The following is a 57,198-nucleotide window of genomic DNA, read 5'->3' on the forward strand; positions in this document are numbered from 1 at the left end:
CCCCCGGCCCGCGCACCGGGCCGGGGGACGACGCCCGCCCGCGCGAGGCCCGCCCAGCGCGCCGCTCAGGCGGCCCGCTCGTCGCCCGGGCTGCCGGCCTCCACCGGGTCCGTGCCCTTCGGGATCGCCACCCGGTAGACGCCGGTGATCTCGTCCTGGACGTCCCAGGTGCTGAACTTGACGACCTCGTTCTTGTTCGGCGCGTGGATGATCTTCTTGCCCGCCGGGTCCCAGACCAGGCCCACGTGGCCGGAGGTCCCGTCGCTCTGCGGCCGGAAGAAGATCACGTCACCGGGCTGCGCCTCGGACAGCTTGACCTCGTGCGCCTTGAGGTTGGGCTGCTGGTCCCGGGTCGTGGACCCGATGTTGATCTTGCCGCCGCTGGCCTGGTAGTACGCCCACTGCGTGAAGCTCGAACAGTCGAAGCTCGTCGGGTTCTCACCCTGGAGGCGCGGGGCGCCCCACACGTACTTGGTGCCCAGGCCGCGCTGCGCCCAGCGGAGCACCTGCCGGATGACCGGGTCGTCCGCCTTGGGCAGGACGCCGGTGCTGCCGGCGCCGTCCGGGGCGACCCCCGGGCCGCCCGCCTGCTCGGCGCAGTCGGCGTACCGGTTGTCCTTGCTCTCGCCGTCCTCGCCGCCGTCCTCCGGCGTGGTGCCGTAGTCGGGGTCGGCGACGACCTTGCCCTCCATCCACGCCTTGGGGTCCACCATGCCCGGACCCTCGTCCTGGCCGGGGGTGAACGGGTCATCCACGCCGGGCTTGCGGACCTCCCAGTGCAGGTGCGGCCCGGTGACGTTGCCGGTCGAGCCCACGGTGCCGATCTGCTGGCCGCGCGTGACCTTGTCGCCGACGGAGACGCTGATCTTCGTCTGGTGGGCGTAGAGGGTGACGACCCCGCCCGCGTGCTCGATGTTCGTCTGGTTGCCGTACGCGCCGCCGGCGCCGGCCTTCTTCACGGTGCCGTCGGCCGGGGCGTAGATCGGGACGCCGGGGTCGGCCTCGAAGTCGAAGCCGGTGTGGTAGCCGAGGCTCCAGTGCGAGCCCTGCTTGTGGTAGGGCGTGCCCTCGCGGTACGTCCCCTCCTTCAGCGGCCACTGCCAGTCCTTGCCGCTGTCGCCGTCCGGGTCGGGCGGCTCCGGGCGGGCCAGCGGCCTGGAGAAGGCGGCCGGCGCCATGGCGGGCGTCCCGGCGCCGTCCGCGCGCGGCGTCGTGAACCCGGCCGGCACGGTCGAGGGACGCGAGGAGCCGCCGTCCTCGGGCAGCGCCGGGGTGGACCACTTGCGCGGCTCGACCGGCTTGATGCCGCGCGCCTGGGAGATCTGTACGTCGTTGCCGACCGGCTCGGGAATGTCGGACTGCTGGCCCAGGGTGGGGAAGTCGGGGTTCTTCTTGATGGTCGTCTTGAGGTGGTCGTACCAGCGCTTGATGCGGTCCTGGTCGCTGGTGAAGGAGCCCCGGTAGCGGGCGGCCTGGGTGAGCACCACGCGCATGTAGATGGTGTTGGACGTGGTCGAGCCGGAGTAGATCCGCAGCGCCTCGGCCGCCTGCGTCTCCGCCTTCTCGGCGTGCAGGTAGTTGGCCGCCGCGAAGGCCGCGTCGTCGACGTTGTAGAGGTCCTTCTTGCCGTCGTCGTTGCCGTCGTCGCCGTAGTCCTGCCACGCGGGGTCGCCGAACTGGAGGATGCCCTTGTAGCCGGCGCTGTTGGAGCCGCCCGGCGCGGCGGAGGGGTCCTGGCCGTACTTGGTCTCCTGGTACATCTGGCCGACGATCAGCGTCCAGTCCAGCCCGTCGTACCGGGCGGCGGCCCGCATCGCGGCCATGATCATGCGCGGCGGGATCTCGTTGCGGGCGGCCTCGCTGGGGGTGTACATGCCCTTGCCCGGCATGATCGGGTTGGTCGCGGCCTCCGGGCCCGTGTTGCCGCCGTTGGCGGCCTCCCGGTAGTCCGTGCACTGGGCGGCGGAGGCCGAGCCGCCCGCGCCACCCCCGAAGAGCATCGTCATCATCATGACGGCGACCAGCGCGCCGACGGCGACGATCAGACAGCCGCATCCGCAGCCGCCGCCCAGACCGTGTTTCTTCTTCTTCGGTTGCGCCTTGCCGGCGACCGAGGCGGCCAACTTCTTGGCCGCCATCGTGCCCAGCTTCTTGAGCGCAATGGCCAGGGGAGCCGCCATCGGTACCTCGCTATCCGGCCTGGTCGGAAGCGCCGGCGTCGCCGAGCCCGAAGAGGCTGAAGCCGGAGACCTTCCAGTCCGACCCGCCCGGGTTCTCCGCGGTGACCAGCCAGAGGTTGGTCTCGGTGCTCGTCTCGCCCTTCGCGGTGCGCGTGGTCCTCAGCTGCACCACGGTGGAGATCTGCTGACCGCTGCCCCGGGTCAGGTCGTCCGAGACCAGCGCGTCCCGTACCACGGTCGCCCTGGCCCGCGACGAGCACCGCTCGGCCTTGCAGAGGTCCCACTCCTTGCCGGTGGGCAGCGCCGTCTCGTCCCGGATGGAGGGTTCGTTGGCGATCAGCTTGGCCAGCGGGCGCCGCCAGGTGTTCAACACGCTGGCGTGGTCGTACGTGCTGACGCCGGCCATGTAGTCCGCCATGACCTGGTGTGCCTTGGCCACCTGCGCCAGCGGGACGACGGGTCGCGGATCGGGCAGGTCACCGGTCTCACCGCCGGCGCCCGGGTCGTCGCCGGCCCCCGGACCGCTGCCCGGTGGCGCGCCGGCCTCGTCACCCGGCTCGGCCGACGCGGTCGGTCGCCGGTCACCCGCCCCGGAACCGCCCCCCTCGCCGTCGTCGACGAGGGTGAAGACCAGCAACACGGCGACGAACAGGAGGCCCAGCACACCCAGCGCCAGATACCCCTTGCGCTTCTGGCTCGCATCCAACTCCATCGCCGTGGAACTCCCTTGTCAGACGCCGTCTGGTCGCGTGGGTGAGTCTGGTCGCGTGAGCGAGGTGACCTGGCCACGCTAGGAGTCGCGTGTAGCAGCGCCTCGGCGCTCTTTCCCCAAGGGGGAAGTGGGTGGGGAAAGCGGTGCGCTCCCCGGCCCGGGGCGGGCGCGGTACGCCGGCGCGGGCCGGAGTGGGGGAGGCGGGCTCAGGCGAGGATGACGCCGAGCAGGACGAGCGCGGCGACGCCCACGAACATGATGATGCGCGCGGTCGGGTCCTCTCTCTCCCACAGGTCGTGCACTGTCGCCCAACCGGACAGCCGCGTCCACCGGTTGCCCTCCGTACCCGCCGGGCGCGCGGCCGGTGCCGGCTGCGCCTCCTCGTCGGCCTCGGCCGGCTCCTCGTCGGGACCGAGGTCCACCCCCAACTGCTCCTGCGCGACCTGCATCAGCTCGTCCAACAGGTCGGGCAGCGTGTTGGGGGTCAGCGGGAAGGTCATGATGCCCTGCGGCGACTGGAGACACAGGGTCGCCTGCCACGGGTCGCCGGGCTTGTACCCCGCCACCCACGCCCGCTCGGCCTGGGACATCTGCGGCAGCGACTGCTGGACCGTGCCCATCCCCGGAGCCGCGACGACCGGCTGTGGCATCCCGGGTGACACCGGCTGCTGGTACGCCTCCTGCGGCGCCCCGTACGCGGGCTGCGGGTGGGTGGCGTACTCCTGTGGAGCGCCCGGCTGGGTGACGTGCTGGGCGGGCTGGCCGGGCTGGGGGGCGTCCTGGGCCGCGGGGTGCTGCGGCTGCGGGTAACCCTGCTGGGGTGCCGGGGGGTGTGCCTGGGAGGGCGCCGGGCCTGCTTGCCGCGCCGGTGGGTGGGTCGCGGTGGGTGGCCCGGTCGGCGCCTGGGACTGGGGCGCGTAACCCTGTTGGGGTCCCGCGGGCGGTCCCGGGTAACCCTGCTGGGCCGGCTGTGCCTGCTGCGCCGGGGTCGCGTAACCCTGTTGCGTCGCGTGCGGCTGGGTGGCTGGATACTGCTGTGTCGTGGGCTGCGCAGTGCCCGGGTACCCGGCCGGCGGCTGTTGGCCGGGTGGGGCGGCTGTGGCCTCCTCCGCCGGTTCCCGGGTCGGGGCGTGGTGCGCCGGGGGCGCGGTCGTGTGAGGTCCAGTGCCCCCCTGAGCACGCGGATCTTGGGGGGAGGAGGTCCCGTGCTGCTCGCTCAACGCTTGTCCTTCGATACGGTCGGGTGATCGGGCGGGCCTCGGCCCGCCCGCATGGTCGTCCATGCGTGTAGCAGCCGGCCAGCCTGCCGCCCTCGCGCGCGGCCCACCTTTCCTCGCCACTTTCCCCAAAGTCTGTCCCTGGCGTCCCGCTTGAGGACAGTCGGGCCGGGGGTGTGACACCTCTTTGCCAGACTGCCGACGTCACCCGGCAGATGGTCCGGGGTCCGCGGTAGGCGGCAGACAGAGACCGTTGGAGACACCGACTCGATGACAGACCACAACAGCGATGCTGGCGAGGTCGGCGGAGGCCAGGCGCCAGGGCACCCCGCATCTTTCGGTGCGCCCTCCGCGACTCCCCATCAGGGCGGCGCGTCACAGGGCGGGCCGCACGGCCAGGGCACCCACCAGGGTGCGGACCCGCAGGCGCGGCGGTACGCGGGTTACCCCCAACAGACGCCCTCCGACGCGGCGCGGGCCCAGGTCGCCGCCGCCTGGGTGCGCAGCGCGCCACAGGCCGCCGTCCCGCCGAGCCAGGCAGCCGTTCCCACCCTGCCGCCGCGCGAGACGGGCGACGCCACCGAGAGCAAGAAGGCCAAGCGCGACCGGCTCCGGCAGGAGCGCAAGGCCGAGGTGGAACGCAAGCGCGCGGTCCGCAAGGAGCGGGCGCTGGCCAGGAAGAACTCCGCCGGGAAGAAGTCCGGCAAGAAGGGCTCCACCGCCGGGGAGGGGGCCGCCGATTCGGCCGGCCCGACGCCGACCGAGGCGAGCACGGCGGGCCGGTCGGGCCCGACCGAGGCCACGCCCGACAAGCGACGGCCGACGGGCAGGGCGACCGGCGCGGTGGGCGCGGCGTTCACCGTGCCCGCGCCCGGTGGGCGCATCCCGGCCGGCGGCCGACGCACCCACATCGCGCTGCGTGCCACGGTGTTGGCCACCACGTGTCTGTTCGCGCTCGGCGCGTGCACCGTCACGGGCCTGATGATCGGCAAGTCCGGTAACAACCGCACGGCCGCCCTGTCCAAGGACGACGTCAAGCGGTACAAGCTCACGGAATTCCCCCTCGACACGGCGGCCACCTTCGCCGAGCAGTACGCGCTGGTGTGCATGACGTTCTCCAAGAAGGAGGCGGAAAACCGCAAGGTGGCCCTTTCCCGTTTCATCTCCGCGGGCGTCGACCCGAGTTGCGGATGGACCGGAGAGGGCTCGCAGACCGCGGTAGCCGCGGACTGGGACGGCAGTTACGAAGCTATTCCGGAGTACGGGAACCACGGCCGGTACATGGGCGTCCAGGTTCGTATGAGCACCGGGAACATCACCTCGCTTGTCGTCCCGGTGTACGCGAAGGACCTGAAAACCGGTCAGGGACTGCGCGTGGTGGGAGACGTCGGCACCATGCCGCTGGCGCCCGGCGGAAAGGCTCCGGAACTCGGTGACGCGAACGTCGACGACGCGCTTTCCGCACAACTGGAAAGCCGGGTACTCCCCGGGTTCTTCCGGGCGTGGGGCGCCTCGGACACGACGGCGCTCTCCCGCTTCACCACGGCCGAGGCCACGTCGCGGACCAAGCGGGGGCTGCGCGACACCTTGCAGAAGCCGTCCGTCACCTCGGTGGAGGCACTCGCTCCCGCCGGGAAGGACCCCGACGAGGGAATCAACTACACACCAGGACAACTGATTCGGGCGAACGTTTCAGTGCAATGGGCCCAGCCAGATGGCGCCCATGTTGTCCGCTCCTATCGGGTGACCCTGGAGAACACGGCTCAAGGATGGTTCATCAACGACATCAGCGGAGCCGTCCCCGACCGTGAGGGCGGCGCGGCGAAGGTCGTCGAACCCGAATCCGAGGGCGGTAATGCCAGTTCTCCATCGGCATCACCGGAGACCCTGTCGGGCGACACCGACAACAAAAAAGGGTCGCCCAAGCGCTAGTCGGCGCTGAGAGCTTAGTGAATCGGCGGGGGAGTGCTCTGATTCCCCCGAGCATCATCTCCACGCAGTCGAAAGGGTAGAAAATGCGACAGCCAAACGCGCGCACGCTCGCCGCGAAGGACATCGGCGCGCTCACCGACAACATCATGGGCGTGATCCAGCCCATCAGCATCACGCTGGTCACCCTCTCCCTGATGTTCCTCGGCATCCGCCTCCTGATGTCGGTGAAGAACGGCGACGGGATGCGCGAGGCGTTCCAGGGTGTCGGTCTGATCGCGGTGGCGACGCTGCTCATCGCGGGCGCCGCCGGTCTGGCCGACGTGCTGTTCGACCTGGGCGAGGACGTCGGTGGCACCGGCGGCGGCGAAGCCGAGGACGCGTAACAGACGGGTGTGGAGCGGCCACTCACGTGATCGCCGCCCCCGCTCACCCACCGAAGCGGTCCGCGTCAGCACCCAACGAAAGGGGGGAGGTTCCCCGTGGCGGACGATGCTCCCGAGCCTCTGGTCGCGTACGACCACACCGATCTGCTGACGCGTCCGAAGCGCATCTGGAACTGGGGGAACATCCCCCTTCCCGGCCTGCTGCTGCCGGCGCTGGGAGCCACCTTCGCCTTCGGCATCGGCTGGTTCGTCCTGCTCACCCTGGTGTCCACCGTCGTGCCGTTCCTCGGTCTGACGATGCTGACCTCCCTGCTCTACTTCGGCCCCCCGATCGGCATCTACTTCGTCTGGGGAAAGCCGCTGCCGTCCGCCCTGACACTCAGTCAGGAAGTGGTGGTCTGGGCCGACTACTGGTTCCAACCCAAGAAGTTGCAGGGCCTGGGCGCGGACCAGGAACCGGAGGAGATCCGCTGGCAGGTCATCCTCTGGGCACCTGGTCCGCGCTGGCGGCAGCGGCACGAGGCGGCGCGGGCGGCCTACGCGCGACAGGGCACTCCATTCTCCACGGGCAGGGCCGACCAGGCCCCGAACGTCCCGTCCACCACACCTCCTCAGGGATGAGTCATCCATGCTGTTGTTGATTCCGGCTGCGGCATTGGTGTTCTTCGTCTTCGCCTTCATCACCGTGTCCCTGTCGTCCAAGGAGGGAAAGGGCGGACAGGCCAAGGGTGGTAAGGGAAAGGCGCGGGGCACCGGTTCGTCGTCGGCCGGCTCCGCGCAGTCGCGACGCGAGGACCTGCGGCTGCCCTACCGCTACGCCGACGACGTCATCTTCATCCACGGCGACTCGGTCTGGACCGGCCTGGTGCTGCCGACCTCCATCGACGAGTACCTGAACGCCACCGAGCTGCAGAGCATGGCGGAGAGCCCGGCCCGCGCGCTGCTCAGCCTGGCGCGTAGCGAGCGCAACGTGGAATGCCACTACCGCAAGGTCTACCAGCCCATCACCGCGCTCACCTGGGCCGAGGACCTGAACGCCGTCGCCTGGGACCCGACCGACAACTACAAGGCGTACAACTACCGCAAGGCCGAGTACCAGGAGCGCATCGGGGCGATGCGCGAGCGCAACGTCCTGCTCGTCAAGCTGGGCAGCTTCAAGCGCGGCAGCAGCGGCGTCCTGGAGGAGGACGAGGAGCCCGAGGCGGGCGGCGGCCTGCTGCGCGGGGTCAGCGGCGTGGCCGACAAGGCGGCGGCTGTGGCGAGCGGGGTCTCCGACGAGTACCTGAGCCCGTCCGTGCTCGCGCACTGGACCCAGGTGGCCGCCGAGGTCCACGAGAGCCTGGAAGGGCTCGGCGGCAGCCCGATCTCGCGCGAGGAACTGGTCTGGCTCATCCGCAAGCCGCTCTTCGGCGACCTCCCGGTGCCGCCCGAGCCCGTACTCGGCAGCCGCTCGTGGGGCCCGAACCAGTTCGACCTGGTGGTGGACTTCGCCGGCGAGAACAAGAAGACGCACATCGTCCTGCACCAGTACCACGAGGAGACCGGGGAACGGCAGACCAGCTACACCACCACCCTCGTCGCGGCGAACTGGCCGGCCGAGACCCGCTTCCGGCAGAGCACGGCCTGGGCCCGGTACGCGGCGCAGAACGTGGAGTTCCCCGTCGAGATCGACATGCGCTTCACGCTGATCCCGTTCATGCGGTTCAAGGACCGCGCGGACAAGATCCGCGGAAACCTCGTCGACGAGATGAACGACATGACCAACGGCGGGCGCACCCCCGACGCGAAGCTGACCTCCCAGGTCAACCGCGCCAAGTCGCTCTGCGAGGACATCGACGAGCACAAGATGCCCGGCATGGAGGCGCAGATCCGTTTCACGATCTCCGCGCCCGACGTACGGGAGCTCGAACGCCGCCGGCGCGTCCTGGAGCTCCAGTTCAAGCAGGACCTGAAGGTCACCCTGCTGCGCCCGAGCCGACAGCAGTGGCGGCTGCTCCAGTCGCAGCTGCCCGGCGACGCGCCCAAGCTGCCCATCGCGCCCTACCTGCGCCTCCAGGAGGTCGAGCAGATGGGCGCCGGCCTGCCGACCGCCGGCACCGAGATCGGGGACAACCCCGAGTACCGCTCGGGCAAGCGGCTGGGCTGGGTCGGCAACCTCGTCGGCTGGGCCGGCAAGATGCCCGTCCACTACTCGCTGCACGTCGGCCCGGCCCGTAACGACGGCGGTGGCGTGGCCATCGTGGGCGCCTCCGGCGGCGGCAAGTCCTCGCTGGCGTTGCAGAAGTTCTACGAGGAGTCCGAGTCCGGCGTCCGCTGCCTGGTCATCGACCCCAAGACCGACTTCGCCCAGCTCTGCTACTACCTGGCGTTCGGCTCGCAGGTCAACGACGCGAACTTCTCCGCGGACGCCGACGCCGGCATCCTCGGCACCCCGCAGAGTCGCTTCCAGCCGGTGAACAAGGAGTTCTGGGACGACACCGAGGTCGTCGACCTGCTCAAGGGGCAGGCCGGCGTCCTGGACCCGTGGGTCATCGCGCGCGACGTGCCGGCGGGCCGCCTGCTGGCCGAGAGCATGCTGCGCGGCTTCCTCGGCGACGAGGACTACCAGCGGGTGCGGCTGCCGGTCATCGAGGCCATGGCCACGGTGGTGGGCCAGTACAACTCGGCGGTGCGGCAGGCCGTCGAGGAGGGTTACTCGGGTCGTGACGCCGAGTCCAAGGTGCGGCGACCCACCCTGTGGCAGGTCGTGGACGAGGTGCTGCTCGCCTACGACCGGGCCGTGGCCGACGGCGACCGGGACGCCGTCAAGGAGCTCAAGCTCGCGCAGATGCTCCTGACCGAACTGCGTACCCTGCCCTACGCCCGGCTGGCCTTCGCCGAGACGCCCCGCCCGATGTCCAGCGTGCGCAAGCGCCGTACGGTCATCACCCTGCGCGGCTACCAGTCGCCGGCCGCCACCGACCCGAAGAACTGGAACCCCGCCGAGCGGCTGGCGGCCACCGCGCTGATGGCCGTGGTGGAGCTCGGCAGTCAGATGCTGGACGTCGGCTACGAGGCCAACCCGGTGACCGGCGAGGTGGGCCTGCGGCCCAAGGCGCTGTTCGTCGACGAGGCGTACGTGGTCACCGCCACCGAGAGCGGGCGCGACCTGATGCGCCGCGCCCTCAAGCAGGGCCGCTCCTATCTGGCCGTGACCGTGCTGATCACCCAGCAGGCCATCGACCTGGTCCAGATCGAGGACTCCGAGGCCCGCAGCGGCGGCGCCAACCAGATCCACACGGTCTTCGCCTTCAAGCAGAAGTCCTCGCAGGAGGCGGCCCTGGTGGCGCCCCTGCTCGGCCGTGCCGAGAACGACGCCAAGGTCGTCAACTCCCTCCAGGAGCTGCGGACCGGCGTGTGCCTCCAGCGTGACGTGGACAAGCGCCTGGGCACCGTCGCCGTGGACCTGGTGTTCAAGGAGATCCTCGCCGCCACGGACACCAACGGCACCACGCGCCCCGCCCGTCAGGGCATCGATCCGCCACTCAACGTATGGGAGTGGACCTACATCCAGGAAGCGGCCGCCGACGCGGCCCTGACGGGCACGGCGTCCGAGCCCGCCGCCGCGGGTGCGGCGGCCGACGCGCAGCGTCTTGTGAAGGATTAGTCATGTCGAAGCGACGGTCCCTGAAGACCGCACGCAAGGTGTTCACCAAAACCGGGGTGATCGCGCGCGCCGGGCTGTTCCTGATCCTGGCGGTCGTCGCTCTCGGCATGGGTGTGCCGAACCAGAGCGCGCAGGCGCTCTTCGATTCCTGCGACTTCACCGAGGACAGCCACAACCACCACGCCGACTTCCCCGGCTCCGGCTCCGAGGCCATGATCCCCGCCATGAAGCAGTGGCAGGGCGACAGCAGCAACAGGGGCAGCGACTGGGACAACTTCTTCACCGGCGACGTCGAACTCCCCGGCGACGCGCAGAAGTACACCGTCTACGAGCTCGCCGGAATGCGCGGGCTCAACTGGTCCATGACCCAGCGCAACCGCAAGGAGGCCCAGGACCCGAAGAAGGGCGACGGCGGCTGGTTCGGCGACGCCCACGACGGCGAGAGCTGCAGCTGGACCAACGAGATCCAGAACGACATCGCCCAGTTCATGTTCGAGGGCACCAAGCTGTTCTCGCGCATCTCGATCAGCATCAAGGAGTACGCCTCCGCCACCAGCCCGCTGTCCCCGCTCTACAACGGCACGGTCGAGCCCTACACCCCCACGTCCAAGGACGAGGCGGACCAGATGAGGGAGATGGGCCTGGACGAGGTGGGGGACCCCAAGGAGTCCAGCGCCGTCCAACGCCTGAACCACGGCGTGTTCCGCAAGATGGTCCCGGTCATGATCGTCCTCACCGGCATCTGGGCCCTCACCAGGCTCCGCAGGGGCGACATGCGCGCGGTGTGGGCCGGTGTGGCCTGGGCCGCCGCGGTGGCCATCGGCGTCACGGCCTTCCTGGTGGACCAGAACCAGGTCAGGTTCGTCGCCGCGGCGGACAAGTGGGTGGCCCAGGGCAACGCGGCGCTCATGGAAGTGGTCCTGGGCAGTGCCACCGGCAGTCCCGAAGCACCCTGCGACGTGGGCGACGTACCCAACCGGGGCGTCCGCGTGTCGAGTTGTGCCATGTACGACACGATGGTGTTCCGCCCCTGGGCCATCGGACAGTTCGGCGGCCCCGGCAAGGGAGTGTTGCCGTACAAGGGTGACGAACTGTGCTACTTCGGGGACGACGCGAAGTCGCGGTGCAAGGACCTGCGCGTACGTCATCTCATGGCGCAGGCCGTGACGCACCAGGACAACGCGGGGCCCAACTTCCAGGGCAAGGACCCGGGCAACATGAAGTGCGAGTGGCGGGACAAGTCCCTCGCCGAGGAGAACCCCGACCTGGCCCGCTGGTTCGACCTGGGCGATGACAGCAAGGCGAGCCGACTGGACTCCTGGAAGGAGTGCCAGTGGGTCAACCTGCGCATCCTGGTGGCCAAGGAGTACCCGGCCACCTTCGACCAGTGGCGCGGCTCCAAGCCGGGATCACGGCTGAGCATCGCGACGTACTCGATCATCGCCTCGCTGTTCGTGGGCGTCATGGTCATCGTGCTCAGCTTCCTCACCCTGCTGTGGCACGCCGTCACCCTGATCCTGGTGATCCTGCTTCCGCTGGTCGCCACCATCGCCATGCACCCGGCCCAACAGAAACTGCTGAAAGGCTGGTTGGAGACGTTCGCGCATTCCTTTGTGCTACGCGCTGGATTCGGGGTCATCCTCACTATCCAGTTGTTCTTCTACCAGATCATCCTGACCACCGGCGCCCCACTGCTGCTGCAGTTGCTGATGCTGATCCTCGTCACGATCGCGATCGTGAAGATGTTGAAGAACCTGATCGCCGGAAAGTTCAGCCCACAGATAGCCGGGGCGGACGACGCGACGGGAATCAAGGAGACCGGTAACGCGCTCAGTAACAGCGCGGTGGCCAAGGGCGAGAAACTGGTCGGCTCCATGGCGTCGAAGGCGGGACGCGTCTCCAGCAGCGTGGCGACAGGCGCGGTGAAGGGCACCGCCAAGGGCGTCGCCGGTGCCGCCTCGATGACCGGGGGCGCCGTCGCGACGACCGCCAAGCACGGTGCCCGTTACGGCCTGTCCAAGACCCGGTTCGGTCACGACTACGAGAACCCCGCCATGGCGAAACTCACCGGGCGGTGGAAGGAGATCAAGGCCAGGAAGGCCAAGCTCGCCATGGACAAGAAGCACGCCGAAGCCCTCAAGACCAACAAGCGCTTCGACCACGACCGCGAGCTGGACGACGCGGACCGCGAGCGCGAGCGGCTGGCGCCCAAGGACGCGCCGCCCGCGTCCGCGGACGCCTGGTGGGACTCGATGCAGGAGCGCGGGCAGATCCGGCCCGTCCCGTGGCCGCCGAAGTCGGGCACCCCCGGACAGCCCCCGGCCCGCCCGAGTGCCCCGACCCAGCCCACGGCCTCCCCGAGCGGCCCCGGCAGGCCCACACGCACCGCGAGCGCTCCCGTCGGGCCGCCGCCCCAGCCGAAGCAGCCCCAGGCCGGGCCCGCCCCGGCCGCCCAGCCCGAGGAACCGGAGCGGCCGCGCGGCCGGCGCGTCTCGCGCGACCAGGGCGGCCCGGACCAGCCCCGGGGCCGCCGGGTCTCGTCCGGGGATGATGGCGACGGGACCACCGGCGGTGGGTGGGCACCGCCGAACTGAGAACGAGGGTGAGGGCCGCGGCCCGCAGTCACCGCACCGCCCGGCCGACCCGAGGCGCATCGCGCCCGGGCCGGCCGGGGCCGGCCCGCGTCGCGAGAGCAGAGGAACGGATGATGGCCACAGACGGAAAGCAGTCGGACGCGCCGAAGAGCGGCATACGCGGGCGCCTCGCCGAGCTCCCCCGCGCGGTCGGCAGGGTGCTCCGCCAGGACCGCGGCGACGACTTCGCCCGCCGCATGCTGCCCCGGGTCGTCTTCGGCCTGGCCGGGGCGTACACGCTCATCCAGTTCGCCGCCTCCAGCGGCGGCGCGTTCCTCGTCACCTGCGTGATCATCGCGCTCGGCCTGGTGGCCTGGTGGCTGCGCAAGCGCCGGCAGCTCGCCCTGGCGCTGATCTCCACGGTGGTCACCGTCGCCTGTACGGGCGTGCTCTCGCAGGGGCTTGACGTGGCCCGTCGCGTACCCGAGGGGGCCGCCGGCGGGCAGGCGGTGTTCGGCTTCTGGGCGCTGGCCGGGATGGCCCTGCTGGGCGCCTGGATCCCCCAGCGCCAGTCGGGCGGCCGTGGCGTGACCGTGGTGATCGTCGACGTCTTCCTGCTGTTGGCGGCCTTCCTGGGGGCCTGGCTGCCTGGGGTGGCCGTGTGGTGCGGCTTCATCGCCGTCGTCCTCGTGCTGCTGGTCCGCAGCCGGCCCGAGCGGGCCAACGTCGAGCTCGCCCGGCGCCTGCTGCGCCGGTTGCCGCTCCCTCGACGGATGGCCGGTCTCGGCAGGCCCCGGGGCTGAACGACAGTGGCGACAAGGTCTCAGTTGTGTATCAGCGGTTCCCAGTTGCGTACCAAAGCCTCGGTATCGCGGAGTACCCCTCTCCGGTCTATTGGACGCTGGCTTACAGTGCCAACGGATGCAGGAATGCAACGGGGGCTCAATATCATGCAGACAGCTCGTCGTCCCATGTTGTACGGAGGGACAGAAGAAGACTCGGTAACTCTTCCGTGCCGGCAGCGTGCGGACTTGTTTCAACACCCACTGATGGAGAATTCCCCCACACGAAGCGGGAGTTCGGAGACCGAGTGGCGCACGTTCGTGTCACTCACCGCCGAGGCACGGAAAATCTGCGCGGCCTGCCCGCTGTGGGCCGAATGCCTCCAGGACGCGGTGCTCTACGCCGATACGGACGGATACGTCGCCGCCACCACACCGGCCGACCGCCGCTGGATGCGACGGCGACTGGGCGTGGGTGAGCGCGACGGCACCCTGTCCGCCCCGGAGAGCGAACACTCCGCGCTAAACGAGGTTCTGGCGGAGCGTCGGCGCTCGCCCGACGCCAGCCAGCGGGAGATGGCCGTCCGGCTGGGTTGCAGCCGCAGCACGGTGGCCCGCCGGCTCGCCAGCGCCCGCGCCCAGGCGGACCAGGCGGCCCGGGAGCGCACCGCCAGCCGGCCCGAACCCGGCCTGGACGCCGTCCTGGACGCCTTCGACGCGCTCCAGGACCGGCTGTCCCGGGACAGTGGCATCGCGGTGGGCGTCGGCGCCTGCTCCGACGTACGCCAGCCCAGGGCCCAGCCGTGCGAGCGCCCCACGCGCGTGCTCGCGGCCATCCCCAAGCAGTCGCGCGGCGGCTCCACCCGTACGCCCGCGCCCCTCCCACCGGAGAGCGCCGAGGCCATCTCCGTCTCCCTCAACGACCCGGCCCTGGCCGTGCGCAAGGCCATCCTGTGGCCGCTCATCGGCTCGGCCGAACCCGCTCTCGCCGGCGTCGAGCAACTGGCGCTGATGCTCGCCGCCGCCCCCGAGAGCACGATGACCCCCGAGACGGTCCGCCAGATCTCCCGCGCGCGGCACGTCCTGCGGCGCATGGTCCCCTCGGAGGCGGCGCGGCCGGCCACCGGGCTCGACCTGACGGGCACGGTCTCGGTGGCGGCGGCCAAGGCCGACCCGGTCGCCGCGCTCCAGCGGGCGTTCCTCGAACCGCTGGTGGTCGACCTCGTCGCCGTACTGGCCCGCGTCGAGACCGTGATGACCATGCTGTCCAGGGTGTCGGTGCCCGGCGCCACGGCCTCGGACATCGCGACCGTCAAGGAAGCGCGGGAGACCCTGGAGGCCCAGCTCTCCCTGGCCCGGGGCCGGCGCCCCGCCCCCGAGGCGCCCAGGGCGCCGGAGGCGGAGACCGAGCGCCCCGAACACCCCACGGCCCTGGCGTCCCGGACCAGCATCCGGATCGCCGTCGAGAAGGTCGTCCGCACCTTCACGGAACCCTTCACGGTCAAGGACGTCCTGCGGGCCCTGGTCGACCGGCTCGGCTACGCGCCCGTGCTCTACCGGGACCTGGGCAAGTCGGTCAGCAACGTCCTGTCCATCATGGTCGGGACGGGCAAGGTGACCCGCGTCGCCCGGGGTACCTACCTCCGCGTGGACAGCGCGGAGAAACCTTCCGCCGATTCGCCCAGCTCGGAAGGGGCAGCCCACCATGACTGAGCCGATCCACCACCCGGCCCCCCACCCGTTGGTGGCCCAGGTACGCGTCTTCTCGCTCTACGCCGGCCTCGTGGACGGCGTACCGATCACCGCGCCCCCTCTCGGGGACATCCAGAACGTCGTCATCTCCATCCTCCAGCAGCGCGCGCAACAGCTCGGCCGGCCGGCGATGGCACACGTGCAGGACGAGCGGTACGGCAGCGATATCCGCCTCCTGATCCATCCCGACGGTTCCACCGAGGCCCTCGACTAGCCGCCCGACCACCGCCCGCGCCCGACCGGCCGGGCAGCCCGGGCACCCCGACCGCCCGACTGGTCGCCCGCCCCACCGCCCGCCAACCGGGCCGCCCGGCGGGTCGACCATCCGGGCCTCCTGGCCGACCCGGCCGCCGGCGGGCGGCCGGGTCGGGCACGAGACCGGCCCGGCGCCGGACCCCGCGCGGCAGGCGGCGGCCGCGCCGTACGCCCCGCCCCGGCCGCCACCGCGCGGGCCGCCCGCCCCACCACGGACAAGGAGCGTGTCGTTGGAACCCTTCTTCACGCCCCACAGGATCTGGCCGGGCGGCGGCCCCTTCCCCCACGTCCTGGTCCCGCTCGGGGCGTACCCGCCGGCCCGCGCGTACGCCCGCGCCCACGCCGACCTGCTCGCCGGCCACGGCGACCTGCTGGGCGTCGCCCCCGGGGACTGGCTGCACGCGACCGTGCAGGGCGTCCACCACCCGGTGAACGCCGACCAGGAGGACCGACTCCGCGCCGCCCTGCGCGCGGAACTGGCCGGCACCCGGCCCTTCGCGGTCCAGCTCGGCCCCGTCTGGCCCGGCGTCACCGCCGTCACCGCCGCCCTCTACCCGGAGGACGGGATGGCCGAGCTCAACCGCCGCGCCCGCGCCGCCGCGCACCGCGTGCCCGGCATCACCCCGCGGCCACCCGAAGCACGGTTCTGGGCCCACGCGACGCTCGCCTACGCCCGGCGCGCCTTCCCCGACCAGCGGCTCAACCGGGCCCTGCGCGCACTGCGCCCGGCGCGGGTGACCCTCACGGTCGACCGGGTCCACCTCGTCACCCAGCGCCAGCACCCCGAGCGCGGCTACTACACCTGGGACGTCACCGAGGAGATCCGGCTCGGCTGAGACCCGGCCCGCCCGAGAGCCGCGCCGCCGCGGCCCACGCCGCTCACCCTTTCCCCGACAACGCGATGAAGGAGTTCCGCTCGTGCAGAGGTTCGTGCCCCGGTTCCAAGGACGCCCGTGGGTCGACGGAATGAGGGTCCTGCACGTGTACGTCGTGCCCCGCGAGCAGGGCGACGACGAACTCCTCGCCCTGGCCCGGGCGTGCGCCCCCCTGATGGCCGACTACCCCATCGACCCGCAGCTCCCCGCCGACCAGCCCGGCCCCGGCCTCCTCCACATGACCCTGGACATGCTGGCCGACGCCCCGTCCACGGAGTACGACGCGGCGGACCGGCACGCCCTGGCCGACGCGCTCCAACGCGCCCTGAAGCACGTGTGGCCCTTCACGACGGAACTCGGCCCCCCGATCGCCAACCGCGCCGGCGTCGTCCTCGACGTCTGGCCCGACGCCGAGATCGAAGCCGTCACGGACCGCGTCCGCGCCGCCATCCGCGAGGTACGCGGCGACGCCGCCCTGCGCCACCAGGGCGGCCGCCCCCACATGTCCCTCGGCTACAGCCACGACACCGCCTCCTCCGACCCCCTCAACACCGCCCTCCGCAACGACCTCGCCTCCCGCCGGGCCCCCCTCCGCGTGGACCGCGTCCACCTCCTGGACGTCCGCTGGTCCCTGTCCCCCGACACGGCCCGCTGGCACATGGACTGGGAACCGGTGGCGGAGATCCCGCTGGGCGGATGAGGCGGCGGGCGAGGGCGCCGACGGGGCCGGCCGGGACACCTGGGGCGGGGTGGTGCGCCGGGGACACCGGGGGTCGGGGGCGGCGGTGGGCGCGGTGCGCGCGAGCGCCGACCGGGCCGTGGTCCCGTCACACCCGGCGGGGGTCAACGCCGCCCGCACAGGGCGGCGTCCACGGCGCCCTGCAGGTGAGCGAGCCTGGCGCCCTGGGCCGCCACGGTGGTGGTGTAGACGGTGACGGTGCCGCGCCCGTCGGTGGCGCGCCCGCCGCCCACCGAGACGCCGGGCAGGTCGCCGCCGTGCCCCCAGTACCGGCCGCCGCAGGTCAGCGGGATGCTCGCCACGCCGTACCCGTACCGGCTGCCCCGGGGGTACACGTCGCGCCCGCCGACGTCCGTCGTGTCGTGCGTCATCTGCCGCACCGCCCAGCGTGGCAGCAGCGCGCCGCCGAACAGGCCGTCCCAGAAGGCGTTCAGGTCTCCCGGCGTCGTCACGAGACCACCGGAGGCCCCGAAGAACTCGTAGGCGGGCAGGTCCGTCACATCCGTCCGGCCCTGCTCCGGGTGGAGCGGGTGGATGCCGTAGTTCCGGGCGTGCGGTCCCCGCAGGGTGAGTTCGCCGGGGCCGGGCCAGTACGTGTCCTCAAGGCCCAGCGGCTCCAGGACGGTGCGCTCGATGTACGTGCGGTAGTCCGTACCGGAGGCGCGGGCGATCACCATGCCGAGCACGAGGTAGTTGGTGTTGGAGTACCCCCACTCCGCCCCGGGCTCGAACAACGGGTCCTCCCGCAGCACCAGACCGAGGTAACCCTCGTCGCTCAGCGGCTTCTCCCAGTCGACCAGCCCCGCGTAGTCGGGCAGCCCGCTGCGCTGCTTGAGGAGCTGCCGCAGGGTGATCGGGCTGTCGGCGAGCTGGGGCACGTACCGCCCGGCGCGGTCGTCCACGCGCAGTCTCCCGTCCGCCACCAGGCGCATCACGGCCACGGCGGTGAACGCCTTGGTGTTACTGCCCATCCGGAACCGCCCCTCGGCTCCCACCATCGGCCTGCCGCTGCCCGGTTCGGCGGTCCCGGCCGTGACGCTCCGGCGCCCCTGGTGGGCCAGCGCCCCCGGTACGCCGTCCTCCTCCACGAGCAGGTCGAGCCACTCCCGCACGCTGGACGCCCCACCCCCGTGCTCCCCGTGTCGAGCACCGCCGGTGCCCCCGGCGGCGGCCACCGGGGCGCTCACCGCAACGAGCGCGACGGCGGAGAATAGGGCGGCGGTGACACGGCCACGCTGACGGATCATCATGCTCTCCTCGACTTCGGTGGACCCGCGCCGATCGCGGTCCGGGTGTGCCCCGTGCGCCGTTCGGGCACGGGAGAAACCCTCCCGCACGACCCCGAGCGGCACACGGGTGCGCACCCCCGACCCCCCGGTGTCACCAGCACCACCCCATACGCGGCGCACGCCCCCTCCCGCACGTCCAGCACGCGCGCGGCCGTGTCCCCCGGAAGCCGCCCCCGACCACTGCCGTCCGCTCCGCCGAGCACGGACAGCCACGCGCCCCGACGACGCGACCACCCCCGGCGGTCCGCGTGTGCCGGGGGGCCCGCGGGCCAGAGAGCGGCGACGCGGAGCTGGGTGTCGCACAGCTTGGCCATGTCGTCGGTGTCGGACGTCGGAGAGGGCGACCGGCTCCGGCCGACGCGTGCCAGCCCTGGGGCGAGCCACACAACAAACAACCCCCAGACCGTCGATCTGGGGGCTCCTGACGAGAGCGCGCGACGAGAAGCGAACTCACGCTCTGAGCTTGGGAATCAGGGGGCGAATCAGGGGGGGCTCGGGCTGCCAGAAGGGGTCTGAACTGGGGTTTTGTAGCGGGCAGGTGGATGGGCCTCTGTCTCTGAGAGCCGTATCTGACCGCTGTTGTCCGCTCTGCTGGGCACGGATGGGGCACGTCGACTGTGGGGTACCGGTCCGAGTTCTGTGCTGGAGCGGGTGATGGAAAGTGGGACGGGAGCCGCCTGTGCCGCAGACGCTCCCGTGGCGCAGACGTCAGGCCCAGAAGGCTTCGGTGACGACGATCTGGGGATCGGCGTGGCGCCGCATGAAGGTGTAGATGAGCCAGCCGCGCCCGCCGGCCAGGTCCACGATGTGGGGTCCGCCGGGGCTTGTAGAGGCCAGAGGCCGGACGGTCATCCAGTGTGGGAGCGAGGCATCGGCGTCGATCCCCCGGAAGTACGGGTCTTCGGCCGCGACCAGTTCCGCACGGGCACTCATGATCAGGTCACTGCCTTCGGCGGGCATGTTCTGGAAGTCGTGCTGCGCCTGCTTCGTCCAGTCCATTTGCCAAGGCGGTCGGAGTGGTTCGTCGATCACTCTCCGGGCTTCCTCTCAGCGGCTTCGTGCCGGAGGCGGCTGTACTCCTCCAGAAGCCGGAGGGACTCCTCGGGGTCGTCGGACTTGGCGGCGCGGGCTTCGAGTTCGCGAAGGTGTGAGTCGAGGACGGGATTCCGCGCGATGGCGTACTGCGTCCACCACAGGCGCATGAAGGCGGGCACGGGCGTGATGTTGAAGGCGTCGCCGATGACGCGCTTCCAGTGCGCCTCAAAGTCCGGGAGGAGGTGCGGAGTGTGTTCCTGAATCGCCAACCGAAGTGCTTGCGGCGTGTGTTCGGGCATGGGCGGCAACCGCAGAGGTTCCCCCTCGTACCCATCGAAGTGGAGTGCGTGGGCGGGCATGGTTCGTGCTCCTTGGCGTGGGGGGCGGTCAGGCCGCCTCGTGTCGGTCCTCGTGCTCGCGGGCCATCTGCTCGAACCACTCGGCCGGCACCAGGTAGGCGACCGTCTTTCCCTTGCGGGTGATGGCGGCGGCCTCGCCGGCGATCCGGGTCCGGTCCAGGATCTCGCCCATCCCCTTGCGTAGGTCGATGGTTGTGTACGTCTTCGTCTCCATATGCTGAAGCATATAGCAACTATCATAGTTGACATACATGCTCGCAGGGTGGGGCGGCTGGAGGAAGTCGACGGGCACGTCGGGTGTGGAGCGGGCGCGGCGGCGCCTGGCTGGTCCAGACGACAGCAAAGCCCCGGGCCAGCGGCCTGGGGCTTCGGAAAAGAGCGGGTGACGAGAATCGAACTCGCGCTCTGAGCTTGGGAATCACCCGGCACTCAGGCCCCTACTTGGCCTCTGACCTGCTGGAACGGCCCAGGTTCGAGCGGTGTCCGCTGGTTCTGGTGCCCTGGTGTTGACCGCTGGTCACCGCCTCTCCTGGCACGTTGTGGCACGCTCTCGTGGCGCTCGGTGCTGTCTCGGCCGGTCACCCACTGCGCACAGCAGTGGGTGACCACCCGTATCGGGAGAATGCGGGTCCTGCGTTCCGGTACGCCGTCAGGGCCTGCACGGTAGTCGGGAACGCGGGCTCGGGCAGGCGGTTCACGGCGACCCATCGGGCCGCCAGGTGCTTGTCAGGCTCGGTGTTGGTCAGTTCGCCGGCCCAGGTGGCGGTGGCGAAGACGAAGACGATGAGCTGGCCGCCCTGGTCCCAGCCCTGGGCGATGTGGACGACGTGGACGAGGGCGAGGTCGGTCGGGTTGACGAGGAGACCGGTCTCCTCCTTGAGTTCGCGAGCGGCGGCCTCGTCGAGGGCTTCGCCGGGTTCAGCCTTGCCGCCGGGGAGGGTCCAGGCCGGCTGCGGGCACCAGTTGCGGGCGGCGTAGTGCACGGCGGCGATCGTGTCGGTGTCCTTGTCGTGGACGATCACGCAGACTGCGTTGCGGCTGTTCATCACGCTGGTGTTCATCGCGGTGCCCAATCCGTGGAGACGTGCCGAAAGGTGGTGTCGGTCGGAGGTCCGGGCGGCAGGCTCGGAGCTCCTCCCCCGCCGCCCGGAACGTGGGGCTGGCCTTCAGCGCCCGGTCGTGGGGCGTTCAACGTCGGTGCGAGAGAAGACCAGGTCGGTCATGTCCTTCGAGACCTCGGTGCACAGGACGGGTGGCTGCGGTCGGCACACGGCCTGGGGGCAGGTGCGCGGGTGCCTGTCGAGGAAGCGGCCGACGAGCCGGGCCTTGCCGAGGGTGCCGGGGGCGTGGTGGACGTAGGTCCGTAGTGCGCGGGCGAGGGCGGAGGCGGGCATGGGCGACTTCTTCGTACGGCGGTCCGGGAACGGCGCCACCGGGGCGGCCTGTGGTGACAGACTGGCGAGAGAACGCTGCTGTTCCTGAAGGGGGGTTGGTCGTGGCTGTGACCGGTGCTGCGGTGGTGTATCTGCTGGTCGGGCTCACCGGCTCGGGGAAGACGACCTACGCCCAGAGGGTGCTGGAGCCCAAGGGGGCGGTGCGGCTGTCGGTGGACGAGGTCGTCTACGAGCGGTACGGCCGGTACGGCGTTGACTACCCGGAGAACACGTACTTCGAGAAGGAGACGCCGGTCATCGCCGAGCTGCACCGGCGTCTGGCCGAGTTGGTCGCGGAGGGCCGGGACGTGGTCTGGGACCACGGGCTGTGGCCGCGCAAGGACCGCGAGGAGATGAAGGAACTGGTGGAGGCCGCCGGCGGCCGGTGGCGGCTGCTGTACTTCCCGGTGGAGCGCGACGAGCTGCTGCGCAGGCTGGCGGAGCGTAACGCGCGCGGAGGCGCAAACGCCCTACTGGTGACCCCGGAGGCCCTGGGCGACTTCTTCGCCCGCTTCGAGGCACCTCAGGGCGAGGGCGAGGAGATCGTGGAACCCGGCTGGTTCTGAGGCGCCGGAGGCCGCCAGGCGGTGGCGAATTGGGCGGCTTCGTGGGCCCAACCGTCCGGCAGACGGTCGAGGGTGACGTGGCGGAAGGCCAGGCGGGGGTCGGAGATGTCGATCCGGCCGTGGTGGTGGTCGATGTGCCGCAGCAGGCGGGACGCCTCGTTGCGGATGGCCGGAGTGTGCTCGGCCCACTCGCCGAAGGTGAACCGCTCGACCCTGCGACGCAGGTCGTCCAGGACGCCGGCGCGCCATTTGAAGTGGTGCACGCACGCGAGCGCGTCCGGGTCGGGCTTGTGGCCCGGGGCCCGGTGGTTGCCGGACGCGACGGTCACCGAGGAGTGGGCAAGAACGATCTTGCGTGGGTCTCCCTGGAGGAGCCGGCGGGTGAGGTGTCCGCCGAGCGGGAAGGTCCGGTCAAGGCCGGTTTCCGGGCGCCACATGGCCAGGCGGCCGTCGTTCGTGACGCGGTCGAGCATCAGCCCGCCGACCACCGCCTGCCCGGCGTCCTCGGCCTGAGTGAGGACGTCGGTGAGCGGGGCGGGGTAGGTCTGGAACTCGTCCGAGTCGGCGAGCAGGTGCCAGCCGGATCCGGCCTGCTCACGCAGGGTGTCGCGGAGCTGGGTGTTTGTGTGCTCGTGCCAGGGGCCCGTGCTGATCCGGGTGGGAGCGATGCCGAGGTCGCGGCAGGCCGCGATCAGCTGGTGCCGCCAGGCGTCCGGGACGTGGTCGGGGAAGTGGAAGGCGAGGTGGAACCGCTCGATGCCGAGCCGGCGGTAGTGAGTGGTCCAGGCGGCCAGCAGGGCCGGCTCGACCGGGCCGATGACTGCTACTAGGGCGGGAGGGACGAACATCATCAGCGCTCCTTGGTCAGGTGGAGGCGGGCGTACGTGTCGGTGAGGAAGGCGGCCTGCTCAGCCGCCGGGTACATGTCCAGCGCTGCGGGCGCTGTCGGCCCCGGCCGGGCGGGCGCCTCGGCCGTGAGTTTGTCCAGCGTCTCGGCGAGGGCATCTGGGTCTTCGGCCGGGAACAGCCGGACCCACGGCTGACCGGTCAGCCGGGCGGACAGCTCGCGGTCGTGCGCGGAGACAATCAGCGGGACCCCGAGCCGTACGGCGTCCATGACCAGCCCCGACTCCTTGCCCACCCCGGGCTTGCGGGCGACGACGGCCGCGTCGGCGGCGGCGTAGACGAGCCGCAGAACCTCGTCGGCCACCGGGCCGGGCACAGTGTGAAGGTGGACGTGCGGCAGCCGGTGCCAGCGGTCGAGGACGGCGTTGTCCAGCGGGGTACCACACACCAGGACGTGCAGCGGGGCGGCAAGGCGGGCGAGGGCGGTATCGACGGTGGCGATGTCCTTGTACGGCCACCAGCCGCCGACCAGACACACCGCCCTCGCGCCGGCGGAGATGGTGAAGGCAGCGTGGGCGCCGTCGCGCTCGGCGTCGGTCAGGCGTCGTCCGTCGTCGACCGCGAACGGCCGCACCTCACCGCGCAGGTGTGGGAAGCGCGCTGCGACCTGGTCGCGGACGTCGGCGGTCGGGCACAGCGCGATCACCCGCTTCTCACCTCTGCGGGCGAGCCTGCCCATCCATCGGACCGGACGGTCCTCGGTGGTGACCACCTCGTGGACGAACCGCAGGTGCGGCACCCCGCCGAGCAGGGCAGCAGCACCATGCAGGGCCTCGCTCGCACTGAGGATCACCACGGCCGACGCTCGCGGGGCGAGACGGCGCGCGGTGCGAAGGCACGCGGCCTCCGCAAGACACCGGGCGAGGAGCGTGGCCTGGTGCGGGAGCCTGCGGACTCCCCGCAGCCAGCTCCGGGAAGCGAAGGCCCGCTGACCGGCAGCCGAGACATGCTCAGCCGCCCGCGCGCTGGCCAGCAGGATCTTGGCCGCCGGCCCGGCCGGCCCGGCGGCGATCCGGGCCCCGGACCGCACCAGCGGACCCAGGTCGTCGCCCAGTCCTTCAGGGGCCACGACCAGGCATTCCGGCTGCGCGGCGGCGAGCGCGGCCAGCGTGCGCTGGTGATGCCCACCGCCCTGGTGCGCGTACGGCTCGATCAGGACGAGCGGGGAGGTGGTCACGAAGTGGCCGCCTCGAACGGGTACAGGCGGGCGTGATGGGCGCGCAGTCGGCCCGGGTCGTTGAGCAGCTCGAACTCTTTCGGGGTGCGGGCGGCCTCGCGAGCGAAGATGACGCCGTCGCGAGCACCTGCTGCCGCCTGTGCGGCGAACTCACCGCTACTGCTGGCCGTCCACGCCTCTGTCCGGGCCTGCGCGCCTTGATCGTTCATGCCGTACTCGCTGCCGCGCGCGAGCATCGCGCACTCGCGAAAGCCGGCCTTCCACGCCAGGTACGGGCTCTGGTTGAACCGGGTCACCCCGGCCGGGCGCGGGCAGAACTCCACGTGGCCGGGCAGGGCGGCGAGGACGTCGACGGCCTCGCCCATCTCCCGCAGGGCCGTGCGGCGGATCAGCTTGAGGCCGCCGTAGCCGTAGGTCAGGCCGTTGACCGGGTTGACCGCCTGCCACACCCGCATCGCCACCCCGTCGGCGAGCGGCTCCACGTCGGCGTCGAACCGCAGGTCGATGTCGAAGTCGCCGTCGGCGAGGAAGAACATCTCGGTGTCCACGAGCTCGGCGGTGAGCCGGTAGGCCCGGCGCATCCCGTGCACCCCGTGCAGCCGCTTGACCTGCCGGCCCAGGGCGCGTTCGAGCCGGGTGTGCAGGGTCGCTACCCGCGGTTCGTCGTACGACAGCTGGACCGCGTCGAAGCCGGTCACCGGATCGCCTCCAGGTAGCGGGCGGCCACAGTGGCAGGCGCGAGGTCGGTGGTGGAGGCGTGGGCGCGCTTGGCGTGCAGGAGGTAGAACTCGGGATCCGTGGCGAGGCGGGTGGCGATCCGGACGGCCTGCTCGTCGGTGTCGAACAGCAACTCGTTGTCGATGTGCTCGGCCAGCCATCCGGTGCGTGGGCCGATCACGGGCAGGCCCATGGTCTGGCAGTCGATCACCGACATGGACCAGGGGCAGCCGGGCCGGAAGGGGGCGATGCCGAAGTGAGCGCCGGCCAGCAGGTCGCGGTAGCGGACGCGGTCGCCCCGGTCGGAGGCGATGGTGACGCCGTCCGTGGTCGCGAGCTCTTCCAGGTGCCGTTCGGGGCTGGGGTCCAGGCGGACGCGCTCCGGGCTGCGGGTGCCGAACAGGTCCATCACCGTGAGCCTCACCGGGGCGTCGGCGACGAGACGGCGGGCGAGCCCGGTGAAGCGGGCGGTGCCGTAGTGCGCGTACAGGCGGTGGTTGTACATGCCGGTGGCCCGGCCCTCGGGCGGGACGATGTCGGCCGGGTCGCGCACCAGCCGTACGTCCCTGGGAGCGGGGACGATGTGCAGTTTGTCGCCGAGGTCGACGCCGGAGCGGGCGGCTGCCGCCGTGGTCCACGAGGCGGCGGTGGAGGAGTGGACCAGGACGCGGTCACAGGCCGCGAGGCCGCCGGCGAAGGCCAGCAGCACGCTCCGGCCGAGGCCGCTGTCGTCCATCGCCGGGTCCAGCTCCACAGTGTCCGTGTCCGTGTCGGCGAAGGAGAACGGCAGATAGTGGCAGTAGCCCGCGATCCGTGCGTCCACCTCGGCTTCCAGGAGCGCGGCTCGGATCGCGGGCGCGGCCTCGATCTGGTTGGCCACCACCACCTCGGGCCGCCGCTCGCGGAACAAGGCGACCAGGGCGTCCATGTCGGGCGCGAAGCGGGCCCGGTACTTGGTGGGCGGCGAGGTGGTGAGCGCGAAGTGCACGCGGGGGTCGCCGACTGGGACGGGGGAGGCCACGGTCACCTCCACCCCGGCGTCGGTCAGGGCCGAGGCGAGCAGGTCGGCGAAGGTGAAGCCGGAATCAGCGGCCAGTTGACTGGAGTTGGAGACGTTGAGCAGATACAGCATGCGCATCGCTGTGACCCTCCTTCTTGGGGCCGGGGATCGACCCGGGCCGGTGTAGGGAAGGAAACCGACGATCGCGACCGTGACAGAATGGTGAATCGAGATCACTCACGGTTCATTCATCTCATCCGGCAGCCGGGGCGGGGGCTTCGATGGACGCGCGGGACGATGCCTTGACGGTCGAGCAAGCGGCTGAGGCGTTCGCGGCGGACGTGGCCCACTGGCGCGAAGTGCGCGGCCTCGCCAAGCGGGAGTTAGCCAGACGGATGGGTTTTGATCCGTCCTACGTCAGTCACGTCGAGTCGGGCCGGCACAAGCCGACGGAGGATTTCGCGCTGCGCGCGGAGGAGGCTCTGAACGCGGGCAAGGCCATCTGGAAGCGATGGCTCCAAGGCTCGTACCGCCCCGGTGCCGCCGACCCCGGCTCCCCGAAGGGCCGAGCAGCCGTATGCGACCGGCTCGGCGATCGTCGTCGAGCACGACGCGGCCCGCCTGGACTACGACGGCAGCCACTACCGGCTGACGATGCGCCGCCTGCTGCGGAACACCGGCAGCGAACCGATCAGCCGCTACCTGATCCGTATCAGCGTCGACCGCTACCCCGGCGAGCCCGAACGCTCCAACGCCCACTATCGCGAACACCCGTTGACCTGGGACGAACTCGCCCTGACAGCGACCTGCCGCGGCGAGGCGATGCGCTGGCAGGCCAAGCACGACCGCGATGCCTTCAAGGAGGTGTGGCTGGCGTTCGAGAACAGCGAGGGCCGCTTCCCCCTCTACCCCGGCGAGTCGGTCTGGATCGAGTACGCCTACTCGGTGGGCGACGAGAAGTGGGGCCGCTGGTTCCAGCGCGCCGTCCGCCTCCCCACCGAGCACCTGGCGGTCGAACTCGCCTTCCCCACCGCCCTCGACCCCGCCGTGTGGGGCACCGAGACCTCCATGACTGCCGAGGCCGTACCACTGCGGACGGCCCCGATACAGCGGGAGGAGAACGGGATGCGGATCTTCTCCTGGAGCACCTCCACACCCGCACTGCACGCCCGGTACCGTCTGGAATGGCGGTTCCGAGGCCGAACCGAACGGGACATGAATCAAAGGGAGTTCACGTGAACCAGGTGCGGCCCAGCGAGCAGATGCGAGACCTCGGTGTCGTGCAGGACGGGGCTCCGATCCTCGCCGAGCCCGCTCGCGCCTTCGATCTGCCGGCCGAGCCCGAGGCGGCAGAGCAGGTCGTCGAGCACATGCTCGCCGCCATGGAGAGGATCGGGCAGGTCCACCCCTTCGCCAAGGGCATGGGCCTTGCGGCCCCTCAGATCGGGATCGGCAGGGCCGCCGCCGTGGTCCAGCCTCCCGGCGACACCTCTGCCATCGTCCTGCTGAACCCCCGTATCACCGACCGCTCCAGCGAAACGGACGAGCAGTACGAGGGCTGCCTGTCGTTCTTCGATGTCCGCGGCCTGGTCCCCCGCCCTCTTCGGATCACCGTGGAGACCACGGCCCTGGACGGACAGGTGGTGACCACCGCCTACGAACGCGGACTCGCCCGCCTGATCCACCACGAGATCGACCACCTGGACGGCCTGCTCTACACCGCGCGGATGCGCACCGGCATTGCCCCCATCCCCGTCGAGCAGTACCGCCACACCGGCAGAGTGTGGGCCTACGAACAGTGACGGATGGCCTTGTTGCACAGCGCGGATTCCCGGACACCGTGCCTCCGACGCCAGGTGCCCCCGGCCCCCGGGCGTCGGCGCGGGATGCGCTGATCTGTCCGTGCAGAGTTCGTCACCAACAGGGTACCCAGGACACAGCTTGCGCGTGCGGCTGTGGGAGGACCGACGACTCTGCCCTGTGCTTCCAGGTCGACTGATCAACGCCGACGCGCGGGTGGTGGCGGCTGCACACTGACCGGTCCGGCCGTCGGTGGGTGGGTTGGAGTGGCGGGGCGGCGTGTGGCACTGCGGGCCATGGCTGCCTGGGCGCGGGGGCTGGGTGCGTGGCGTTGGCCGAGGCGGTGGATGCGCCAGGTCAGGTCCCGGGCGGGGGCGTGGGCGTCGTCCAGGGTGCGTTGGTGGAGTGCCTGGTCGAGGAGGGCGGACGGGTTGTGGCCGGCTGTCTCCGCGTTGCCGAGGACGGCGGCGAGGGCGTCCCATGCCGGGTCCCGGAGGATGCGGTCGGCATGATCGGGGACGGCCTGCTGGAGGTGGCGGGCGTAGCGCTGCTTGGTCGGGATGTTGGGGGCGCGGCGGACGAGGTCGTTCAGGTCCGGGACAGCGACGTGGGTGTAGGCGGCCTAGAGGTGGATGAGGGTTTGCTGGGCCGCTCCTTCCTGCTGGGCGTGCTGGTGAGCGCGGTGCCAGTGCCGGGCGAAGGCCACGGCGATGAGGGTGGCTTCGAGGAGCATGGCCAGCCCGGCGCCGTCGTGTGTCGCGAAGGGGGTGCGCAGGACTGCCTGAACGCTGCGGCGCAGGACGCGGGCACTGTCGACGCCGGCGGTGATACGGGAGCGGGTGGCGCGCTCGAAGGCGCCGGCGGCCCGTTCGAGTTCCTTCTTCGCCGCGGTGGGCGCGGTGAGGGGCAGGATGTCGAGTGCTCCGCCGAGGGCGACGAGTTGGCCTTGGGCGATGGGGTTGCTGCTGTGGGTGAGGTGGTGGGGGATGCGCTTGGTGGCGGCGGTGGCCCAGTGCCAGAGGTCGGCCGATGGGGCGGCGACCGGTTCAGGCCCGGTGGTGGCGATGTGCTGGCGGATCTTGGGCAGTACGTCAACGCCATCAGCCCAGCCCAGGTCAGGACCTGGCGCGCAGAACGGCGACCGGCGACCGGCGCCACTACGACCGCCAAGTCGTACCGCCTCCTGAAGGCCATCATGCAGACGGCCGTCGAGGACGACCTGATCCGCAGGAACCCCTGCTTCATCCGTGGGGCGGGCCGTGAGGACGCGGACGAGCGACTGGTGGCTACCGTTGAGCAAGTCTTCGCCCTGGCCGAGGCCATCGGCATCCGCTGGCGGCTGATGGTCCTACTCGGCGCCTTCGCCTCCATGCGACCGGAGGAGCTGGCCGAACTGCGCCGCTCTGACATGGACCTCGACGCTGGCTCCGTGCGGGTCCGGCGGGCCGCTCCGGAGTTGAACACGGGCCGCCGGGTGATCGGCGACCCCAAGTCCCGAGCGAGCAAACGGGAAATCATGTTGCCCGGCTTCATCCTCCTCGATGTCCGTCGGCACCTGGAGTGGTTCACCCAGGATGGGCCCGATGGCCTCGTCTTCGTGGGCGAGAGGGGCGCCGCCCTCCGGGGCACCACCTTCGGCCGGAAGTGGCGCAAGGTCCGAGACGCGGTCGGCATGCCGAAGGAGTTCCGCTTCTACGATCTCCGGCACACCGGCAACACCCTCGCCGCCGACACCGGCGCCAAGCTCAAGGACCTCAGGGTCCGCGCCGGCCAGTCCTCGGAACGTGCCCAGTTGATCTACCAGCACTCCACCAAGGTCCACCAGCGCAAGCTCGCCGACGACATCGACGCCGACGTTCGCCGACGGCGCGCGGCGGGCCGGGGCCTAGGCGCAGCCCCTGCGGCCCAGGGGATTCCGGCTCCGCCTGCAGGTTCCGGCGGAGCCGCACGATTGCGGTGACAGTGGCAGGTGGAGGTCCAGAGCGGACCTCCACCTGCTGCTTCCTGTCAGAAGGGAGGCTCAGATCCGGTGTCAGGCTTCGAGGGTTGCGCTGCTTCGATCAGCTTGTTGGTGAGCTCGATGGTGGCGAGGTACCACCAGAAGATCCAGTCGAGGAAGGCGTCGTCGTAGTCGGTGAGTTGGTCTGCGCGTCGGTGGCGTAGGCCGAATCTGTTGGCGATCTCGAACAAGGCCCCTTCGTCTGGCTTCCCGAGGTCCTCGCGGATAAGCGCGCGGCGTTCCTCCAGAATGCCGACGGCAGCAACGATGGCCGACCGCTTGCTCTCCAGAGAGGCGTCGCGGGCGCGGAAGAGTGCGATGGAGTGCCGGACGCGGTCGGTGACGGCAGGAGGGCTGTCGTTGAGGACCTGGTGCACCAGCTGGCTGCGTGCGTCGTCGATGACTGCGACGAGTCGGCCTAGGTCTTCCCCTTCAGTGGCGAGCTCGTACTCGACTCCGGCTTGGCGCAGCAGTTCGTTGATCTTCGCGCGGTAGAGAATTCGGGCTGGCCCGTTGTAAAACTCCGAATGATGCCAGCCGCACCCACCGTAGGAATGGAAGCTCCGCAAGCGGGGACGGCTGACAAGGTCGTGAAAGAGCTCGATGAGACCGTAGAAGGTGTCCTCGTCCCAGGCGGTTGGAGCCAACGGCCACAGGTCTGGAATCCCTAGCCGCCGTTCGATGAGCGCGGAGGGGTTGGGCAGGTCGTCCGGTCCATCGATGCACTCCTCGCCGAACTGCTCGACCAGGTAGCCGTTGTCCGCGAAGTCGGCGACGATCCGTGCGAAGTCACGGCGGGCATCTCGGGCGGTGCTCCCGTCGACAAACAAGCCGCGTCCATGCCGCTGAGGCCAGTACGGCCGGGGCGCGAGCGCGGGCCTGATCTCCGAAGCACGGCTTACAAGCTCCGAGAACCAGCCCTCTCGGGTGTCTTCCCTGTGCCACGTGTCCTGCGCGGATTCCCAGCCGCTGCGGGGGGCCTCGACTCCTTGGAAGTCTGTCACGGCTGTCGATCCGACGAGGGCCTCGGTCAGGAGCCACTCCACGCGGTTCTCCCACGAGGTGCGGGAGCCCTTGGTCCTCAGGATGCGTTCCCCCTCCGACACGAACAGCGATGTCGGCCACACCAGCTCGTAGTTACTCAGGTCCACGATCACGGCGCCATCATCACCCATTCGCACGCATAGCGGAGCGGGCATCAGCGCATGCTTCGTGCCCAGCTTCTGCCGGGGCCCGTGCCGACGTCGGCACGGGCCTTAGTTCGCGAAGCGGAGCTAAACCAAATATCGGCTGGGGTGCTGTTCCGATGACGCGCGATCTGGATCACCTTTGCCCTGACGCGTCATGAGGTCGTCTATGGCACGTGAATGGCACGTGAGCCCCGAGAGGTCTAGACAACAAACAACCCCCGGGTCTCCGACCTGGGGGTTTGCTGTGGAGCGGGTGACGAGAATCGAACTCGCGCTCTGAGCTTGGGAAGCTCATGTTCTACCATTAAACTACACCCGCGAAAACGGGCCCGATCGTGCTTTCGAGTGGGCCTCGCGTCGCGTTCACTCTACCCCATCGCTGACTTCCGACGGACCCCCGGCGCGTTGGCCGTGGGGTCTTCTCGTTGTGTGGGGTGTGGGGCTGGGGGTGTGGCGGGTGGGGTGGGGGATGTGGACGTGGGGGGCGGGAGTTGAGGCGTACGGTGGGGGCGCGGAGTGCCGGATTCGGAGGCGCCTGTTCTATCCCCTAATGTGGCTTTTGTCGTTCACGTAGTTGGGGAAGGGGACCGATGGAGCGCACCGTCGTCCGTTGTGCCGAGGGGCACGTGTTCAGCACCGCTTCGTTCCCGATGCAGAACCTGACGGCCGATCGCCTTGGGCCCGGACGCTTGTTGCGCTGTCCGCGGTGTGCCCGGCTTCGGCACGCGGTTCCTGTGGTGGGGGAAAAGCGGTAGCTCTCGTTCAGTGCGGGGCCCGGCCCGGTTGGGTCGGGCCCTTGACGTCTGTTTGTCCGCGTATCCTCGTGGCGTGCTTCTCTCTGACAAGGACATCCGGGCCGAGATCGACTCCGGCCGGGTGCGGATCGATCCGTACGACGACCAGATGGTGCAGCCGTCGAGCATCGACGTGCGGCTGGACCGCTACTTTCGGGTGTTCGAGAACCACCGGTATCCGCACATCGACCCCGCCGTCGAGCAGAGCGACCTGACGCGCGAGGTGGTGCCGGCCGGGGACGAGGCGTTCATCCTGCACCCCGGTGAGTTCGTGCTGGCCTCGACGTACGAGGTGGTGACGCTCCCCGACGACCTCGCCTCGCGGCTGGAGGGGAAGTCGAGCCTGGGGCGGCTGGGGCTGCTGACGCACTCGACCGCCGGCTTCATCGACCCGGGCTTCTCCGGGCACGTGACGCTGGAGCTGTCGAACGTCGCGACGCTGCCGATCAAGCTGTGGCCGGGGATGAAGATCGGCCAGCTGTGCATGTTCCGGCTGGCCTCGCCGGCCGAGCACCCGTACGGCTCCGCGCGGTACGGGTCGCGGTACCAGGGGCAGCGCGGGCCCACCCCGTCGCGCTCCTTCATGAACTTCCACCGGACGCGGGTCTGAGCGATCCGGTGGCGCCGGCGCGCGGCCCCGGGCGTGGGGTGGCGTCGGTTGGGGAGTGACCAGAGACAGCGGGGCGAAGTGAGATGAGTGCGGTGCGGGAGAATCTGACGTACGACCTGTTCGGGCGGGCGATTCGGGAGCTGGCGCAGACGATCGCGGACGACGGGTACGAGCCGGACATAGTGCTCTCGATCGCGCGGGGCGGCGTGTTCGTCGCCGGCGGGCTCGCGTACGCGCTGGACTGCAAGAACATCCACCTGGTGAACGTCGAGTTCTACACCGGCATCGGCACCACGTTGGAGATGCCGGTCATGCTCGCGCCGGTGCCCAACGTCATCGACTTCTCCGACAAGAAGGTGCTGATCGCCGACGACGTCGCCGACACCGGCAAGACGCTCAAGCTCGTGCACGACTTCTGCGTCGGCACGGTCGCCGAGGTGCGCAGCGCGGTGATCTACGAGAAGACGCAGTCGCTGGTGAAGTGCGAGTACGTCTGGAAGCGCACCGACCAGTGGATCAACTTCCCCTGGTCGGTCGAGCCCCCCGTGGTGCGGCGCGAGGGTCAGGTGCGCGACGCCTGAGCCGCGCGCGGCCGACGCGCACCCGGCCCGACGCGCACCCGGCCCGACGCGGGCCCGGCCGACGACGGCCACTCGGCCGATCACCGGTCCGGACAGGCGGCGGACGCGACGGAAGGGCCCGGAACCTCGACGGTTCCGGGCCCTTCGGTGTGCGGCTGGCTGGTCCGCGCGCGGACTACAGCGTGCCCAGCTTGATGATCGACAGCAGCGCGACGAGCTGGATCGCGCTGGCCGCCAGGGCCTTGGGCCAGGGCAGGTCGTGCGACTTGCTCACCATCGAGGTGAACAGCGCGCCCGCCGCGATCCAGGTCGCCCAGCCCAGGACCTGGACGAGCGAGCTGTCGCCACCCAGGAACATCGCGAACAGCAGGCGCGGCGCGTCCGTGATCGAGGTGATCAGCATCGACAGGCCGATGGTCGGGGCCCACGCGCCGTCGCCGCCGAGCTGGCGGGCCAGGGTGTGGGTGACCGCGCCCAGGATGAGACCGCTGAGCACGACCGCGACCGCGGTGCTCAGCATCCACGGGACGCTGTTGGACAGCGAGGCGTTGAGCACCTCCTCACGCGCCTGGTCGAGACCGAACACGGCGAGCAGGCCGTAGACGAACGAGACGGTCAGCGCGGTGGGCCACATCGGGTGGTCGCGCATCTGCCAGAACGTCGGGCCCGGCCGCAGCACGATGCCGCGCAACAGGTCCTTCCAGTGCAGCCGGGGGCCGGCGGGCGGCGCGGGCTGGCCGGCGCGGTAGGCGCCCACCTGACCGTCGTCGTACCCGTCGTCGTAGTCACCCTGGGGGCCGTACGACGGGTCCTCGCCGAGGCTGAACTGCTGGGTGTGGCCCGGGTTGTTGTGCGGGTCGTACCCGCCCTGGCCGCCGCCGTGGCCCGGATAGCCGCCCGGACCGCCCTGGCCGCCGTTCGGCGCGTAGTACGGGTCGTGTCCGCCGTCGCCGAAGTACTCCGGCTCGTCGTTGGGCTGGCCCTGCGCCGGGTGCGGCCACTGGACGCGGCCCGCGCTCGGCCCGTACGGACCGGGTGCCTGGGGCGGCCGTTGACCGGGGCCCGGCCCGTGCGGCGGGCCGCCGGGGTGTCCCTGGCCGCCGCCGGGCCGGCCGTAGGGCGCCGAGCCGTACGGCGGGGCGCCTCGCTGCCCGTACGGCGGGGGCGCCTGCCGTGAACCGGGCTGCCCGAGGTGCCCGCCGTGCCCCGGGTGCCCCCCGGGGGCGGGGGGTCCGGGGGGCCCGGGGTACGGTCCCCGCTGTCCCTGTTGTCCCTGCTGTCCCGAGCGGGAGTCGCGTCCGCGTCCGATCCTGAATCCAGCCACGATTCGAACGTACCTGGTCCCGACGGTCTCGGTGACCGGGCGGCGGGGAATCGCGCGGCCGTTGCGGCCGAGCTGTGACATCCCCTAGGGGAACCCCGGGGGGCTAGCCCCCCGCTGACCTTGGGGTTTACCGGTGTGGCGCGTGTCAACGACGGCGCGGGAGAGGGCGGGAGGCCGCCGCGAACCGGATGCGGCGGGCGGCCGGCACGCCGGTCGCGAGCGCCCCGGTGAGCCCGACCACGGCCCGCCCCGCCCCCGTCCGCGCCGCGCCCGCCCCCGTCCGCACCACGGCCCGCCCCGTAACGCCGCTCCGTCGCCCGCCGGCCGCCCGCTCGCGCCGCGACGCACCGCGTGGGGGACGCGTCAGAAGTCGTCCATCGTGTGCGGCATGAGGTCGGTGCGCAGCGCGGCGGTCAGCGCCGCCGCCGCGCCCTCGGTGTGCTCGGTGACGAGCCCCGCGTGCGCCAGTTCGCGCACCGGGATGGTGCCGAGGTAGCCGGCGGCGAGCTCGCGGACGTCGAGCGCGAGGTCGGCCGGGGCGTCGGTCGGCTCGTACGCGCAGACGCCCCGGGTCACCGAGAGCCGGTGCCGGCCCGCGTTGGCGGGGATCTGCGCGTCCCGTATCTCCAGCACCACGTCCACGTCGGCCGCCCAGGCCCGGGCGCGCAGCGCGGCCGGCACGTCCACCAGGCGCACCCGCAGCCCGGACTCCTCGCCGGTGACGCGCACCTGGTCGCGGTCGGCGCAGAAGTGCAGCAGCGGATCGTCCAGCGGGCGGCCCCACGCGCTCACGTGGTGGGTGAGGTCGATGTCGGCCAGGTAGCGCCACAGGGCCGCGGCGACGGCCGGGGTGTCGGCCTCCAGGTCGATGAGGTGCACGCTGCCGGGGCCCTCGCCGTCGGACTTGGTGCGGTAGATGACGTACCCGGCCAGCGGTTCGCCCAGGGCCACGATGCGCGGCGGGCTCATGTCGTCGTCCTCGGGGTCCTTCTCGACCAGCCACTCCTCGCGCCACCAGCGCTCCGGGCGGGCCATGCGGCCGGCGCGCGCGGAGCGGGTGCGCTCGTAGTACGGGCCGAGCAGCGCGGGCGCGTCGGCGACCTCGACCAGCCGCAGGGGCCGTTGGTCCGGGGCGATGCGCAGGGCCAGTGGGCGGGAGGAGTCGATGGTCACGGTCAGCCCGCGGGTGCCCGTCCCGAAGCCGTACCGGCCGTAGATCGCGTCCTCGGACGCCCACAGGCAGGCCAGCGGCACGCCCGCCGCGCGGAACCTGCGGTACTGCTCGGCGATCATCCCCGACAGCGCGCCCCGGCGCCGGTGGGTGGGGGCGACGGAGACGAAGGTCAGGCCGGGCGCGGGCAGCTCGCCGCCGGGCAGCGAGAGTGTGAAGTCGTCGTACGTGGCCATCAGGCCCACCAGTCGGTCGGCGTCGTACGCGCCCACGCGGGAGCACTCACGCAGGGTGTCGTGGTGGTGCTTGCGCTCGTCGTCTTCGGGCGTGTCGAGGAAGGCGAGGTAGGAGAGGTCGAGCGCCTCGTCGAGACGGGTCTCGGGCACCTCGCCGAACCGCAGGGTGGAGTGTCGTTCCATGTTCTGGACCGTAGTTCCGAAGAGTCGCACTGGCATCCGGTTTTCGCCCGCTTCGGGGCTGTTCCGGGCCAAACTGCCCGAACGGTCGCCGGATGGGCCGTTCTCGCTGGTCACCCGGGTCGCGGGCCGGGAGCGGCGGCGGGGCGCGGCGCCCGGCGGGCGCGGTGACCTGGGGCGGGCCGGCGCACGGGCGCCCGCCGCCGGTCGAACAGTGACCCATACCGCCCGCGGCGTGCCGGCGGGGGGCCGGGCCCGCCCGTCGTGCCCGACCGGGCCCGGCCGTGGGCCACTGTCCGCGCGCGTGCCTAGCGGGTCGCCGGAGCCTGGGCCGGCGAGGTGGCGAGCGGGTCCGTCTCCGGCCAGATCGGGACGGCCTCGGCGCCCGCGTGGCGGACGAGGGTGCCGTCGAAGGTCGAGTGGGTCTCGGGGACGCCTTCGTCCGGCCACTCCACGACCAGCTCCAGGGGCCCCTCGGGCGGCAGTTGGGACAGGTGCAGGACGAGGTGTTCGTGGAACCCCTCGCCGCCGCCCTCCAGGCGCAGACTCGGGCCGGTCGGGCCGGTGGCCGACGGGGCGGGGGCGTCCAGGGTGGTGACCTTGCGGCCGTCACCGAGCAGCATCCCGCAGCGCAGGGCGCCGGTCGCCGAGGGGTGGCGCGCCGGACCCCCGACCGTGGTGCGGCGGCGGAAGACCTCCACACGGATGGTGACCGAGCGGGGCCACACGTGCCAGCCGCTGAGCATGACCCGGGTGTCGGGGCCCGCGCCGAGCTCGGCGGTGTGCGGTATGCGGGCGGGGATGAACCAGCGCTCCGGCGGCAGTGGCTCGTCCTGCGGAGCCTCGTACGCGGGCAGCGGCGGCCGGGTGGGGGTTTCGGGCTCTTCGGTCGGGTCGGCGATGATCAACCCTTCGAAAAAACTCATGCACGGATTGTGACAGCCGACCCGGATACCTGTACGGGGAACGGGACGTGACCGGGAGCGCGGTGCCCTCGTGGGCGCCCCCGCCGTGCCCTCGCGGCGCTCGCCGGCTGCCCTCACGGCGCCCTCGGGACGGCCCGACCGACGGACGGCGGCCCCGCGCACCGCGAGCCGGCGTACCGCGCCCCCGCGGGCCCGCGATCTCGGCGCCGGGCGGGGCCGGGAACGGCGCCGGGCGGGCCGGGAACGCCGGTGGGCGGGCCGGGAACGCCGGTGGGCGTGGACCGTGGTGCTCGGTCCACGCCCACCGGCGTGCGCGGGAGCCGCCGGGGCGGCCCGGCGACTACGTCACGGGCTCGGGTTCGGGCGCCGGCGCGGGCTCCTCCGCGCCGTCCGGGCCCTCGGGCCCGGCCGGGGTCCTGACCGAGTCGAGCAGGAGCTGTGCCACGTCCACGACCTGGAGCGACTCCTTGGGCCTGACGCCCGTGCCGGAGCCGCTCTCGGCGGCGGCCTTCTTGCCGTTGACCGAGTCGGTGAGCATCACCAGGCAGAACGGGCAGGCCGTGGAGACGATGTCCGGGTTGAGGGAGAGCGCCTCGTCGACCCGCTCGTCGTTGACGCGCTTGCCGATGCGCTCCTCCATCCACATCCGGGCACCGCCGGCGCCGCAGCAGAAGCCGCGCTCCTTGTGCCGGTGCATCTCCTCGTTCCGCAGCCCCGGCACCTTGGCGATGATCTCGCGCGGCGGCGTGTAGACCTTGTTGTGCCGGCCCAGGTAGCACGGGTCGTGGTAGGTGATCAGACCCTCGACCGGCGTCACCGGGACCAGCCGGCCCTCGTCGATGAGGTGCTGGAGCAGCTGGGTGTGGTGGATGACCTCGAACTCGCCGCCGAGCTGCGGGTACTCGTTGGCGATCGTGTTGAAGCAGTGCGGGCAGGTCGCGACGATCTTCTTCTTCGCCTTCTCGACCGTCACGCCCTCCTCGGCGTCCTCGCCGAAGGCCGCGTTCAGCATCTCGACGTTCTGCTGGCCGAGCTGCTGGAAGAGGAACTCGTTGCCCAGGCGGCGGGCCGAGTCACCGGTGCACGCCTCGTCGCCGCCCATGATCGCGAACTTCACGCCCGCGATGTGCAGCAGCTCGGCGAACGCCTTCGTGGTCTTCTTGGCCCGGTCCTCCAGGGCGCCCGCGCAGCCGACCCAGTACAGGTAGTCGACCTCGGTCAGGTCCTCGACGTCCTTGCCGACGACGGGGACCTCGAACTCGACCTCCTTGGTCCAGGCGAGCCGCTGCTTCTTGGCCAGGCCCCAGGGGTTGCCCTTCTTCTCCAGGTTCTTGAGCATCGTGCCCGCCTCGCTGGGGAAGCTGGACTCGATCATGACCTGGTAGCGGCGCATGTCGACGATGTGGTCGACGTGCTCGATGTCCACCGGGCACTGCTCGACGCAGGCGCCGCAGGTGGTGCACGACCACAGCACGTCCGGATCGATGACGCCGTTCTCCTCCAGCGTGCCGATCAGCGGGCGCTCGGCCTCGGCCAGCGCGGCGGCCGGCACCTGGGCGAGCTGCTCCTCGCTGCCCCGCTCGGCACCCTCGGCGTCCTTGCCGCCGCCGGCCAGCAGATACGGCGCCTTGGCGTGCGCGTGGTCGCGCAGGCCCATGATCAGCAGCTTCGGGGAGAGCGGCTTGCCGGTGTTCCAGGCCGGGCACTGCGACTGGCAGCGCCCGCACTCGGTGCAGGTGGAGAAGTCGAGCAGGCCCTTCCAGGAGAAGTGCTCGACCTGCGAGACGCCGAACTGGTCGTCCTCGCCCGGGTCCTCGAAGTCGATCGGCTGGCCCGCCGAGACCATCGGCTGGAGCGCGCCCAGCGCGGTGGAGCCGTCGGCCTCGCGCTTGAACCAGATGTTGGGGAAGGCCAGGAAGCGGTGCCAGGCCACGCCCATGTCGGTCTTGAGGGCGACCGTGATCATCCAGATGAAGGAGGTCGAGATCTTGATCATCGCGACCAGGTACGTCAGGTTCTGCAGCGTGCTGACGTCGAGCTCGCGGAAGGCGGCGACCAGCGGGTACGAGGCGAAGAAGCCGGCCTCGTACGACGCGACGTGGTGCTGGGCGCCCTCCAGGCCGCGCAGCGTCATGATCGACAGGCCGACGATCAGGATGACGGCCTCGACGAAGTACGCCTGGCCGAAGTTCGACCCCGTGAAACGGGACTTGCGGCCGGCCTTGCCGGGCTTGCTGAGCTGACGGATGACGATGAGCGTCAGGATGCCGAGGGTCGTCATCAGCCCGAGGAACTCGGTGAAGACCTCGTACGGCAGCCAGTCGCCGATGACCGGGATCAGCCAGTCCGCCCGGAAGAGCTGTCCGATGGCGTTGACGATGGTCAGCAGCAGCGAGAAGAAGCCCACCGCCACGAACCAGTGCGCGACGCCGACGACGCCCCAGCGGTTCATACGGGTGTGGCCGAGGAACTCCTTGGCCACGGTGATCGTGCGTTGCGCGGGGTCGTCGGTCCTGGTCCCCGCCGGTACGGGCTGGCCGAGCCGTACGTAGTGGAAGATCTGGAGCAGGGCACGGCCGAACAGCGCGACGCCGACCGCGATGAGGACCAGCGACACGATGATCGCGGCGAGTTGCATGGCGGCTCCTCGAACCTACGAAAGCGGACTTACTAAGCAGTAACTTATCTGGTCTTCGCCGAGATTATCGAGGATCACCAAGGCGGCGCACTCGACGAGCCGGTGATATGCGTCGCTCAGGGTTGCCTTATCGCCCTCACCTGCCCTTCGGGGCGCCCCTCGATGCACGGATTCCTCCGGGGTACGGCGTCCCCGGCCGTGCCGTCGGCGGCGCGCGACGGTCTCGGGGTGGGGGCCTCGGGGTCGCGGGCGGTCGGGTCGGGGTGGCCTCCGGGCGGGGGCGTACGGCCGGGCCCGGGTGTCGGCGTCGCTGGCGCTCGCGGGTGCGGGGGAGGGGCGCGGGATGTCTCATGGGGAGCGTGGGTCCGGGGGCGTGGCGCGGCCCGGGGGTGGCCGTGGGCGGTCTGGGGTGCGGTTTTCGGCCGCGCGCGAATAAGGGCCACATAAAAGTTGAGCGTGCTCGACTCAGCTCTGTTGACAGAAAATTCTGGATCATGCACGCTTGAGCCTGTTCCACTCAAGTTGGCTGGAGGATTGACATGGCACGTGCGGTCGGCATCGACCTGGGTACGACGAACTCCGTCGTCAGTGTTCTCGAGGGCGGTGAGCCCACCGTCATCACCAACGCCGAGGGCGCCAGGACCACGCCGTCCGTCGTCGCCTTCGCGAAGAACGGCGAGGTGCTGGTAGGCGAGGTCGCCAAGCGCCAGGCCGTGACCAACGTCGACAGGACCGTCCGGTCGGTCAAGCGCCACATGGGCACCGACTGGAAGATCAACCTGGACGGCAAGGACTTCAACCCGCAGCAGATGAGCGCCTTCATCCTGCAGAAGCTGAAGCGCGACGCCGAGGCGTACCTGGGCGAGAAGGTCGCGGACGCGGTCATCACCGTCCCCGCCTACTTCAACGACTCCGAGCGTCAGGCGACCAAGGAGGCCGGCGAGATCGCGGGCCTGAACGTCCTGCGCATCGTCAACGAGCCGACGGCCGCCGCTCTCGCCTACGGGCTGGAGAAGGACGACCAGACCATCCTCGTCTTCGACCTCGGCGGCGGCACCTTCGACGTGTCGCTCCTGGAGATCGGCGACGGTGTGGTGGAGGTCAAGGCCACCAACGGTGACAACCACCTCGGTGGTGACGACTGGGACCAGCGCGTCGTGGACTACCTGGTCAAGCAGTTCAACAACGGGCACGGCGTGGACCTGTCCAAGGACAAGATGGCGCTCCAGCGTCTCCGCGAGGCCGCGGAGAAGGCGAAGATCGAGCTGTCCTCGTCCACCGAGACCACGATCAACCTGCCCTACATCACGGCCTCCGCCGAGGGCCCGCTGCACCTGGACGAGAAGCTCACCCGCGCCCAGTTCCAGCAGCTCACCTCGGACCTCCTGGAGCGCTGCAAGACGCCGTTCCACAACGTCATCAAGGACGCGGGCATCGCCCTGTCCGAGATCGACCACGTGGTGCTCGTCGGTGGCTCCACCCGCATGCCGGCCGTCGCCGAGCTCGTCAAGGAGCTGACCGGCGGTCAGGACGCCAACAAGGGCGTCAACCCGGACGAGGTCGTGGCCATCGGCGCCGCGCTGCAGGCCGGTGTGCTCAAGGGCGAGGTCAAGGACGTCCTGCTGCTCGACGTCACGCCGCTGTCGCTTGGTATCGAGACCAAGGGCGGCATCATGACCAAGCTGATCGAGCGCAACACGACGATCCCGACCAAGCGCTCGGAGATCTTCACGACGGCCGAGGACAACCAGCCGTCCGTGCAGATCCAGGTCTACCAGGGCGAGCGCGAGATCGCGGCGTACAACAAGAAGCTCGGGATGTTCGAGCTGACCGGGCTGCCGCCGGCGCCGCGCAACGTGCCGCAGATCGAGGTCACCTTCGACATCGACGCCAACGGCATCATGCACGTCTCCGCCAAGGACCTGGGCACCGGCAAGGAGCAGCGGATGACCGTCACCGGTGGCTCCGCGCTGCCGAAGGACGACATCGAGCGCATGATGCGCGAGGCCGAGCAGTACGCGGACGAGGACCACAAGCGCCGCGAGGCCGCCGAGACGCGTAACCAGGCCGAGCAGCTCGTCTACCAGACCGAGAAGTTCCTCAGCGACAACGAGGACAAGGTCCCCGGTGACGTGAAGTCCGAGGTCGAGGCCGCGGTCACCGACCTCAAGGAAAAGCTCAAGGGCGAGGACAACGCGGCCATCCGCGAGGCCACCGAGAAGGTCGCCACCGTCAGCCAGAAGCTCGGCCAGGCGATGTACGCCGACGGTCAGGCCGCCGCCGGCACGCCGGGCGCCGAGGGCGCCGCCGGCGCTGGTGCCGGTGCCGGTCAGGCCAAGGACGACGACGTCGTGGACGCCGAGATCGTCGACGACGAGAAGGACAACCGCCAGGGCGGTGCGGCGTGACGGAGGAGACTCCGGGCTTCGACGAGCAGCCCGACGTCCCCTCCGACGCCACCCCCGACGCCGCGTCGAAGTCCGACGCGGCGAAGGGGGCCGGGTCCGCCGACGCGGCGGGCCCGGCGGCCTCGGCCGGGGAAGCACCAGATGCCGGCCTCGACGGGAAAGCACAGCACGACGTGGCGCTGACGGCTCAGCTCGACCAGGTTCGTACGGCACTCAACGAGCGCACCGCTGATCTCCAGCGCCTCCAGGCGGAGTACCAGAACTACCGCCGCCGGGTGGAGCGCGACCGGGTCACGGTCAAGGAGATCGCTGCGGCCAACCTGCTCTCCGAGCTGCTGCCGGTGCTCGACGACGTCGGTCGGGCCCGCGAGCACGGCGAGCTGGTCGGCGGCTTCAAGTCGGTGGCGGAGTCCCTGGAGACCGTGGTCGCCAAGCTGGGTCTCCAGCAGTTCGGCAAGGAGGGCGAGCCCTTCGACCCGCTGATCCACGAGGCGCTGATGCACAGCTACGCGCCGGACGTCACCGAGACCACGTGCGTGTCGATCCTCCAGCCGGGGTATCGCATCGGCGAGCGAACGATTCGTCCCGCGCGGGTCGCCGTCGCCGAGCCGCAGCCGGGCGCCAGTCAGGCAGGCCAGGGCGATGAGGCGTCTGACGAGGAGAACGGTGGCCCGGACGAGGGCTGACGTGATGTACGGAGAGGAGGGACGTCGAGGATGAGCACCAAGGACTTCGTCGAGAAGGACTACTACAAGGTCCTCGGCGTCCCCAAGGACGCCACCGAAGCCGAGATCAAGAAGGCGTACCGGAAGCTCGCCCGCGAGTACCACCCGGACGCCAACACCGGTGACGCCAAGGCCGAGGAGCGCTTCAAGGAGATCTCCGAGGCCAACGACGTCCTCGCCGATCCCAAGCGGCGCAAGGAGTACGACGAGGCGCGGGCGCTGTTCGGCAACGGCGGCTTCCGCCCGGGGCCGGGCGGCCCCGGTGGCACCGGCAGCTTCAACTTCGACCTCGGCGACCTGTTCGGGGGCGGCGGACCGCAGCCCGGCGGGCCGGGCGCCGGCGGCTTCGGCGGCGGACTCGGGGACGTGTTCGGCGGCCTGTTCAACCGTGGCGGGCCGGGCACCCGGACCCAGCCCCGGCGCGGCCAGGACGTCGAGTCCGAGGTGACGCTCAGCTTCACCGAGGCGGTGGACGGCGCGACCGTGCCGCTGCGCATGTCGAGCCAGGCGCCGTGCAAGGCGTGCCAGGGCACCGGCGACAAGAACGGCTCGCCCCGGGTGTGCCCGACCTGTGTCGGCACCGGGCAGGTCAGCCGGGGCGGCGGGGGCGGCTTCTCGCTCACCGACCCGTGCGTGGACTGCCGGGGCCGGGGCCTGATCGCCCAGGACCCGTGTGACCAGTGCAAGGGCAGCGGGCGCGCCCGTTCCTCGCGCACCATGCAGGTCCGGATCCCGGCGGGCGTCAGCGACGGGCAGCGCATCCGGCTGCGCGGCAAGGGCGCCCCCGGCGAGACCGGCGGCCCGGCCGGCGACCTGTACGTCGTGGTCCACGTCGACGCCCACCCGGTCTTCGGCCGCAAGGGCGACAACCTCACCATCACGGTCCCCGTCGCCTTCGACGAGGCGGCCCTGGGCGGCGAGATCAGGGTCCCGACCCTGGGCGGGCCGCCCGTCACCCTCAAGCTGCCCGGGGGCACGCCCAGCGGGCGCACCATGCGGGCCCGTGGCAAGGGCGCCACCCGCAAGGACGGCACCCGGGGCGACCTGCTGGTCACCATAGAGGTGGCCGTGCCGGGCGAGCTCAGTGACAAGGCGCGGGAGGCGCTGGAGACCTACCGCGAGGCCACGGTGGACGAGGACCCGCGGGCCGAGCTGTTCCAGGCCGCGAAGGGAGAATGAGATGGACGGCCGAGGCGCACGCCCAGGCGGCGGCAGCCGCAACCCCTACGAGCTGACCGACGACTCACCGGTGTACGTCATCTCGGTCGCCGCCCAGCTCTCCGGTCTGCACCCGCAGACCCTCCGTCAGTACGACCGCCTCGGTCTGGTCTCCCCGGACCGCACGGCGGGCCGTGGTCGGCGTTACTCAGCCCGTGACATCAGCCTGCTGCGGCAGGTGCAGGCGCTCAGCCAGGACGAGGGCATCAACCTGGCGGGCATCAAGCGCATCATCGAGCTGGAGAACCAGGTGGCCGCGCTCCAGCAGCGGGTCGCCGAGCTCCAGCAGGCGGCGGACGGCGCGGCGGCGGCGATGCGGCAGCGTGAGGCCGCCGTGCACGCCTCCTACCGCCGTGACCTGGTCCCCTACGACCAGGTGCGGCAGACCAGCGCGCTGGTGGTGTGGCGGCCCCGCAGGCCAGGGCAGGACTAGTCCGCGCACGCCGACGCCTCGGCGCCCTGGACGCGACAGCGGTGGGCCCGTCGACCCCTCGGGGACGGCGGGCCCACCGGCGTGTCCGGGGGCGGGCGGTGCGCGTTAGGCGGGCGGGGCGCGTGGGCCGGGACGTCGGCTGGGTGGGGGCGTTGGCGGGGCGGGGCGCGGGCTTCGTACGGTGGGGGTGTGCATGAGGGTGAACTCGTCCCGGCCGACCGGGAACTGCTGTCCCTGCAACTGGGCGCGAACTGGACCGTGACCGGGGACGGCCGGCTGACCGGCCCGGACGCGCCCCGGCTGGTGGTGGCCGCCGCGGCCGACGGGGTGCGGGTCGCGGCCGACGCGAGCGTGCCCGAGAGGGTGCTGGCCGAGGTGCGGGCGACCGTCGCGAGGGTGCGCCCGGTGCTGCTGGCCGGCGCGGCGGGCGGCGGGGGCCCGGCGAGTGGTGGTCCGGTCGAGGGAGGGCCGGACTGCGTGGGGCGGGAGGGGGCGTACGGGGTGCCGGAGGCGGTCGTGCGGGCGCGGCGGCTGGTCGAGGCGGCCACCGGCGAGGCGACGCTGATCTCGGCGCCGAGCTATCTCGTCGCGCCCGGTACGCGGTTCGCGCCGACGGCCGAGGTGGTCACCTCCTCGGAACCGGGGCGGGCGGCGCTGCGCGCGGCCAACCCGGGCAACTGGGGCGCGGGGGAGTGGGACGATCTCCTCGACGGAGCCCTCGGCCCCTGGGCGATGGCCGTGGAGGCGGGCCGGGTCGTCGCGATCTGCCATACGCCGTGCGCGTCGGAGCTGGCCGCCGAGGCCGGGGTGTGGACCCGGCCGGGCCATCGCGGTCGGGGCCACGCGGCGACGGTCACCGCGGCGTGGGCCCGGGTCATGGCCGCGACCTCGGGCGGCAAGCGCCTCTTCTACAGCACCACGGCCGCCAATCTGGCCTCCCAGAACGTCGCCCGCCGCCTGGGGCTGCGCCAGCTCGGCTGGCTGTGGAAGCTGACCGACCGACGGGGCGGCGGGTGACCTGGTGAGCGACTGACGTGGCGAGCGGCGTGCCCCGCCGCGCGCCCGTGCCCACCTGGTGCGGTGGCGCGTTCCACCTCGGTGCGACTCCTCACGTGCGCCGAGGACTTGGCTCAGGTGATCGTGGCCCAGCGGCCGGAGCGGTCGCGATGACGGCCCTCGACCGGGGGTGGGCCCCTGTGGCGGGAGGCGTGCTCCTGCCGACCGGTCGGCGCTGGGCCGCCGTACGGACCTGCGCCGCCGTCGGGGACCGGGCGTGCGGAGTTCTCGACGGGCTGGCCGCGTCGGCCGCCGCGATCGTCGACTCCCGCGCGTACCGCGATCTGGCTCGTGCCTCCCGGTGGGGTGCCGCACGCCCCGTGATGGTGGGGGGCCGACTCCGGCCGCCGTCCTGGTGGTGCCCTCGCTGCCGGCCGGCCTGGCCTACGCGGGCGTGCCGCCGGCCGACCGGCAGGCCGGCCCGAACGTGCACTGGCGCGCGCCAGTGCACCGGGCGGCCGTGCTCCCGTAGAGCTGCCGCCACCCGTCAGGTAGCGGAACGTGCGGGGAGGACGGCGGGCGCGCTCGCCGACCTTCGGGGGTGCGGTCGGCGACGGTCGTGCGGAAGCGTGGAGGGGCCGTGCCTTCGATGGTCACGGCTGGGCCCGGCCGTGTGGATGGCCCTGACACGGTCCCTGGTCCTGCGCCCGGCCGAGCGGGGACTTCTCCACGGCCGGCGACTGCGGGGTGCGCGTAGGGGACACGCGCCGCAGCAGCAGGAGTACGAGCACGATCAGTACGGCGGACAGAGCACCGCCGACGATCGCCGCGGCGTGCAGCCCGGAGGTGAACGCCGCACGCACGGCCGAGGCCATGGACCGACCCGTCTCGCCGGGTAGGCGCTCGGCGATCGCGAGGCCGCCGCCCACATTGTCGGCCGCCCGCGACACCGCCTCCACGGGTGCGTCGGCCGGAGCCCCGGCGTGTACGCGGTGCCGGTACACCGCTGCCATCACGCTGCCGGTGGCGGCGATACCGAAGGCGAGGCCGAGTTCGTAGGCGGTCTGCCCGATCGCGGTGGCCTGACCGTTCCTGCCGGGTGGAGCGGCCCCCACGGCGATGCCGGTGCCGAGTACGGCGATCGGGGCCAGGCCCAACATCATGACCGTCGCCGCGCCGACCGCCCTCAGCGCACCGGACTCGTCGGCGGGCAGCGTGGCAAGCACCGCGAAGGCCGCCCCCGCCGACGCCGCGCCCCAGGCGATCACGTACGCCGGACGAATCCGCCGCGCGAGCACCGGCGTGAGCTGTGAGCCCACGGCGAGACCGACGGCGGGAACCACCATCAGCAGACCGGCCCGCACCGGGGACGCACCGGTGACGACCTGGAGGTACTGCGGCATCAGGTACTCCACACCGTTCATCGCGGCCAGGCCGATGAACATCAGGACCAGGGCGGCGGTGAAGGTGCGGTCGGCGAAGAGTCGTACGTCCAACAGTGGTGCCATAACGCGCCGTTGCCGTCGTAGGAACAGGACGCCGAAAGTCAGCCCCACGGCCGCCGCGGTGAACGTCCCCGGGGCGAGGCCGTGTTCGCCCCCGCTCTTGATCGCGTAGACCAGCGGCAGCAACGTCAGCAGGAGCAGGGGAGCGCCGACCCGGTCGAGTCTCCTGGCCCCGGCCGTGGGCGGACGAGGCACCAGCGTCGGCACGGCGGCCAGGACGAGGGCCATGACGGGAACGGCGGGCAGGAACACCGAGCCCCACCAGAAGTGCTCCAGCAGGACTCCGCTGACCACGGGACCGACGGCGATACCGCTGGACAGGGCCGTCACCCACAGCGCGATCGCCCGCGCCCGCGCCACGGGGTCGGTGAACATGTGGCTGATCAGCGCCAGCGTCGCCGGCAGGATGGCCGCTCCGGCGGCGCCGAGGACCGCCCGGGCCAGGATCAGCGCCTCCGGGCCGGGCGCCCACGCGGCCAGGACCGAGGCGGCGATGAAGACGGAGACGCCGCCGACCAGGAGCCGGCGGTGTCCGTAGCGGTCACCGAGGTTGCCGGACAGGACCAGCAGGGACGCGATGGCGAAGCCGTACACGTCGTTGATCCACAGCAGTTGGGTGCTCGACGGCACGAGATCGGCCGCCAACGCGGGCGTCGCCAGCCACAGGACGCCCAGGTCGACGGTCATCAGCAGGGTGGGCAGGAGGAGTACGGCGAGACCGACCCACGGCCGTCGGACACGGGCAGGCACCGGCCGCGGGCCCGGAGGGGAAGTGAGTGAAGTAGGCACAGGGGCCAGCCAACCGGCGAGCGGTTGGACGAGCGATAATCAAAGCTCCGCAATCGATGTTCATGCGTCTGTTCGGCCGTCTAGGCTGTCGGGCATGGGAGATGCCCTGTCGAGCCTGCTGCGCGACATCCGTCCCGCCGGAGCCCTCTTCGACCAGTCGACGCTCCGCCCTCCGTGGTCCCTGCGGTTCGCCGAGGAGACGTCGCTGACGCTGCTCACCATGCTCAGCGGCGAGGCATGGGCAACCCCCGACGGCGCGGACGCCGTGTCGCTGCACACGGGGGACGTCGCTCTCGTACGCGGCCCCGCACCCTTCACCGTCGCGGACGACCCCGCCACACAGGCCGTCGCCGTGGTCGATCGGGACGGGGCCTGTACCGCCCCCGACGGGAGGGCGCTCGGCGGCGGACTGCCGATGTGCCGCCGGGACGGCCTCCCCGGCGAGGCGGCCGTGCTGCTGAAGGTCACGTACGAGGTGAACGGCCAGGTCGGGCGCCGCGTCCTCGACGCGCTGCCCCCACTCGCCCGCGTCCCCGCGCTGCCGGGCGGCTGCCCCACGCTGCACATGATCTCCACCGAGGTCGGCGGGGACAGCCCCGGGCGTGACGTCGTCCTTGACCGGTTGCTCGACCTGCTCCTCGTCTCCAGCCTGCGCGAGTGGTTCAAGCTGCCGACGACGGATGTCCCCGCGTGGTACCGCGCGCAGACCGACCCGGTGGTCGGCCGGGCCCTGCGGTCCCTCCACGACGATCCGGCACACCCGTGGACCGTCGCCGAGCTCGCGGCGCGGAGCGGGGTCTCCCGGGCCGCCTTCGCCCAGCGATTCACCCACCTCGTCGGCCGCCCGCCGATGGCCTACCTCGCCGAGTGGCGCATCTCCCGGGCCGCCGACCTGCTGGCCGACAGCGACGCGACGGTCGCCGCGGTGGCCCGCCAGGTCGGCTACTCCAGTTCCTACGCCCTCAGTGCCGCCTTCAAGCGCACGCTCGGCGTCCGCCCGACCGAACACCGCGACCGCGTCCACGGCCGGGTCGCCTGAGGGCACGGCCCGGCCGTGCCCTCGTCACACCGGACTCGTGCGGCGCACGCACTCCTTCACCACCTCCCGCGGACCGCCCGTCCGCTCCAGCCGGATACCGCCGCACGCGCGCGCCGTCGCCGTGCTTGAGGAGGTCCTCCGTGGCGCTGTGCGCCACCTCGGCCCCCGTGGTCCTGCGCCTGGCTGCTCCGCGCCGATGGCCTCGGGGGCTGGCACTGGCGGTACGCGATGCTCGCCCCACACATCCGGATACGCACCGATGGCATGGCCCGGGTGCCGCACACCGACCGCACCCGAGGCCCAGGCCCACGGTGGGCGCACCCCGGGGTCGCGCCCACCCCGCCGGCGCGATGGCTCGCGCACGTGCTCACCCCGTCCGACGACCTGGCCACGGCCTGGATCGTGCACCACGGACCGCTGCCCGAGCGGCCGGGCGAGCCCGCCCGCGACGATCGCCGGGGGCCGTTCGTGGAGCGCCCACCACGAGCCCGACCAGCCCGCCCCTGCCCCCAGCCCCAGGTAGCGTCAGCCCTCACGACTGAAGCCAGGGCAGGCGGCTTCAGCGCCCGGCGGGTCGGGGGAGGCGCAGGTGGGGTGTTTGTCGCAGCTGGGCGTTAGGTCGCGATCAGTGGAAGTCGCAGAAAACCGGCCTCGCGGCGGGTAAACCCGCAGGTCAGTCACTCTGGTTCCCGCGCACGCGGGGGTGGTCCCGGCAGTGTCAGCGTGGCGGAAGCGCGTCCAAGCTGGTCCCCGCGCACGCGGGGGTGGTCCCTCCGCGAGGCGCTGGAGGCGGCCGGAATCCCGCTGGTCCCCGCGCACGCGGGGGTGGTCCTGAAGCCCAACGGAGCTGCGATACGGGCTATCCCTGGTCCCCGCGTGCGGGGGTGGTCCTCGGGTCGCCATGGAAGCCCGCGAAGATTTCTACTGGTCCCCGCGCACGCGGGGATGCCCCCAGATGTCAACAGCACCCTGACCGCCACCTGTTGAGAGCACTGACCGCAGAGCGCCTGTCTGTGCGAGTCGTCGGGGCGAGGTCAGTGAGCCGAGCCGAGCCAGCTTCGTGGCCTGGTGGCCCAAGTGCTCGACCCTGGAAAGCTGCTCCGCCTCATATCGGGGTCGCCGAACGCCAGGAGGCGGGGTCTCTCCCTGCCGGTATCGCTGGCCAGGAACTGGGTCCGGCACCCGAACTGTTTCGCGTCGCCATCGCGAGGAGAGTGCCGCTCCTTGCTCACACCACACGTTCGACAGCCGCTGGCTCGGCAGGTATCAGGTGCTGGAGCGCCCCCCTGCGGGGAAAGAAGGCCGGGCCCGTGAGGTCCGGCCTTCGCGGTGTTCCGTGTGGCGCTTCGGGAGTGCTGAACGCCCGGGCCAGCGCCGGCGCCTGATGTGGCGTCAGTGGCTGGACCGAGCCGCACTAGCTTCGTCTTCTACAGCAGGGGCGGCAGGAATCGAACCTACAGCCTTCGGTTTTGGAGACCGGTGCTCTGCCAATTGAGCTACGCCCCTTCGGTAGCTGTAGCTTGCCACGGCTCGGTGGTCGCTAACCAGGGCGTTGTCCCGGCATGTGGACACGGCACGCGGCGATACCGGCCGAACCGGTGGGAAAGCGGCAAGTGGTGGGTGACGGAGCGTGAGAATTCGTGGGCATTCGTCGCTCATGCGGCGGTACGTGCTGGTCGGCGGTCGCGCACGGTCCACAGCGGGGGGTGGTGGCAGCTTGTGGCCAGGTCAGTAGTGCCGTGCGGAGCGCGTGTCGTGGGGCGGGGAGCGCGGGGGGACGGGCGGAGCTCGTGGGTTCGGCCCGCGCTGGCGCGCCGGGTGCCCGACGCGCGCCGGCGCGGCTCCCGGGCGTGGGTGGCGGTCGACGGTGGGCCCGGCGCGCCGGCGGTCCGTCGGTGGGGGCCCGGGGGTGGGGTGGGTCAGATCTTTCCCATGCCGCGCGTCAGGGCGATCTCGATGGTGACGCGTTCGGGGTTGGGTCTGGGGTCGCGGCCGTAGCGCTCGGCGTAGCGGCGTTCGGCCTCGGCGACGCTGGCCGCGTCCGTGCGCACCCGGGCCCGGCCCTCCAGCGTGGCCCAGCGGGCGCCGGCGAGCTGGCAGACCGCGACCAGCGCGCCGGTCGGGCCGGCGGCGCTCACGTTGGCGACCTTGGTGCTGGTCCTGCGGCAGATGACCCGGGCGATGCGGGACTCGGGGTCGTACGTCACGCCGACCGGTGTCACGTGCGGGGTGCCGTTGGGGCGGGGGGTGGTGAGGGTGCACAGGTGGCGCTCGCGCCAGAAGGCGACGTAGGCGGGGTCGGGGCGGTCAAGATCGATAGCCATGGCGGGCAGCGTAATCCGGCCCACGGCCCGGCCCGGTCGACGGCTCGCCGTGGCCGGCGCGGGGCTGACGGCGGCGGGCCCGCCGCCGGGATCGGCGGGACGCGGCCCGTGGTGGCGGGCCCGAGGGCCGGGGCTGTGCCGGGCTCGCGGGCGGGTCCGGACGCGGGGCGGCGGGCCGGCCGCGTGGGGGCCCGGCCGGCCGTGTGAGGGTCCGGGCCGGTCGTGTGGGGGTGGCTCGGGGCGGCTACGCGTCGACGGGTGGGCTGGCGCGGGCGGAGGGCGGCGGGTCGGCCGGGCCCGGCGCGTGGTGGGTCGCCCGGGCGCGGCGGGTGTCGACGCGGTAGCCGATGCCCAGGGCGACGGCGGCCAGGACCAGCGCGCAGAGCAGGGCGCCGGGGAGCCACACGTCGCGGTGGAGCGGGCCGCTGGAGGTGTACGCCCAGTCGTCGCCGGCGAAGATCTTGTCGCCCAGGGTCACCGGCGGGTCGTGGATGCGGCCGTGGCCGGTGTGCCCGTCGGCGAAGATCCACTCGCTGCCGCAGGAGGAGGTGGGCGCGGCGTTGTCGTCCTCGGCGCAACGCTCGATGGTGCGGACCCTGGCCGTCTCGCCGGTGGCCAGGCGGTGCGCGCCCTTGCCGACCCACAGCGTGACGGCGCCGATCAGCACCAGGAGCAGCCCGAGCGCGGTCAGCGGGGTACACAGCGCGCGCAGCCGGGTGCGTGCGGCGCGCCCGGAGCCACCTTCCGGGGCGCGTCTCGCGTCCTCACCCATGTCCGACCCGCCCCGTACGCATCCCTGACCTGTCCCCGTGGCCCGTCTGTCGCTCACTCGTCTGGCCGATTGTCGTACGCATACCCATGCCGTAGGGGCGACAACGCCCGGCCGGGTCGGTGGCCGGGGTGTCGCGGGCGCCGCCGTGCGGGTGCCCGGGGTGTCCCGCACCGTCGGACGTGGAGTGGGAACGGTGCGGAAGCCGGTGCGGGAACCGGGGGCGTGGGCGGGCGGGTCGCTCGGAGTGGGGCCGGCCCGGTGAGGGCTCCAGGAGGGGTGGGCGAAATTAAGTTGAGTGCACTAGACTCAACTTATCGTAGGTTGCCAAGAGCAGGACGGTGGGACCGTGGGCCAGGAGCAAGGAGGAGCGCGACCGTGGATGCCGAGCTGACCAACAAGAGCCAGGAGGCGCTGAGCGCCGCCAACGAGCGTGCCGTGGCGAGCGGGCACGCGGACCTGACGCCAGCCCATCTGCTGCTGGCCCTGCTCAGCGGGCAGGACAACGAGAACCTGATGGACCTGCTGGCCGCCGTCGAGGCCGACGCGGCCACCCTGCGCTCCGGCGCCGAGCGACAGCTCGCCGCGCTGCCGAGCGTCCAGGGCTCGACCGTCGCGCCGCCGCAGCCCAGCCGGGACCTGCTGGCCGTGCTGGCCGACGCCGCCCAGCGTGCCAAGGATCTTGGCGACGCGTACGTTTCCACCGAGCACCTGCTCATCGGCGTCGCCGCCAAGGGCGGGCCCAGCGGGGAGCTCCTCAACCAGCAGGGGGCGAGCGCCAAGCGGCTGCTCGCCGCCTTCGAGACCACCAGGGGCGGGACGCGGGTGACCAGCCGGGACCCGGAGGGCACGTACAAGGCGCTGGAGAAGTTCGGCACGGACCTCACGGCCGCCGCGCGCGAGGGAAAGCTGGACCCGGTCATCGGGCGGGACCAGGAGATCCGGCGCGTGGTGCAGGTGCTCTCGCGGCGTACGAAGAACAACCCGGTGCTCATCGGCGAGCCGGGCGTCGGCAAGACCGCCGTCGTGGAGGGGCTCGCGCAGCGCATCGTCAAGGGCGACGTGCCCGAGTCGCTCCGGGACAAGCGGCTGGTCTCGCTCGACCTGGGTGCGATGGTGGCCGGCGCGAAGTACCGGGGCGAGTTCGAGGAGCGGCTGAAGACCGTGCTCGCCGAGATCCGGTCGAGCGAGGGCCGGGTCATCACCTTCATCGACGAGCTGCACACCGTCGTCGGCGCGGGCGCCGGCGGCGACTCCGCGATGGACGCGGGCAACATGCTCAAGCCCATGCTGGCCCGGGGCGAGCTGCGGATGGTCGGCGCGACCACGCTGGACGAGTACCGCGAGCGGATCGAGAAGGACCCGGCCCTGGAGCGCCGCTTCCAGCAGGTGCTGGTCGCCGAGCCGACCGTGGAGGACTCGGTCGCGATCCTGCGCGGGCTCAAGGGCCGGTACGAGGCACACCACAAGGTGCAGATCGCCGACGCCGCGCTGGTGGCCGCCGCGACCCTGTCCGACCGGTACATCACCTCGCGCTTCCTGCCCGACAAGGCCATCGACCTGGTGGACGAGGCGGCGTCCCGGCTGCGCATGGAGATCGACTCCTCGCCCGTGGAGATCGACGAGTTGCAGCGCGCCGTGGACCGGCTGCGGATGGAGGAGCTGGCCCTCCGGAACGAGAGCGACGAGGCCAGCAAGCAGCGGCTGGAGAAGCTGCGCCGCGACCTCGCCGACAAGGAGGAGGAGCTGCGCGGCCTCGGCGCCCGCTGGGAGAAGGAGAAGCAGGGCCTCAACCGGGTCGGCGAGCTCAAGGAGCGCCTGGACGAGCTGCGTGGACAGGCCGAGCGCGCGCAGCGCGAGGGCGACTTCGACGCCGCGTCCAAGCTGCTGTACGGCGAGATCCCGGGCGTGGAGCGGGAGCTGACCGCCGCCACCGAGGCGGAGGAGGAGGCCAAGAAGGGCGACCGGGACAAGATGGTCAAGGAGGAGGTCGGCCCGGACGACATCGCCGACGTCGTCGCCTCCTGGACCGGCATCCCCGCCGGCCGCCTCCTGGAGGGCGAGACGCGGAAGCTGCTGCGTATGGAGGACGAGCTGGGCCGGCGGCTGATCGGCCAGCGCGAGGCGGTCCGGGCGGTCTCGGACGCGGTGCGTCGCACCCGGGCCGGCATCGCCGACCCCGACCGGCCCACCGGCTCCTTCCTCTTCCTCGGCCCCACCGGCGTCGGCAAGACCGAGCTGGCCAAGGCGCTGGCGGACTTCCTCTTCGACGACGAGCGGGCCATGGTCCGCATCGACATGAGCGAGTACAGCGAGAAGCACTCGGTGGCCCGGCTGGTCGGCGCCCCGCCCGGCTACGTCGGGTACGAGGAGGGCGGTCAGCTCACCGAGGCGGTGCGCCGGCGCCCGTACACGGTGGTGCTGCTGGACGAGGTGGAGAAGGCCCACCACGAGGTCTTCGACATCCTGCTCCAGGTGCTGGACGACGGACGGCTGACGGACGGTCAGGGCCGTACGGTCGACTTCCGCAACACCATCCTCATCCTCACCTCCAACCTCGGCTCGACCTTCCTGGTGGACCCGCTGCTCAAGGAGGACCAGAAGCGGGAGAAGGTGCTGGAGACGGTGCGGGCCTCCTTCCGGCCCGAGTTCCTGAACCGCCTGGACGACCTGGTCGTCTTCCACGCGCTGGGCACCGGCCAGCTCCGCCGCATCGCCGAGCTCCAGATCGACCACCTCCAGCGCCGGCTGGCCGACCGCCGGCTGACCCTGGACGTCTCGGACGCGGCCCTGGAGTGGCTGGCCCGGCTCGGCCACGAGCCGACCGTCGACGCCCCGGAGGCCGGCGGCGGGCCCGACCTGTCGTACGGGGCGCGGCCGCTGCGCCGGCTGGTGCAGACCGCGATCGGCGACCAGCTCGCCCGCGCCATCCTGGGCGGCGAGGTGCGCGACGGCGACACCGTCCGTGTCGACCACGAGCTGGGCGCCGAGGGCCTGACCGTCACCGCGCTGGCGGGCGCGGCGGCCCCCACGGAGGCGAGCGGAAGCGCGGCGGGTGCGGGGTTGCGGTGACCGGGCGGTGATGAGGGAGGATGGCGGAATCCGTACGAAGGGAAAACCACGGTGAGCATCGACCCGTCCTCGATTCCGAATTTCGGGGGCCAGCCCGAACCGCAGGAGGCTGGGCCGAGCGGCCCCGTCCTCCCCGACCAGGACCTGGTCAAGCAGCTCCTCGAACAGATGGAGCTGAAGTACGTCGTGGACGACGAGGGTGACCTCGCCGCTCCGTGGGAGCAGTTCCGTACGTACTTCATGTTCCGTGGCGAGGAGGAGCAGCAGGTCTTCTCGGTGCGCACGTTCTACGACCGGCCGCACGAGCTGGAGAACAAGGCGCAGCTCCTGGAGCTGACCGACGACTGGAACCGCCGCACCCTGTGGCCGAAGGTCTACAGTCACACGAACGACGACGGCAGCGTCCGGCTGATCGGCGAGGCGCAGATGCTGATCGGCACCGGCGTCAGCCTGGAGCACTTCGTCTCCTCCACCGTGAGCTGGGTGCGGGCCTCGATCGAGTTCGACAAGTGGCTGGCCGAGCAGCTCGGCCTGGAGGCCGACATCGAGGGCACGCCGGGCGACGGCGCCCCGGGCGCGGAGTAACGCGGAGCGAGTCCGCCCCCTCGGGGGCACGTACACGAGGCCCGGTGAGCGCGGCCCGTCCCTGGTGGGCGGGCGGCGCCCACCGGGTCTTTCGCGTGCCGGACGCGGGGCGGGACGGCGGGTGGGGGCTGGGTACGCGGGCGCTGGAGGGACGGCGCGCCGGGGGGCGACGCGGCTGGCGGCCGGCGCGGCGGGAATCCGCGAGGCCGGGGGCCGGGGCCGGCACGGGGGAGGCCGGGCCCCCGGGAATGCGGGCGGGAGCCCGGCCTTCCCCCACGATGCGCCGGACCCCGCGCGCCCGCGACCCGGGGCGGGCCGAACGGGTCCGCCGCCGCCCGCCCGGGACGCCGGAGGCGCGGCCCGGGGCAGCGGCTGGGGCGGGTGAGGAATGCGGGGAGGTCGGTGCCAGTGGTGCCGATGGTGCCGGCGGGAGACCGTCTCGGCTGCGTACGACGTGGCAGCGCCGGTCGACCGAGGCGGCCATGGTGTCTACGGCGTGCCCCCGGTCCGGCCTCCGCCCACAGGCGCGCCCGGCGTACGCCCTTGGTCAGGCCAGCGCGGACGCGTGCGCCACGGTCGTACGCATCACCCCCGCCGCGCGTCTACTTCCACTCGCCGCTGGCCTATGCCGGGGGACCATGGGGGCGCTCTTCCGCGCGCCGGAGCACTTCGCGTGCTCCCCGGCGGGGTCACCGTGCGCCCCGCCCGCATTCCGCCCCGCGCCGCGCGCCGGAGCCCTCCCGGAGCCGGTCAGCGACCACGTCGCGCACCGCCTCACGGAGGTGGCCGCGAGGCGAACGGGCGCGTTCGGTGGGATCGGCGTACGCCTGAGTCCGGCCCTCGCCGTCGTCGTGAGCGGGCGTACGCCGGGCGCTAGCGGATGAGCCCCGGTCGACCGGCCCGGTTCCGTCACGGCTGGGCCACGTGCGGCGGCGGGGGCCCAGTCCAGCCAGGCGGCGGGGGCGGGGGCCGGCTCACCTTGGCCGAGATCGGTCGCGGGTGCGCCGGACAGCGGTCGCGCAGTGGGGGCGCACGCCCCTGGGGGGTGTGTGGTTGCCGCCGCGCGGCGGGGTGGGTGCCGCGCGGCGGGATGGTGTGGCCCGGACGGGTCAGCGCAGAGTCTTCAGCCGGTCCACGGCCTCCTCCAGGGAGCTGGTCTGCTTGCAGAAGGCGAACCGGACGAAGGGGGCGCCCGCCTCGCGGTGGTCGTAGAAGAACTGGTTGGGCACGGCCACCACGCCGCAGCGCTCGGGGAGGCTGCGGCAGAAGGCCAGGCCGTCGCCGTCCGCCGAGATCTCGGGGCCCAGCGGGCGGATGTCGGTGGTGATGAAGTACGTGCCGGCCGGGCGGTAGACGGTGAAGCCGGCCGCCGCCAGGCCGTCCGCGAGGAGGTCCCGCTTGAGCGCGAGGTCGTCGCGCAGGCCGGTGTAGTACGACTCCGGCAGGGTCAGCGCCTCGGCGATGGCGTGCTGGAACGGCCCCGAGGCCACGAACGTCAGGTACTGCTTGGCCGACCGCACGGCCGCCAGCAGCTCCGGCGGGGCGGTGACCCAGCCGACCTTCCAGCCGGTGAAGGAGAACGTCTTGCCCGCGGAGCTGATGGAGATCGTGCGCTCCCGCATGCCGGGCAGGGAGGCCAGGGGCACGTGCTCGTGGTCGTCGAAGACCAGGTGCTCGTAGACCTCGTCCGTGATCACGTACAGGTCGCGCTCGATGGCGATGTCGGCGACCGCGGCCAGCTCCTCGCGGGTGAGCACGGTGCCGGTGGGGTTGTGCGGGGTGTTGAGAAGGATGAGCCGGGTGTTGTCGGTGACGGCGTCGCGCAGCTCTTCCAGGTCCAGGCGGTACCGGCCGGCTTCGGGGTCGGGGCGGAGCGTGACCGGGACGCGGGTGCCGCCGGCCATGGCGATGCCGGCCGCGTACGAGTCGTAGTAGGGCTCCAGGGCGATGACCTCGTCGCCCGGTTCGAGCAGGGCGATCAGGGAGGCCGCGAGCGCCTCGGTGGCGCCCGCGGTGATGAGGACCTCGCGGTCGGGGTCGTACTCCAGTCCGTACCAACGCTGTTGGTGCGCGCACACGGCGGTGCGCAGCTCGGGGACACCGGGGCCCGGGGGGTACTGGTTGCCGCGTCCGTCGCGCAGCGCGCGCACGGCAGCCTCCCTGACCTCCTCGGGGCCGTCGACGTCGGGGGAGCCCTGACCGAGGTTGATGGAGCCGGTCCGGATGGCGAGAGCGGCCATTTCGGCGAAGATCGTCGTTCCGAATTCGGCGAGGCGGCGGTTGAGCGGAGGTCGCTTCATACGGCACATCCTGCGCCGAACCTCTGGATTTGCTCAACTCTGCTTTGGCCGGGAATGG

General features: G+C 71.7%; 45 protein-coding genes, 2 tRNA genes and 2 pseudogenes. 25 read left to right on the forward strand and 24 right to left on the reverse strand.

The features are described 5' to 3' along the window. Positions 1-65: 65 nt before the first annotated feature. From ACFVFR_RS10060 to ACFVFR_RS10070, 3 genes are all read right to left on the reverse strand, one after another. Positions 66-2,180 (reverse strand): peptidoglycan DD-metalloendopeptidase family protein, encoded by a 2,115-nt coding sequence (locus ACFVFR_RS10060; protein ID WP_383699404.1) that lies wholly within the window; start codon positions 2,178-2,180, stop codon positions 66-68. Between the two features lie 10 nt (positions 2,181-2,190). Then, positions 2,191-2,892, reverse strand: a complete 702-nt coding sequence (locus ACFVFR_RS10065; RefSeq protein WP_383699406.1) for a hypothetical protein — start codon at positions 2,890-2,892, stop codon at positions 2,191-2,193. 206 nt (positions 2,893-3,098) lie between these two features. Further along, entirely contained in the window at positions 3,099-3,554 is a 456-nt protein-coding gene (locus ACFVFR_RS10070; RefSeq protein WP_383699408.1) for a hypothetical protein, read from the reverse strand. Between the two features lie 825 nt (positions 3,555-4,379). On the opposite strand from ACFVFR_RS10070, the gene ACFVFR_RS10075 reads away from it, so the two are divergent. From ACFVFR_RS10075 to ACFVFR_RS10120, 10 genes are all read left to right on the forward strand, one after another. Next, positions 4,380-6,041 (forward strand): conjugal transfer protein, encoded by a 1,662-nt coding sequence (locus tag ACFVFR_RS10075; RefSeq protein ID WP_383699410.1) that lies wholly within the window; start codon positions 4,380-4,382, stop codon positions 6,039-6,041. 83 nt (positions 6,042-6,124) lie between these two features. Beyond that, on the forward strand, positions 6,125-6,424 hold the full coding sequence (locus ACFVFR_RS10080; protein ID WP_383699412.1) for a hypothetical protein: 300 nt from the start codon (positions 6,125-6,127) through the stop codon (positions 6,422-6,424). Between the two features lie 96 nt (positions 6,425-6,520). Continuing rightward, positions 6,521-7,045: a hypothetical protein gene (locus ACFVFR_RS10085; RefSeq protein ID WP_383699414.1), complete on the forward strand. Its 525-nt coding sequence runs from the start codon at positions 6,521-6,523 to the stop codon at positions 7,043-7,045. A gap of 7 nt (positions 7,046-7,052) precedes the next feature. Further along, complete coding sequence (locus tag ACFVFR_RS10090) at positions 7,053-10,070, forward strand: ATP-binding protein (protein ID WP_383699416.1); 3,018 nt, start codon at positions 7,053-7,055, stop codon at positions 10,068-10,070. Between the two features lie 2 nt (positions 10,071-10,072). Next, complete coding sequence (locus ACFVFR_RS10095; RefSeq protein ID WP_383699418.1) at positions 10,073-12,664, forward strand: hypothetical protein; 2,592 nt, start codon at positions 10,073-10,075, stop codon at positions 12,662-12,664. 113 nt (positions 12,665-12,777) lie between these two features. Then, entirely contained in the window at positions 12,778-13,446 is a 669-nt protein-coding gene (locus tag ACFVFR_RS10100) for a hypothetical protein (protein ID WP_383699420.1), read from the forward strand. Between the two features lie 246 nt (positions 13,447-13,692). After that, complete coding sequence (locus ACFVFR_RS10105; RefSeq protein ID WP_383699422.1) at positions 13,693-15,138, forward strand: WhiB family transcriptional regulator; 1,446 nt, start codon at positions 13,693-13,695, stop codon at positions 15,136-15,138. Then, a complete protein-coding gene (locus ACFVFR_RS10110; protein ID WP_383699424.1) occupies positions 15,131-15,391 on the forward strand; it encodes a hypothetical protein in 261 nt (86 codons plus the stop codon). The genes ACFVFR_RS10105 and ACFVFR_RS10110 overlap by 8 nt, the downstream gene beginning before the upstream one ends. 271 nt (positions 15,392-15,662) lie before the next feature. Continuing rightward, positions 15,663-16,268 carry a 2'-5' RNA ligase family protein gene (locus ACFVFR_RS10115; protein WP_383699426.1) on the forward strand — a complete coding sequence of 202 codons (606 nt, stop codon included), beginning with the start codon at positions 15,663-15,665 and terminating at the stop codon, positions 16,266-16,268. An 82-nt stretch (positions 16,269-16,350) separates the two neighbouring features. After that, entirely contained in the window at positions 16,351-17,007 is a 657-nt protein-coding gene (locus tag ACFVFR_RS10120) for a 2'-5' RNA ligase family protein (RefSeq protein WP_383699428.1), read from the forward strand. Between the two features lie 143 nt (positions 17,008-17,150). On the opposite strand, the gene ACFVFR_RS10125 is transcribed toward ACFVFR_RS10120, so the two are convergent. The 6 genes from ACFVFR_RS10125 to ACFVFR_RS10150 all read right to left on the reverse strand — a co-directional run bounded on the left by ACFVFR_RS10125 (position 17,151) and on the right by ACFVFR_RS10150 (position 21,123). After that, the gene (locus ACFVFR_RS10125) at positions 17,151-18,293 is read right to left on the reverse strand and encodes a serine hydrolase domain-containing protein (protein WP_383699430.1); all 1,143 of its coding nucleotides are present in this window, start codon (positions 18,291-18,293) and stop codon (positions 17,151-17,153) included. Between the two features lie 750 nt (positions 18,294-19,043). Continuing rightward, positions 19,044-19,367, reverse strand: coding sequence for a hypothetical protein (locus ACFVFR_RS10130; RefSeq protein WP_383699432.1), 324 nt, complete (start codon positions 19,365-19,367; stop codon positions 19,044-19,046). After that, the gene (locus ACFVFR_RS10135) at positions 19,364-19,729 is read right to left on the reverse strand and encodes a hypothetical protein (protein WP_383699434.1); all 366 of its coding nucleotides are present in this window, start codon (positions 19,727-19,729) and stop codon (positions 19,364-19,366) included. Before ACFVFR_RS10135 ends, ACFVFR_RS10130 begins: the two co-directional genes overlap by 4 nt. 28 nt (positions 19,730-19,757) lie before the next feature. Next, positions 19,758-19,955 carry a type II toxin-antitoxin system Phd/YefM family antitoxin gene (locus ACFVFR_RS10140; RefSeq protein WP_383699436.1) on the reverse strand — a complete coding sequence of 66 codons (198 nt, stop codon included), beginning with the start codon at positions 19,953-19,955 and terminating at the stop codon, positions 19,758-19,760. A gap of 352 nt (positions 19,956-20,307) precedes the next feature. Beyond that, positions 20,308-20,790 carry an NUDIX domain-containing protein gene (locus ACFVFR_RS10145; protein ID WP_383699438.1) on the reverse strand — a complete coding sequence of 161 codons (483 nt, stop codon included), beginning with the start codon at positions 20,788-20,790 and terminating at the stop codon, positions 20,308-20,310. Between the two features lie 105 nt (positions 20,791-20,895). Beyond that, positions 20,896-21,123, reverse strand: a complete 228-nt coding sequence (locus tag ACFVFR_RS10150; RefSeq protein WP_383699440.1) for a hypothetical protein — start codon at positions 21,121-21,123, stop codon at positions 20,896-20,898. A 101-nt stretch (positions 21,124-21,224) separates the two neighbouring features. Between ACFVFR_RS10150 and ACFVFR_RS10155 the strand changes: the two genes are divergently transcribed. Beyond that, positions 21,225-21,728 carry an AAA family ATPase gene (locus tag ACFVFR_RS10155; protein WP_383699442.1) on the forward strand — a complete coding sequence of 168 codons (504 nt, stop codon included), beginning with the start codon at positions 21,225-21,227 and terminating at the stop codon, positions 21,726-21,728. Here ACFVFR_RS10155 and ACFVFR_RS10160 read toward each other — a convergent pair. Genes ACFVFR_RS10160 through ACFVFR_RS10175 form a run of 4 tightly spaced genes read right to left on the reverse strand, consistent with a single transcriptional unit; the run spans position 21,686 to position 25,666 of the window. Further along, entirely contained in the window at positions 21,686-22,579 is an 894-nt protein-coding gene (locus tag ACFVFR_RS10160) for a hypothetical protein (protein ID WP_383699444.1), read from the reverse strand. The two genes, ACFVFR_RS10155 and ACFVFR_RS10160, sit on opposite strands and share 43 nt — an antisense overlap. Then, entirely contained in the window at positions 22,579-23,811 is a 1,233-nt protein-coding gene (locus tag ACFVFR_RS10165; protein WP_383699446.1) for a glycosyltransferase, read from the reverse strand. Before ACFVFR_RS10165 ends, ACFVFR_RS10160 begins: the two co-directional genes overlap by 1 nt. Beyond that, positions 23,808-24,509 carry a hypothetical protein gene (locus tag ACFVFR_RS10170; RefSeq protein WP_383699447.1) on the reverse strand — a complete coding sequence of 234 codons (702 nt, stop codon included), beginning with the start codon at positions 24,507-24,509 and terminating at the stop codon, positions 23,808-23,810. The genes ACFVFR_RS10165 and ACFVFR_RS10170 overlap by 4 nt, the downstream gene beginning before the upstream one ends. Further along, the gene (locus ACFVFR_RS10175; RefSeq protein WP_383699449.1) at positions 24,506-25,666 is read right to left on the reverse strand and encodes a glycosyltransferase family 1 protein; all 1,161 of its coding nucleotides are present in this window, start codon (positions 25,664-25,666) and stop codon (positions 24,506-24,508) included. Before ACFVFR_RS10175 ends, ACFVFR_RS10170 begins: the two co-directional genes overlap by 4 nt. A gap of 143 nt (positions 25,667-25,809) precedes the next feature. Between ACFVFR_RS10175 and ACFVFR_RS10180 the strand changes: the two are divergent. From ACFVFR_RS10180 to ACFVFR_RS10195, 4 genes and pseudogenes are all read left to right on the forward strand, one after another. Continuing rightward, positions 25,810-25,968: pseudogene (locus ACFVFR_RS10180) on the forward strand (helix-turn-helix domain-containing protein); the annotation flags it as partial. 97 nt (positions 25,969-26,065) lie between these two features. Further along, a complete protein-coding gene (locus ACFVFR_RS10185) occupies positions 26,066-26,767 on the forward strand; it encodes an XRE family transcriptional regulator (protein ID WP_383699451.1) in 702 nt (233 codons plus the stop codon). Further along, positions 26,764-27,330 carry a peptide deformylase gene (locus ACFVFR_RS10190; protein WP_383699672.1) on the forward strand — a complete coding sequence of 189 codons (567 nt, stop codon included), beginning with the start codon at positions 26,764-26,766 and terminating at the stop codon, positions 27,328-27,330. Before ACFVFR_RS10185 ends, ACFVFR_RS10190 begins: the two co-directional genes overlap by 4 nt. A 1,088-nt stretch (positions 27,331-28,418) precedes the next feature. Next, a pseudogene (locus ACFVFR_RS10195) lies at positions 28,419-29,288 on the forward strand (tyrosine-type recombinase/integrase); the annotation flags it as partial. Between the two features lie 47 nt (positions 29,289-29,335). Here ACFVFR_RS10195 and ACFVFR_RS10200 read toward each other — a convergent pair. Together ACFVFR_RS10200 and ACFVFR_RS10205 are read right to left on the reverse strand one after the other, a co-directional pair. Next, positions 29,336-30,502 carry a hypothetical protein gene (locus ACFVFR_RS10200; RefSeq protein WP_383699453.1) on the reverse strand — a complete coding sequence of 389 codons (1,167 nt, stop codon included), beginning with the start codon at positions 30,500-30,502 and terminating at the stop codon, positions 29,336-29,338. 260 nt (positions 30,503-30,762) lie between these two features. Beyond that, a tRNA-Gly gene (locus tag ACFVFR_RS10205) sits at positions 30,763-30,836 on the reverse strand. A 509-nt stretch (positions 30,837-31,345) separates the two neighbouring features. Here ACFVFR_RS10205 and dcd point away from each other — a divergent pair. Beyond that, on the forward strand, positions 31,346-31,921 hold the full coding sequence (dcd, locus tag ACFVFR_RS10210) for a dCTP deaminase (RefSeq protein ID WP_383699455.1): 576 nt from the start codon (positions 31,346-31,348) through the stop codon (positions 31,919-31,921). Positions 31,922-32,004: 83 nt separating this feature from the next. Continuing rightward, positions 32,005-32,502 carry a phosphoribosyltransferase gene (locus ACFVFR_RS10215; protein WP_383699457.1) on the forward strand — a complete coding sequence of 166 codons (498 nt, stop codon included), beginning with the start codon at positions 32,005-32,007 and terminating at the stop codon, positions 32,500-32,502. Between the two features lie 175 nt (positions 32,503-32,677). Here the strand turns inward: ACFVFR_RS10215 and ACFVFR_RS10220 are convergent, their stop codons facing one another. The 4 genes from ACFVFR_RS10220 to ACFVFR_RS10235 form a co-directional block, all read right to left on the reverse strand. After that, positions 32,678-33,826 (reverse strand): Yip1 family protein, encoded by a 1,149-nt coding sequence (locus ACFVFR_RS10220; RefSeq protein ID WP_383699459.1) that lies wholly within the window; start codon positions 33,824-33,826, stop codon positions 32,678-32,680. 363 nt (positions 33,827-34,189) lie between these two features. After that, positions 34,190-35,416: a GNAT family N-acetyltransferase gene (locus ACFVFR_RS10225; RefSeq protein WP_383699461.1), complete on the reverse strand. Its 1,227-nt coding sequence runs from the start codon at positions 35,414-35,416 to the stop codon at positions 34,190-34,192. Positions 35,417-35,721: 305 nt separating this feature from the next. Then, positions 35,722-36,339 (reverse strand): hypothetical protein, encoded by a 618-nt coding sequence (locus tag ACFVFR_RS10230; protein WP_383699463.1) that lies wholly within the window; start codon positions 36,337-36,339, stop codon positions 35,722-35,724. Between the two features lie 340 nt (positions 36,340-36,679). Next, complete coding sequence (locus ACFVFR_RS10235; protein ID WP_383699465.1) at positions 36,680-38,977, reverse strand: (Fe-S)-binding protein; 2,298 nt, start codon at positions 38,975-38,977, stop codon at positions 36,680-36,682. Positions 38,978-39,516: 539 nt separating this feature from the next. Between ACFVFR_RS10235 and dnaK the strand changes: the two genes are divergently transcribed. The 5 genes from dnaK to ACFVFR_RS10260 all read left to right on the forward strand — a co-directional run bounded on the left by dnaK (position 39,517) and on the right by ACFVFR_RS10260 (position 44,778). Then, positions 39,517-41,385 carry a molecular chaperone DnaK gene (dnaK, locus tag ACFVFR_RS10240; protein ID WP_383699467.1) on the forward strand — a complete coding sequence of 623 codons (1,869 nt, stop codon included), beginning with the start codon at positions 39,517-39,519 and terminating at the stop codon, positions 41,383-41,385. Then, positions 41,382-42,071, forward strand: coding sequence for a nucleotide exchange factor GrpE (grpE, locus tag ACFVFR_RS10245; protein WP_383699469.1), 690 nt, complete (start codon positions 41,382-41,384; stop codon positions 42,069-42,071). Before dnaK ends, grpE begins: the two co-directional genes overlap by 4 nt. Before the next feature lie 30 nt (positions 42,072-42,101). Continuing rightward, the gene (gene dnaJ / locus ACFVFR_RS10250; RefSeq protein ID WP_383699471.1) at positions 42,102-43,289 is read left to right on the forward strand and encodes a molecular chaperone DnaJ; all 1,188 of its coding nucleotides are present in this window, start codon (positions 42,102-42,104) and stop codon (positions 43,287-43,289) included. A 1-nt stretch (position 43,290) separates the two neighbouring features. After that, complete coding sequence (locus tag ACFVFR_RS10255) at positions 43,291-43,761, forward strand: heat shock protein transcriptional repressor HspR (RefSeq protein WP_383699474.1); 471 nt, start codon at positions 43,291-43,293, stop codon at positions 43,759-43,761. 189 nt (positions 43,762-43,950) lie between these two features. Beyond that, on the forward strand, positions 43,951-44,778 hold the full coding sequence (locus ACFVFR_RS10260; RefSeq protein WP_383699476.1) for a GNAT family N-acetyltransferase: 828 nt from the start codon (positions 43,951-43,953) through the stop codon (positions 44,776-44,778). Between the two features lie 632 nt (positions 44,779-45,410). On the opposite strand, the gene ACFVFR_RS10265 is transcribed toward ACFVFR_RS10260, so the two are convergent. Next, a complete protein-coding gene (locus tag ACFVFR_RS10265) occupies positions 45,411-47,012 on the reverse strand; it encodes an MFS transporter (protein ID WP_383699478.1) in 1,602 nt (533 codons plus the stop codon). Between the two features lie 133 nt (positions 47,013-47,145). Between ACFVFR_RS10265 and ACFVFR_RS10270 the strand changes: the two genes are divergently transcribed. Continuing rightward, positions 47,146-48,090, forward strand: a complete 945-nt coding sequence (locus ACFVFR_RS10270; protein WP_383699480.1) for an AraC family transcriptional regulator — start codon at positions 47,146-47,148, stop codon at positions 48,088-48,090. Between the two features lie 1,433 nt (positions 48,091-49,523). Here the strand turns inward: ACFVFR_RS10270 and ACFVFR_RS10275 are convergent. From ACFVFR_RS10275 to ACFVFR_RS10285, 3 genes are all read right to left on the reverse strand, one after another. Then, positions 49,524-49,596 (reverse strand) — tRNA-Trp (locus ACFVFR_RS10275). A 413-nt stretch (positions 49,597-50,009) separates the two neighbouring features. After that, positions 50,010-50,414 (reverse strand): pyridoxamine 5'-phosphate oxidase family protein, encoded by a 405-nt coding sequence (locus ACFVFR_RS10280; RefSeq protein ID WP_383699482.1) that lies wholly within the window; start codon positions 50,412-50,414, stop codon positions 50,010-50,012. 244 nt (positions 50,415-50,658) lie between these two features. Continuing rightward, positions 50,659-51,186 (reverse strand): hypothetical protein, encoded by a 528-nt coding sequence (locus tag ACFVFR_RS10285; protein WP_383699484.1) that lies wholly within the window; start codon positions 51,184-51,186, stop codon positions 50,659-50,661. A 375-nt stretch (positions 51,187-51,561) separates the two neighbouring features. On the opposite strand from ACFVFR_RS10285, the gene clpB reads away from it, so the two are divergent. Continuing rightward, positions 51,562-54,255 carry an ATP-dependent chaperone ClpB gene (clpB, locus tag ACFVFR_RS10290; RefSeq protein ID WP_383699486.1) on the forward strand — a complete coding sequence of 898 codons (2,694 nt, stop codon included), beginning with the start codon at positions 51,562-51,564 and terminating at the stop codon, positions 54,253-54,255. Between the two features lie 51 nt (positions 54,256-54,306). Then, positions 54,307-54,840 carry a YbjN domain-containing protein gene (locus ACFVFR_RS10295; RefSeq protein ID WP_383699488.1) on the forward strand — a complete coding sequence of 178 codons (534 nt, stop codon included), beginning with the start codon at positions 54,307-54,309 and terminating at the stop codon, positions 54,838-54,840. Between the two features lie 1,109 nt (positions 54,841-55,949). Here ACFVFR_RS10295 and ACFVFR_RS10300 read toward each other — a convergent pair. Next, on the reverse strand, positions 55,950-57,140 hold the full coding sequence (locus tag ACFVFR_RS10300; RefSeq protein ID WP_383699490.1) for a pyridoxal phosphate-dependent aminotransferase: 1,191 nt from the start codon (positions 57,138-57,140) through the stop codon (positions 55,950-55,952). Between the last annotated feature and the right edge of the window lie 58 nt (positions 57,141-57,198).

Source organism: Streptomyces sp. NPDC057702 (assembly GCF_042799315.1).
In the GTDB taxonomy this organism is placed as follows: Bacteria; Actinomycetota; Actinomycetes; order Streptomycetales; family Streptomycetaceae; genus Streptomyces.

Excerpts from the sequence above, each read along its gene's own strand:
- ACFVFR_RS10215 (WP_383699457.1), top strand. The coding sequence starts at position 32,005 with ATGAGTGCGGTGCGGGAGAATCTGACGTACGACCTGTTCGGGCGGGCG.
- ACFVFR_RS10145 (WP_383699438.1), bottom strand. The coding sequence starts at position 20,790 with ATGAACACCAGCGTGATGAACAGCCGCAACGCAGTCTGCGTGATCGTC.
- ACFVFR_RS10090 (WP_383699416.1), top strand. The coding sequence starts at position 7,053 with ATGCTGTTGTTGATTCCGGCTGCGGCATTGGTGTTCTTCGTCTTCGCC.
- ACFVFR_RS10225 (WP_383699461.1), bottom strand. The coding sequence starts at position 35,416 with ATGGAACGACACTCCACCCTGCGGTTCGGCGAGGTGCCCGAGACCCGT.
- ACFVFR_RS10280 (WP_383699482.1), bottom strand. The coding sequence starts at position 50,414 with ATGGCTATCGATCTTGACCGCCCCGACCCCGCCTACGTCGCCTTCTGG.
- ACFVFR_RS10200 (WP_383699453.1), bottom strand. The coding sequence starts at position 30,502 with ATGGGTGATGATGGCGCCGTGATCGTGGACCTGAGTAACTACGAGCTG.
- ACFVFR_RS10300 (WP_383699490.1), bottom strand. The coding sequence starts at position 57,140 with ATGAAGCGACCTCCGCTCAACCGCCGCCTCGCCGAATTCGGAACGACG.
- ACFVFR_RS10105 (WP_383699422.1), top strand. The coding sequence starts at position 13,693 with ATGGAGAATTCCCCCACACGAAGCGGGAGTTCGGAGACCGAGTGGCGC.
- ACFVFR_RS10075 (WP_383699410.1), top strand. The coding sequence starts at position 4,380 with ATGACAGACCACAACAGCGATGCTGGCGAGGTCGGCGGAGGCCAGGCG.
- dnaJ (WP_383699471.1), top strand. The coding sequence starts at position 42,102 with ATGAGCACCAAGGACTTCGTCGAGAAGGACTACTACAAGGTCCTCGGC.
- ACFVFR_RS10080 (WP_383699412.1), top strand. The coding sequence starts at position 6,125 with ATGCGACAGCCAAACGCGCGCACGCTCGCCGCGAAGGACATCGGCGCG.
- ACFVFR_RS10235 (WP_383699465.1), bottom strand. The coding sequence starts at position 38,977 with ATGCAACTCGCCGCGATCATCGTGTCGCTGGTCCTCATCGCGGTCGGC.
- ACFVFR_RS10160 (WP_383699444.1), bottom strand. The coding sequence starts at position 22,579 with ATGATGTTCGTCCCTCCCGCCCTAGTAGCAGTCATCGGCCCGGTCGAG.
- ACFVFR_RS10060 (WP_383699404.1), bottom strand. The coding sequence starts at position 2,180 with ATGGCGGCTCCCCTGGCCATTGCGCTCAAGAAGCTGGGCACGATGGCG.
- ACFVFR_RS10110 (WP_383699424.1), top strand. The coding sequence starts at position 15,131 with ATGACTGAGCCGATCCACCACCCGGCCCCCCACCCGTTGGTGGCCCAG.
- ACFVFR_RS10150 (WP_383699440.1), bottom strand. The coding sequence starts at position 21,123 with ATGCCCGCCTCCGCCCTCGCCCGCGCACTACGGACCTACGTCCACCAC.
- ACFVFR_RS10255 (WP_383699474.1), top strand. The coding sequence starts at position 43,291 with ATGGACGGCCGAGGCGCACGCCCAGGCGGCGGCAGCCGCAACCCCTAC.
- ACFVFR_RS10270 (WP_383699480.1), top strand. The coding sequence starts at position 47,146 with ATGGGAGATGCCCTGTCGAGCCTGCTGCGCGACATCCGTCCCGCCGGA.
- ACFVFR_RS10285 (WP_383699484.1), bottom strand. The coding sequence starts at position 51,186 with ATGGGTGAGGACGCGAGACGCGCCCCGGAAGGTGGCTCCGGGCGCGCC.
- ACFVFR_RS10125 (WP_383699430.1), bottom strand. The coding sequence starts at position 18,293 with ATGATCCGTCAGCGTGGCCGTGTCACCGCCGCCCTATTCTCCGCCGTC.
- ACFVFR_RS10065 (WP_383699406.1), bottom strand. The coding sequence starts at position 2,892 with ATGGAGTTGGATGCGAGCCAGAAGCGCAAGGGGTATCTGGCGCTGGGT.
- ACFVFR_RS10140 (WP_383699436.1), bottom strand. The coding sequence starts at position 19,955 with ATGCTTCAGCATATGGAGACGAAGACGTACACAACCATCGACCTACGC.
- ACFVFR_RS10095 (WP_383699418.1), top strand. The coding sequence starts at position 10,073 with ATGTCGAAGCGACGGTCCCTGAAGACCGCACGCAAGGTGTTCACCAAA.
- ACFVFR_RS10175 (WP_383699449.1), bottom strand. The coding sequence starts at position 25,666 with ATGCGCATGCTGTATCTGCTCAACGTCTCCAACTCCAGTCAACTGGCC.
- dnaK (WP_383699467.1), top strand. The coding sequence starts at position 39,517 with ATGGCACGTGCGGTCGGCATCGACCTGGGTACGACGAACTCCGTCGTC.
- ACFVFR_RS10135 (WP_383699434.1), bottom strand. The coding sequence starts at position 19,729 with ATGCCCGCCCACGCACTCCACTTCGATGGGTACGAGGGGGAACCTCTG.
- ACFVFR_RS10230 (WP_383699463.1), bottom strand. The coding sequence starts at position 36,339 with ATGAGTTTTTTCGAAGGGTTGATCATCGCCGACCCGACCGAAGAGCCC.
- ACFVFR_RS10100 (WP_383699420.1), top strand. The coding sequence starts at position 12,778 with ATGGCCACAGACGGAAAGCAGTCGGACGCGCCGAAGAGCGGCATACGC.